This is a genomic window from Streptomyces sp. NPDC045701 (assembly GCF_056432045.1).
This window is the reverse complement of record NZ_JBWKJV010000003.1, coordinates 111,742-168,100: the sequence shown is the minus strand read 5'-3', so window position 1 is coordinate 168,100 and position 56,359 is coordinate 111,742. Positions and strand designations below refer to the sequence as shown.

Sequence of the window (56,359 nt, the reverse complement as noted above, 5' to 3'; positions counted from 1 at the left end):
CGTCGCCCAGGACCACGTCCGGGTCCGACGCGTGTACGCCGAAGAGGTCGGCGTACACGGCGGCCGGGTAGGCGTTCATGGTGCACAGGGACACCGGGCGGGCCCCGAGCGCCCGCAGCTGGTCGGTGATGCGGGAGCCGATGAGTCCTGCGCCGCCGGTCACCAGGACGGTGGCACCGGAGAGGACGGCGAGGTCTGAGCGGTGATGCACGATGCCTCCACATGACGGGGTTCGGGTGGTTCTGGTGACAGGGCCCGGCCCGGGCCACGGTCATCCCATGCCGGGCAGTGGCCCGCCCGGGGCCACCGGACGCTGACCGGGCGAGCCCGGGCGGGTGACCATCAGTCAACGGCCTGTGACCAAGCGGGGGGAGGGGCCATCCTGTAGGTCTCTGTAAGCCCGCGTAGGTCAGGGGGCGGCGGTGCGGACGGTGACCATCACAGACTTGATCCGGGCGGCGTGCGAGGAACGCGGGTGGGGCCCGAGCAAGCTGGCCCGCGAGGTCGCTGTGGCCGCAGGCAGGGGGCCGGACGGCCTGGAGCGGCAGTACGCCCGCCGGTGGATGAAGGGGGAGCGGACTCCGTCGCCGGACGGGTGGCTGCCCTACGTCGTGCAGGTCTTACATCTGGACCCGACCCGCATCTGCGTTGCCGATCGGGGTGATCCTGAGCCGCCCGCCCCGGATACCGTGGGATCAGTCCTTGTCCTGGGGAGGAGTGACATGGAACGCCGTACCATGCTGGCCGCGACCGCCGCGTTCGCGCTGTCGGCGCTGAACCTCCCCGACGCCCAGGCCATCACCCGCCGGGTGGCCACCGCACCGACCGGCGCCTTACGGGTCGGCGCCGGTGAAGTCGCGGCGATCCGGCAGATGACCCACACGTTGGGCGACACGGCCGCCGAATTCGGCGGCGCCCACGCCCGCCGGCTGGCCGTTCAGTACCTCACCGGCAACGTCGGCCCCTGGCTGGAGGGCCGGTACACCGAGGTCACCGGCCGGGCCCTGTTCGCCGCCGCGTCCGAGCTGGTGCATCTGTGCGGGTGGATGGTCCAGGACGAAGGCAACGATGACCACCACCAGGGCCTCGCGCAGCGGTACTACGCGCACGCCTTCGCCCTTGCCGAAGAGGCCAGGGAGCCCGAGCTGGCCGCGACCGCCCTGCGCGGGATGGCCACCCAGGCGATCGACCTGGGCCCGCGCGGCCGGGCGGTTGCTCTGCGGCTTTCGGAGAAGTGCGTGGAGTATGCGGACCGGCTGGATGAGCCGAAGGCGGTCGCTTACTACCAGACCACGCTCGCGGACGCCGCTGCCCTCGACGGCGACCAGCAACTGGCCCGCACCGCCTTGGCGAGATCCCAGAGCGCCATCGAGAAGGCCGCGGCTGCCCCCGGTGGGTCCTGGCTCCCACTTCTCCACCGGCCGGTGGGCCCACCACTCCGGCATGATCCTGGCCCGCCTCGGCGACCTGGACAGCGCCCGCGAACACCTCCAGCACGCCCTCGACGTCCACGGCCTGGACCGCCGACGCTCCCGCGCCATCGTCCTGGGCGACCTGGGCCACGTACACCTTCGCCAGGGCGACTTGGACGGTGCCGTTGCGGCGTGGGGCGAGTTTCTCGACTGCGCCGAAGGCGTCCAGTCCGTGAAGATCACCGACGCGCTGACCGACCTGCGCGTGCGGCTCTCCCGCTACGACAAGGCCCCCGGCGTGGCAGAACTGGACGGACGAGCCGCAGCACTGCTGTGATCACAGGGGGCCCGAACGCACCTGTGCCTCCGCTCCGGCGCGGATGCGGAGGCACAGTGGCGGTGCTGCCAAGGCGTTCACCGGATCGGTACGCAGGCGATGGCCGCCACCCCCGACGTCAGGGCTGCCCGACCCGTGCTGGAGCGCCTGAGCCGCGCCGTGCACGGCTTCGCGCTGCTGTGGGCGCATCTCGCCGTACGGCGGCTCGCGCAAGGCCTATGCCGCCAGCGCACCGGGCCGCTACGACTTCGAGTCGCTCGGGCTCGGCGTCACCGACCTGGTGGAGGTCGGCCAGTCCCTGCGCGTCGGCGCCTCCGGCCGCGTGATCGCCGCCCGCCTCTCCCGCGCAGGTGGCGACGTTCTCGCCGTAGGAGACGACGACGGCACGGGGCGGGCCCGTTCCTGATGAGTGGCCGTGACATGACGCCCGGTGAGGGTGGCAGGGGCGCCGCACCCACGCGGAGCGTCAGCCACGCGGAGCGTCAGCCACACGGAGCGCGGCTCCCCGGACGCGACGGCGGGCCCGTGGAGGCGGGCCGGGGACGGCACCGGACCGACCCCGCCCCGCTCCGGCGGGCCCGCCCCCGGCCGGGTCGGGCCGCCCGGCCCGGGGTCGGGAACCCGGCCGTCAGGACTCCGGGTACCGGCGCGGGGTCCAGGCCACCGTGGCGCCGTCGCCCCTCCGTACCGCCTGGGTCTGGGAGGAGCCGATGAGCAGGAGGGTGCGCATGTCGACCTCCGCCGGGTCCAGGTCCATCAGCGGCAGGACGCGGACGGACTCCTCCGGGCCGCCCACGTCGCGGGCGACGACCACCGGGGTGTCCGGGGCGCGGTGTTCCAGGAGGAGTTCGCGGGCCTTGGCGACCTGCCAGGTGCGGCTTGCCGAGCCCGGGTTGTAGAGGGCGAGCACCAGGTCGGCGGCGGCCGCCGCGCGGAGGCGCTCCGCGATGACGTCCCACGGCTTGAGCCGGTCCGACAGGGAGATGGTGGCGTAGTCGTGGCCCAGCGGCGCACCCGCCTTCGCGGCGGCGGCGTTCGCGGCGGTCACGCCGGGCAGGACGCGCACCGGGACGTCCGCGTACGGGGCCCCGGCGGCGACCTCCAGGACCGCCGTGGCCATGGCGAACACGCCGGGGTCGCCGCCCGACACCACCGCCACGCGCCGCCCGCGGCGGGCCAGGTCCAGGGCGAACTCGGCCCGCTCCGACTCGACCTTGTTGTCCGAGCCGTGCCGCTCCTGCCCGGGGCGCACCGGGACGCGGTCCAGGTAGGTGGTGTAGCCCACCAGGTCGGTCGCCGAGGCGAGCGCCCCGCGCGTCTCGGGCGTCAGCCACAGCGGGCCGGCCGGGCCGGTGCCGACGACCACGACCTCGCCCGAGGCGGTCGCGGCCGGCCCGGAGTCGATACGGGACGGCAGCACCGCCACGGAGAAGTACGGGACCGACTCGGGGTCGACGTCCGCCAGCGGTCCCGTCCGCTCGCCGGCCATCGTGGCCCGCTCCACGTAGTGCGCGTCGTCCAGCCGGCCGGCCCGCTCCAGGGCGCGCCGTACCGTAGGGAACGTCCGGCCCAGCTTCATGACGACCGCCGAGTCGGTGGCCGCCAGGCGGGCCGTCAGCTCCTCCTCCGGCAGCGTGCCGGGGATGATGGTCAGGATCTCCTCCGCCTCGCACAGCGGCTTGCCCAGGCGGGCCGCCGACGCGCTCACCGACGTGACGCCCGGGATGACCTCGGTGTCGTAGCGGTGCGCCAGCCGCTTGTGCATGTGCTGGTAGGAGCCGTAGAACAACGGGTCGCCCTCGGCGAGGACGGCGACCGTGCGGCCCGCGTCCAGGTGGGCGGCCAGGCGCGCCGACGCCTCCTCGTAGAAGTCGTTCAACGCCCCCCGGTACCCGCCCGGGTGGTCCGTCGTCTCGACGGTCAGCGGGTACATCAGGCGCTCTTCGACGTGGTCCTCGCGGATGTGCTCGGCCGCGATGGACCGGGCGATCGAGCGGCCGTGCCGCGCGGAGTGGTACGCGATCACGTCGGCGGCCGCGATGGCCTTCACCGCCGCGACCGTCATCAGGTTGGGGTCGCCGGGGCCGAGCCCCACGCCGTACAGCTTGCCGCTCATGCCTGGATCTCCGCCTCGTGGGCGATCGCGTTGATCGCCGCCGCCGCCATGGCGCTGCCGCCCCGCCGCCCGCGCACCACCAGGTGCGCCAGGCCCGGAAAGGCCGCCAGCGCGTCCTTGGACTCGGCCGCCCCGATGAAGCCGACGGGTATGCCGATGACCGCCGCCGGGCGGGGGGCGCCCGCCTCGATCATCTCCAGCAGCCGGAACAGCGCGGTCGGGGCGTTGCCGATCGCGATGACCGAGCCCTCCAGCCGGTCGCGCCACAGCTCCAGCGCGGCGGCGCTGCGCGTCGTCCCGAGGTCGGCGGCGAGCGCCGGGACGGCCGGGTCGGAGAGCGTGCAGACCACGTCGTTGTCGGCGGGCAGCCGCTTGCGGGTGACACCGCTGGCGACCATCCGCGCGTCGCACAGGATCGGCGCGCCGGCGCGCAGCGCCTCACGGGCGCGGGCCACGACGTCGGGCGTGTACGCCAGGTCGCGGACGAGGTCGACCATGCCGCAGGCGTGGATCATCCGCACGGCGACCTGGCTGACGTCGGCCGGCAGGTCCGCGAGATCCGCCTCGGCGCGGATCGTGGCAAAGGACTGGCGGTAGATCTCCGCGCCGTCCTTCTCGTAGTCGAACACTCTGCTCTCGCTCATTTCGTCGGTCCTTGTACGGTCATCTGGTACGCGCCCTCGCCGGTCGCGACCATGTCGGTCCACGCGCCCTGCGGGTGGCCGCACCGGCGGGCGCACCCCGACCAGTGGACGGGCAGCGCGCCTTCGCGGGGCCGCGCCTCCGCCCGTACGTCGGACAGGGACTTGGCGCAGCCGGGTCGTCCGGTGCACGCGGTGACGCCGATCCAGGGGGAGTCGGCACGGGTGACGAAGCCGGCCCCGCCGAGGGCGCGCAGCCGCTCCTCGGCCGCCGCCCGTCCGGTGAAGCCGGGCAGCACGAAGCCGCGCCACGGGGTGACCCGTACCTCCTCGGCGGGCAGCAGCGCGCGGAACTGCGCCGAGCTCACCCGGCCGAGGCGGGCCAGGACGGACACCGTGCCGTCGCCGATCACCCCGGGCGGGGGCGGCGCTCCCGTCGCGGGCGGGCAGCCTGCGGGCTCCGCCGCGATCGCCGCCCGCCGCAGGTGTCCGGTCACGTCCATGTCCTGCCCCGCCGGCAGCTCCCGCACCCGCCACGCGCCGGTGCCCGCCCGCCGTGCCGCCGCGAGGAACGCCCCGGCGGCCGCGAGGGCGGCGCGGGGAGCGTCGTCGGAGGACACCCGGTACGTCCGGTCCGCGACGTGGAGCAGGGCGCCGCCGTCCGGGTCTGCGAGCAACGTCACATCGGCGGCCAGGGCCGCCACGTCGCCCCGCCCGTCGTCCACGGCGAACAGGAAGCGGCCGGACAGTTCCGTCGTCCAGTCCTCGGCGCACAGGAGCGCGTCCAGGCGGGCGGCCCACGCCTGCACGCCCGGCCCGGCGAGCGGTGAGACGACCATGTTCCTTACCCGCTCGTGCCGTTCGGACGGCAGCAGGCCGGCGTCGCGCAGCAGGTCCGCAAGGCCGAGCCCACAGCCCTCGCCGAGGCCCCTCAACTCCACGTTGCCGCGCGAGGTGAGGGAGAGGTGGCCGTCGCCCAGCCGGTCCGCCGCGTCGGCCAGCACCGTCACTTGACGGGGCGTCAGCACTCCGGTGGGGAGGCGCAGCCGGGCCAGCGACCCGTCGTCGGCCCGGTGCAGCCGGAGCGCGCCGGGGCACGCGTCACCGCGCTCGCGGACGCGGTCCCGTATGTGCGCTTCACCCCGGTCCTGGGGGTTTGGTGAGCTGGGCGGCATGGCGGCGAGCATACGCGCAGCCTCTACTATGCAGACGGCACAGGGTCCCAGGGCCCTAGGGAGGAAGCCCGGTGAGAATCCGGCGCGGTCCCGCCACTGTGAGTCCGGCCGGAAGCCGGACGAGTCAGGAACTCCCGCCGTCCTACGACCACCCGGGGCGCGGACACCCCGAGGAAGGCCTGCGCACGTCATGACGCACGCGACCACGCCCGAGACGGCGCCCGTCCCGGCGCCCGCCACGACGATCCTGCTGCTGTCGCACTCCGACACCGACCTGCTCAGCGCCCGCGCGGCCGGCGGCCCCGTCGCCTACCGGTTCGCCAACCCCGCCCGGCTCCCGCTCGACGACCTGGGCGGCCTCCTCGACGGCGCCGACCTCGTCGTCGTACGGCTCCTCGGTGGCATCCGCGCCTGGGAGGAGGGCCTCCAGGCGCTCCGCGCGACCGGCAAGCCGCTGGTCGTCCTCACCGGCGAACAGGCCCCCGACGCGCAGCTGATGGAGACCTCGACCGTCCCGATCGGCATCGCGGCCGAGGCGCACGCGTACCTCGCCCACGGCGGACCGGGGAACCTGGAGCAGCTCGCCCGGTTCCTCTCGGACACCGTCCTGCTCACCGGCCACGGCTTCGAGCCGCCGGCCGCCGCTCCCACCTGGGGCCCGCTGGAGCGGACCGCGCGCACCACCACCGGCCCCACGGTCGCCGTGCTCTACTACCGCGCCCACCACATGAGCGGCAACACCGCCTTCGTCGGCACCCTCTGCGACGCCATCGAGGACGCGAGCGGCCAGGCCCTCCCGCTGTACGTGGCGTCGCTGCGCGCCCCCGAGCCGGAGCTGCTGGACAGCCTGCGGACGGCCGACGCGATCGTCACCACCGTCCTCGCCGCCGGCGGCACCAGGCCCGCCGAGGCCCAGGCGGGCGGTGACGAGGAGGCCTGGGACGCGGGCGCCCTCGCGGCCCTGGACGTCCCCGTCCTCCAGGCCCTGTGCCTGACCGGTTCGCGCGCCGCGTGGGAGGAGAGCGACGAGGGCCTCTCGCCGCTCGACGCCGCCAGCCAGGTCGCCGTCCCCGAGTTCGACGGCCGGCTCATCACCGTGCCGTTCTCCTTCAAGGAGATCGACGCCGACGGCCTGCCCGCGTACGTCGCCGACGCCGAGCGCGCCGCCCGGGTCGCCGGGATCGCCGTCCGCCACGCCCGGCTGCGGCACATCCCCAACGCCGAGAAGCGCCTCGCGCTGGTCCTCTCCGCGTATCCGACGAAGCACTCGCGCATAGGCAACGCGGTCGGCCTCGACACCCCCGCGTCCGCCGTCGCGCTGCTGCGGCGGCTGCGCGAGGAGGGGTACGACTTCGGCGCCGAGGACGTGCCGGGCCTCGCGTCCGGCGACGGCGACGAGCTGATCTACGCACTGATCGAGGCCGGCGGCCACGACCAGGACTGGCTCACCGAGGAGCAGCTGGCCAGGAACCCGGTCCGCATCCCGGCCGCCGACTACAAGCGCTGGTACGCCACCCTCCCCGAGGAGCTGCGCGCGCACGTCGAGCGCCACTGGGGTCCGCCGCCCGGCGAGATGTTCCTGGACCGCTCCCGCAACCCGGAGGGCGACATCGTGCTCGCCGCCCTGCGGCGCGGCAACCTGCTCATCCTCATCCAGCCGCCGCGCGGCTTCGGCGAGAACCCGATCGCGATCTACCACGACCCCGACCTGCCGCCGTCGCACCACTACCTGGCCGCCTACCGCTGGATCGCCGCCCGCGCCGAGGACGGCGGCTTCGGGGCGGACGCCATGGTCCACCTGGGCAAGCACGGCAACCTGGAGTGGCTGCCCGGCAAGAACGCCGGCCTGTCCGCCGCGTGCGGCCCCGACGCCGCCCTCGGCGACCTCCCGCTGGTCTACCCGTTCCTGGTGAACGACCCGGGCGAGGGAACCCAGGCCAAGCGCCGCGTCCACGCCACGCTCGTCGACCACCTGGTGCCCCCGATGGCCCGCGCCGAGTCGTACGGCGACATCACGCGCCTGGAGCAGCTGCTCGACGAGTACGCGCAGATCTCCGCCATGGACCCGTCCAAGCTGCCGGCCATCCGCGCCCAGATCTGGACGCTGATCCAGGCCGCCAAGCTCGACCACGACCTCGGCCTGGAGGACCGCCCGGACGACGACGGGTTCGACGACTTCCTGCTCCACGTCGACGGCTGGCTCTGCGAGGTCAAGGACGCCCAGATCCGCGACGGCCTGCACGTCCTCGGCGGCGCCCCCACCGGCCCCGAACGGGTCAACCTGGTCCTGTCGATCCTGCGCGCCCGCCAGATCTGGGGCGGCACGCAGTCCCTGCCCGGCCTGCGCGAGGCCCTCGGCCTGGACGAGTCGGCCGCGACGCGTACCACCGCCGACGAGGCGGAGGCCAAGGCCCGCGCCCTGGTCGAGGCGATGGAGGCCGCCGACTGGAACCCGGCCGCCGTCGCCACCGTCGCCGAGGGGTACGACCAGGCCGTCGCCGCCGTCCTCGACTTCGCCGCCCGCCAGGTCGTCCCGCGCCTGGCCGCCACCACCGACGAGCTGGACCACGCCGTCCACGCCCTGAACGGCGGCTTCGTCCCGGCCGGCCCCTCCGGCTCGCCGCTGCGGGGTCTGGTGAACGTCCTGCCGACCGGCCGCAACTTCTACTCCGTCGACCCCAAGGCCGTACCGTCCCGGCTCGCCTGGGAGACCGGCCAGGCTCTCGCCGAGTCGCTGCTGACCCGCTACCGCGACGACAACGGCGACTGGCCGACCTCCGTCGGCCTGTCGCTGTGGGGCACCAGCGCCATGCGCACCGCGGGCGACGACGTCGCCGAGGCCCTCGCCCTGCTCGGCGTCCGCCCCGTCTGGGACGACGCCTCCCGCCGCGTCACCGGCCTGGAGCCCGTCCCGCTCGCCGAGCTGGGCCGCCCGCGGATCGACGTGACGCTGCGCATCTCGGGCTTCTTCCGCGACGCGTTCCCGCACACCATCGGGCTCCTCGACGACGCCGTCCGCCTCGCGGCCTCCCTGGACGAGCCGGCCGCGGACAACTTCGTCCGCGCCCACGCGCAGGCCGACCTCGCCGAGCACGGCGACGAACGCCGCGCCACCACCCGCATCTTCGGCTCCCGGCCGGGCACCTACGGCGCGGGCATCCTCCAGCTGATCGACTCGCGCGACTGGCGCACCGACGCCGACCTGGCCGAGGTGTACACGGTGTGGGGCGGTTACGCGTACGGGCGCGGCCTGGAGGGCCGCCCGGCGCGCGACGAGATGGAGACCGCGTACAAGCGCATCGCGGTGGCGGCCAAGAACACCGACACCCGCGAGCACGACATCGCCGACTCGGACGACTACTTCCAGTACCACGGCGGCATGGTCGCCACCGTCCGCGCGCTCAAGGGCACCGCCCCCGAGGCGTACATCGGCGACTCCACCCGCCCGGAGAGCGTCCGCACCCGCACCCTCGTCGAGGAGACGTCCCGCGTCTTCCGCGCCCGCGTGGTCAACCCCCGCTGGATCGAGGCGATGCGCCGCCACGGCTACAAGGGCGCGTTCGAGCTGGCCGCCACCGTCGACTACCTCTTCGGGTACGACGCCACGACCGGCGTCGTCGCCGACTGGATGTACGACAAGCTCACCGAGGCGTACGTCCTGGACCCGGAGAACAGGGCCTTCCTCCAGGAGGCCAACCCCTGGGCCCTGCACGGCATCGCCGAGCGGCTCCTGGAGGCCGAGTCGCGCGGTATGTGGGAGAAGCCCGACCCGGCCGTCCTGGAGCAGCTCAAGCAGGTGTACCTGGAGACCGAGGGCGACCTGGAGGACAAGTGACCCTCACGGTCGGCGGCGAGGACAAGGAGCTGTCCGCGGCCTCGACCAGGAGCTGACCGCCTTCAACCGGGCCGCCACGGGCGCCGCCGACGAGGCGGCGCTGTCGGTGCGGGCCACCGGTGACGACGGCGCGGTCACCGGCGGGCCCACCGGCCGGACCCGGGGCGGCCTCGGCGGCGTCGGCACGCTGTGGGTCCGCGAGGACCGGCGCGGTACCGGGCCGGGCCGTCCCCAGCCGCCGCTCCAGGCGTCCGCCGTGGCGCGGGGGAGGGCCAGAATTCCTCTCCTCGTACGCCCTACGCCGGACGGGCGCCTCACCGCGCGCGTGCTGGAGGACACCGAGGTGTACGCCTGAGCCCGCCGAGGCAGACTCGGCGGTATGTCATCCGTGATCGCTGTGACCGGGGCGAGCGGCCGTGTCGGCGGCCGTGTCGCCCGCCGACTCGCCGGCCAGGGCATGAAGACCCGGCTGCTCGGCCGTGACCCCGCCCGGCTGCCGGACCTGCCGGGCGCGGTGAAGGCCGCGCCCGCGCCGTACGGGGACGCCGAGGCGATGCGCCGCGCCCTGGACGGCGCGGACACCCTGTTCCTGGTGTCCGCCCACGAGGGCCCCGACCGGATCCAGGACCACCGGACGGCGGTCGACGCGGCGCTCGCGGCGGGTGTGGGGCGGATCGTGTACCTGTCGTTCCTGGGCGCCGCGCCCCAGGCGACGTTCACCTTCGCACGCGACCACTGGCACACCGAGCGGTACATCGAGGCGCGGGACGTGCCCCACACGTTCCTGCGCGACAGCTGGTACCTCGCCGGGTTCGCGGCGATGACCGGCGAGGACGGCGTCCTGCGCGGACCGGGGGGCGACGGCCGGGTCGCGGCGGTCGCCCACGAGGACGTCGCGGACGTCGCGGCGGCCGTCCTGCTGGGCGGCGCGGAGCACGACGGCGCCGCCTACGACGTCACCGGCGAGGATGCCCTGACCCTCGCCGCGGCGGCGGAGGAGCTGTCCCGGGCGGCCGGGCGCCCGGTGCGCTACGTCCCCGAGACCCCCGCCGAGGCCTACGCCTCCCGCGCGCGGTACGGCGCCGAGCACTGGGAGGTCGCCGGCTGGGTCACCTCCTACGAGGCGATCGCCACCGGCGAGATGAGCACGGTCGCCGACACGGTACGGCGCCTCACCGGCCATCCCCCGATGACGCTGCGCGAATACCTCACGGCCCACCCCCGCTCGTACGCCCACCTGCGCTGACGGCGCTGCGGCCGGGCACGCCCACGCCGTGGCCGCGGCTACGGGCGGCGCAGCGCCCGGGTCACGGCCTCCCAGGTCGGCTCGACCGGTTCCAGCGGGTCACCGCCCACCCCGAGGTCCTTGAAACCGCTGGACGTCGACACGCACACCACCGGCCCGCCGGCGTCGCCCTCGCGGGCGGCCCACTGCCGGTACCCGGCCAGTCCGGCCGCCGCCGACAGTTCGGCCCACAGGCCCTGCCGGGCCAGTTCGTCCCTGGCCCGGCGCAGCTCCTCGTCCGTCACCAGGAGCGCGTCGCCGCCGCTGTCGAGGACCGCCCGCACCGCGCGGTTGCCCCCGACGGAGCAGTCGATCGCGTACGCGTCGGTGGCGCCGGTCTCCACCACGGCCGCCGGCGCCCCGGTCCGGACGGCCGCCGCGAGCGGGCCCCCGACCGCCGGTTCGCACCCGAACACCCGCGGCACCCGGTCCGTGACGCCGAGGTCCCGCAGCTCGCGGAAGCCCTTCCAGACGCCGAACAGCAGCTCGCCGTACCCGGCGGGGACGAACACCGCGGCCGGCACCCCGAGGTCGGCGTGGATCTCGTACGCGACGGTCTTGTACCCCTCCGGTCCGAAGGGGTGGCCCGTGTGGGTCGGGGTGAGGTTGCTGACGGTGTGGTAGCCGAGGCGCTCGGCGATCAGCGCGAGCAACGGCCAGCGCGCCTCCGCCGGTACGGCGACGACGTCCGCCCCGTAGGCCCTGAGGAAGGACGCCACCGCGGGCGGCGCGCCGGCCGAGGCGAGGACGACGCAGCGCAGCCCGGCGCGGGCGGCGTAGGCCGCGGCGGAGGCGCCGTGGTTGCCGGATGAGGCGACGGCGATCCCCTCGGCGCCCACGTGGACCGCCGCGCCGACCGCCACCCGGTTGAGCCGGTCCTTGTGGCTCCACGTCGGGTTGCGCGACTCGTCCTTGATCCACACTCCGTCCCCGAGCGGCACGAGCGGGGTCGCCCCCTCGCCCAGGCCCGGGGCGTCGAGCGGCGGCAGCAACGGAGCCCACCGCTCCAGCCCGCCACCGCGCAGGGGCGACGTGAACAGGTCCGCCGGCACGTCCTCGTAGGCGTAGTCGACCTCCACCGGGAAGACCATCTCGGAGGTCGCCGTGCGGGGGCAGCCGCGCGGCAGCGGCGGGTACAGCGGGTAGCGCAGGTCCGGATCGCCCAGCGAGCGCTGCGCGGTGGCGAGGGAGACGGCGGGGGTGGTCATGGGCCGAGCCTACGTGCGGGTCAGTCCTCGCCCCGCACGATGTTCTCCTCCGTCGTACCGTTCCCGGCCACCCGGTCGGCGACGGCGGGCCGGTGTGTGCGGACCGGGCCGCGGATCTCGCGCCGCATGGCTGTCGGGCGGTCGAGCACCGCCCGTGCGACGGTGTCCGGGTCTCTGTTCCTGCCGGGGGTGTCCATGCGCTCCGAGTACCCGCCCCACAAGGACGAAACGGGCGCGGTGCGACGTCGGCGGCCAAGGCGCCCGGTCGTCCCGGCCGAGGGCCGCCCCCCGGCGCTACATCCTTCGGCGCAGCGCGGGTTCGTCCGCGCTCATGACGTCTGCGGCGGTCCGCGCCCGGACGCTGGACTCATGACCGAAACCCTTCGTACCCCGGTGGCGCACGCGGCCACGAGCACGCGGCGCCTCGCCCTGCTCGACGTCCTGCGCGGCGTGGCGATCCTCGGGACGCTGATGACGAACGTGTGGGTGTTCACCGGGCCGGGGTCCGAGTGGGGCGTCCTCCAAGGTGCGCTGCCGGACGCGTCGTTCGGGACTTTCCCGGAGGCCGCCGAGAGTGTTTTCCGGCTGGTGGCGGACGGGAAGTTCCTGTCGCTGCTGACGATCCTGTTCGGGGCCGGGCTGGCGATCCAGTACGGTTCGGCGGCCCGGCGCGGACAGCCGTGGCCGGGGCGGTACCGGTGGCGGGCGCTGTTCCTGTTCGCGGAGGGGACCGTGCACTTCGTGCTGGTCTTCGCGTGGGACGTGCTGATGGGGTACGCCGTGACGGCGCTGCTCGTGGCCTGGCTGCTGACCTGCTCGGAGCGGGCCAGGCGGCGGGTGATGTGGTGGGCGGCCGGGCTGCACGTGACGGTGATCGGGCTGCTGACGGCCGCCCTGGTGGCGGACTCCTCGTCGGGGGCCTCGTCCGGCGCCGCGCCGGGCCCGTCGCCGGGCTCCGCGCCGGGCGGTGGTGTCTCCCGGGAGGTCGTCGACCTGTACGCGCACGGCAGCTGGGCGGACCAGATCGCCTTCCGGCTGGAGAACGCGATCGCCCTGCGCCTGGAGCCGGTGCTGACGTTCTGCCTGCTGCTGTTCCTCTTCCTGCTGGGCGTACGGCTGTTCCGGGCGGGTGCCTTCGGGGCGGACGCGACGGCGCGGCGGATCCGGGCGCGGATGCTGGTGTGGGGCCTGGGGCTGGGTGTCCCGCTGAACGTGGCCGTGGCGGTGGGGGGTTCGGACCTCGTCCTGCTGGGGCGGTACGGGGCGGCGCCGCTGGTGGCGGTCGGGTACATCGGGCTGATCGGCGCGGTCGTGGACCGGGTGCGGCGCCCGGGTCCGCTGACGGGCGGGCTGACGGCGGTGGGGCGGATGGCGCTGTCGGGTTATGTCGCGCAGAACGTGCTGTGCGTGCTCGCCGCGTACGGCTTCGGGCTCGGCCTGGCGTCCGCACTCGGCGGGTCCTGGCGGCCGTGGTGGGTGATGGGGCTGTGGGCGATGGTGTCGCTGGTGCTGCTGGTGTTCTCCACCTGGTGGCTGCGCCGCTTCCCGGCCGGTCCGCTGGAGTCCGTACAGAGGTGGGCCCTGCGGCGGTGATCACCCCAGGGTGCGTACGGCGTCGATGATCAGGTCCCAGAAGGCCGGGGCGTCGACGGCCGTGCCGACGCGGGCGTTGGCGGGGCGGCCGGTGACGCCGTCGAGGTCGACCACCGTGGCGCCGCGCGTGTGCGTCCCGGTCAGCTCCACGGCGACCGGGGCGCGGACCGTGGTGATCAGGTCCGGGTCGATGAGGTGGGCCACGGTCAGCGGGTCGTGCAGGGGCGGCGCGGCGAGGCCGAAGACCTCGCGGTAGGTGGTGCCGAAGAAGGTCAGCAGCTCGACGCACAGCCGTGCCAGGGGCGTGCCGAGCGCCTCCAGACGGGCGAGCACGTCGGGGACGGCCGGAACCTGGTGGCTGACGTTGAGGCCGATCATGGTGACGTCCAGGCCGCTGGAGAACACGATGTCGGCGGCCTCCGGGTCGGCGGCGATGTTGAACTCGGCGGCCGGGGTCCGGTTGCCGCGCCCCGTGGAGCCGCCCATCAGCACGATCCGGTCGATCCGGTCGGCGGCCAGGTCCGGGTGGGCGAGCAGGAACGCGGCGACGTTGCTCAGCGGGCCGGTCGGGACCAGCGTCACGGGGGCGGGGTGGGCGAGCAGCGTCTCGCGCAGCAGCGTGATCGCGTCGCGCGGGTCGAGCGGGACGGTCGGCTCGCCGAAGCCGGGGCCGTCCAGGCCGGACTCGCCGTGGATGTTCCCCGCCACGATCCCGGCCCCGTGCAGCGGCCGCGCCAGTCCGGCCGCGATCGGTACGCCCTCGATCCCGGCGACCGTGCACACGCGGCGCGCGTTGAGCGCGGTCCTCGCCACGGACGCGTTGCCCGCGACGGTGGTGATCGCGAGGAGCTCGACGGCGGGGTGGGCGGCGGCCAGCAGGATGGCGAACGCGTCGTCGTGCCCGGGGTCGCAGTCGAGGATCACGGGGATGGGTGTCATGGGGGCAGTGTCACGGATCACCGCCCCCGCCGCCCCCGCCTCCCCCCACGCGTCACCGCTCGGTGTCCGGGCGGCGGCGCACCCACCACAGGATGGCCGCGGCCAGGCAGGCCGAGCCGACGATGGTGAGGGGCAGCAGGAGGCCCGGCCCCCGCCCGTGGGCCGGCACCGGCAGGGTGGCGACCGAGACGGCGGCGGTCGGCGGGACGGAACGCGGCGCCGGGGGCGCCGTCGGGCCGGGCGGGGCGGCGGCGGCCGGTACCGGGAGGGTCGCGCGCGGGGGGAGCAGGGAGCCCACCGGGCGGGCGTGGGGCGCCGCCGCGAACCCCCAGTCGAGCAGGTCGCGGGCCTCCTCGTACACGGCGTACGCGCCGCCCCGCCGGGGGTTCAGCACCGAGACGATTAGCGTGCGCGGGCCCTTGCGGGCGGCGGCGACCAGGGTGTGTCCCGCGTGGCTGGTGTAGCCGTTCTTGATGCCGAGGAGGCCCGGGTAGCGCTCCACGCCGTCGGCGCCGGTGAGCAACCGATTGGTGTTGCGGATGCCGTACGACCAGCGCCCGGCCGGGAACTTGGCGTAGGGCGTGGCGGCGTACCGGGCGAAGTCCGGGTTCCGCAGCCCCGCGCGGCCGAAGACCGCCAGGTCGTACGCGGAGGAGACCTGACCGGGCGCGTCGTACCCGTCGGGCGACACCACCCGGGTGTCGTAGGCGCCCAGCGCCCGCGCCGTGGCCTGCATCTTGCGCACGGTGGCCTCCCAGCCGCCGTTCAGGCCCGCGAGGACGCGCACGGCGTCGTTGCCGGAGCTGAGGAACACCCCGCGCCACAGGTCGGCGACCCGGTAGGTGACCTCCTCGCGTACGCCCACGAGGCTGCTGCCGTCGCCGATGCCGCGCAGCTCGTGCTCGCTGACCGTGTGCTGCCGGTCGGCCGGCAGGCCGGGCAGCGCGGCCAGCGCGAACAGGGTCTTCAGCGTCGAGGCGGGCGGCAGCCGCAGGTGGGCGTTCCGCGCGGCGAGCACCTCGCCGGTGGCGGCGTCGGCGATCAGCCAGGACCGGGCGGACAGCGGGGGTGGCGCCTTGACGCCGCGTGGGAGGCGCACCTGGGTGCCGGGCCGGTGCAGGAGCACCGGGTCGACGCGCGCGGCGGCGGGCGGCGGCACGGGCTCGACGGGGCGCGGGGCGGCGGCGGGGCCGGCCGGCGCGGACGGGAGCAGCAGCAGGGCGGCGACGAACGAACTGACGATCATTCAGTCACGGTAGGGACGGGCCGGACCGGCCGCCGCGCGGTGTGCCGCCGACCGGAGTACGGCCCGGTCGCCCCGCCAGCCGCATTACTCGTGCTTCCCGGGGCACCTGCAAGGGGGCTCCCGTCACCCATCCCCCTGGAGGAACGGACATGAACGCGGTCCTGCGTGACAAGGTCTTCATGCGGCTTCTCTCGCCGGACGGCCAGGAACTTCCCGTCCTGTCCCACCTGACGTACGACGCTCGCGACCCGTACGCGATCACGGTGGGCTTCACCCACGCCGGGTTCGTGTACGCCGAGTGGCGCCTGGACCGCGACATGCTGCGGGACGGCATGGCGCACGCGGTCGGCGAGGGCGACGTACGGATGTGGCCGGTGCTCAACGGCACCCGTGAGGAGCTGCGCATCGAGCTGGCGCACACCACCGTGTTCACCGTCTGGGCGCCGTCGCTGCGGCGCTTCCTGGAGCGGACGTACGAGGAGGTCCCGGCCGGCCGGGAGCGCCTGGAGGACCTGGACGCGTTCCTGGCGGAGCTCCTGGCGGCCGGCTGACCGGCGCGGCGGGAGCACCGCCGGCGGGAGCGCCGCGCCGCATCGGCCCGCACGCCCGCCGTCGCCGCACCCGACGACGCCCCGGCCGCCGACCGAGACCGTCCGGACGGTGCCGGCCACCGGCCGCCCGACGTCATCCCCCGCGGCGCCGGTATCGCCACCGGAACACCCTTGCCGGGCCCGCGTGCCTCCGCGGGTTCACCGGCCCTCCGGCCGCCCCTCGCCGGTGTCCTTCCGCTTGCTCCGCTCCGGGAGCGCGAGGGCGAACTCCAGCAGCTCCGCCGGAATGCCGTCGTCGTCGTTTGCCGTGTGCGGCGACCCCGCTGATTTCACCGGTGCGGCGTTTCGCGAGGAATCGCAGTCCTGCGACGACATCGCCGACGACTTTCGATTCGTCCTTGAAGAAGCGCCGGTCGCACCGAAACCCAGCCCCAGCGCCTTGATGATGTCCTCGGAGGGGTGGTGGTGACCTTCCCGGCCGGAATGTCGGAGGAATAGCGGTGGGAGAGGGAACCGCCGCGCTGTTCATCGGGTCGGCGAAGATCTCCGCCCGGACACTTTCCGGCCCGGGAACGTCTTCTCCACCATGTACTCGACCTTCTGCCGCGACGTCCGCGGTTCGGGCGTGCGCCCTTCGCGTTTTCCTGTCATCAGCGACAAATCGGAGCGTCCCGCCTCCGCTGCGGAATCGACTTGCGCGGGCACTCTGCGTCACTGTTAACTCGAAAAAACGCGGGCAGGGGGCCACGAGGGGAGTCCCTTGCCCGTGCATGCCCCGCCCGTCGCGTCCGGGCAGGGGTGTAGCCCATCGCGACGGGGGATGCACGATGGGCTACATCCGCATTATGACACCCCGTCAAGCGCGGCCGCTCGACGTTCGGTCGACTTTCCGGTGTCGGCTCGATCCGTTGGCTCGATTCCTTTCGGCGAGCACACCGGCGCAACGCTCGCTAGCGTGACAATTCGGACGAGTTCCCTGAAGGGAACCCGAGCCCTATCGAGCGGTATCGAGCGGTAAAGGGACGGAATCATGGCGGTGCAACCCGAAGGAACGCCGTGCTGGGCGGACGCGATGTTCGCGGACGTCGAAGCCGCCAAGAGCTTCTACGGCGACGTGCTGGGATGGACGTTCGGCGAGGCGTCCAGCGAGTTCGGCGACTACACCGAGGCGTATTCCGGCGGCAGGGCCGTGGCGGCCGTCGTGCCGCCGATGCCCGGCGCGGAAGGGCACTCGGCCTGGTGCCTCTACCTCGCCTCGCCCGACGCGGCGGCCACCGCGGGCAGGATCCGCGACAACGGCGGCGAGGTCCTCATGGAGCCGATGCGCGTCGACGACCAGGGGACCATGGTGCTGGCCCGCGACCCGGGCGGTGTCGTCTTCGGCGTCTGGCAGGCCGGCCGCCACGAGGGGTTCGACGTGCGCGGAGTGCCCGGAGCGTACTGCTGGGCCGAGGTCTTCACCCGCGAGCCGGGCGCGTCCGACGCCTTCTTCCCCGCCGTCTTCCCCTACACCGCGAAGACGATGGAGACCCCCGACGGCATGGACTTCCGGACCTTCCACGTGGGCGACGACCCCGTGCTGGGCCGGATGGAGATGACGGACGAGTTCCCGCCGGAGGTCCCGCCGTACATCAACGTGTACTTCGGGGTCGACGACTGCGACGCGGCCGTGGCGAAGGCTACCGAGCGGGGCGGCGCGGCGGTGTGGGGCCCCATGGACACCCCCTTCGGCCGGTTCGCGAGCCTGCGCGACCCGCAGGGGGCGACGTTCTCGGTCATCGACATGAGCAGGGCGGAAGGCGAGATGCCCGCCATGACCGACGTGCCGTGACACCCACGGTCGGCCGGCTCCCGGCGCCGTGACGTCCCTGTGCCCGGCGCCCCGGGCGCCCGGGTGATCAGTGGTCCGCGCCGCCGACCGGGGTGCTGGGCGTCACGGCGATCTCCACCTGGGGGGGCTCCGCGGTGGTGGTCTTGGGAGAGAACACCGCCATGCCGATCAGGACGGCGGCGAAGAAGGCCACGCTCCCCGCGATGACGCTCGCCACCCGCGGCCGCCGCCGGACGAACTGCCGGGCGCCTCCCACGCCGCGCTGGGCGGGCACGGCGCGCCGGCCCCGGCCGCCCTGGCGCGGCCCGTCGGGCAGCATGTACGTGGTCGCGGCGCCGCTCTCCGGCGCCCCCGGCAGCGGTCCCGCCGACGGCAGGGGACCACCCGGCCGGGCGGCCGCCACGGGCGCGGCCCGCACCGGCGCCGGGGCGGGTGCGGGGGCGGCGGCCGGTCCGCGCCCGGCGCCCTGCGAGTGCGCGCCGCGCCGGGGGCGGGCGGCGGCCGGAGCGGGGGCCGGGGCGGGCAGCGACTGGGCCCGCCCCTGCCAGGCGCCCGAGGCGAACCAGTCGGCCACCTCCTGGGCGGTGGGTCGCTCCTCCGGCTGCTTGGCGAGCATCCCCAGCAGGTAGTTCTCGAACGCGGGCGGCACGTCCACCCCGAGCCGCAGCGGCGGCACCGGCGCGGTGTCGATGTGCTGGTACAGGATCGCCGTCGCGGTGTCGGCGTGGAACGGCGGCCGCCCGGTGAGCAGTTGGTACAGCACGCACCCGAGCGAGTACACGTCCGACGCCGGGCCGGCCGGCTGCCCCAGAGCACGCTCGGGCGCCAGGTAGAGGCTGGTCCCGACGATCTGCCCGGCCTGGGTCAGCGCGGCGGCCGGGTCGTCGACGAACCGGGCGATCCCGAAGTCGCCGAGCTTGACCGTGCCGTCCGCGTCCGCCATCAGGTTCCCGGGCTTGATGTCCCGGTGCACGATCCCCTGCCGGTGCGCCGACGCCAGCCCCGCCGCGGTCTGCGCGGCGACGGCGGCCACCCGCGGCGCGCCCAGCGAACCGGCGGCGGCCAGCTCCTGTGCCAGGCTGCGCCCCTCCACCAGCTCCATGACCAGGTAGAAGCGGCCCTCCCAGGCTCCGAAGTCGAACACCGCCACCACGTGCGGGTGGCTCAGCCGGGCCGCGGTCTGGCCCTCCAGCCGGAATCGGGCCGCCGTCTGCGCGTCGGAGTCGTCCCCGAGCAGCAGCTTCATGGCCACCGGCCGGCCCAGCACCTCGTCCGTGGCGCGCCAGACCTCGCCCATCGCGCCGCGGCCGATGGGCGATTCCAACCGGTACCGATCCGCCACCAGCACCCTGTGCACCTGCCTGATTCCGATCGATCCGCCACCCCGGCCGGCGCCGGCGCAACAACTGCACCGAACGGAAGGGGTGATGGGAGAGTCCGCGACGGGCTCAGGGTACCTACCGCCCGCCGCGCGCACTGCGGCACCATCGGCGTACCGCGGGACGCACCGGCATCCCGCCCGCCACACCGACCGGAGCCCCCACGTGCCCGACCAGCCGCACCAGCCCTTCCTGTACGTCGTCGTCTGCGCCTCCGGCGTCGCGCCCGGCGTCGGCGGGCTCATCACCGAGGCGCAGCGCCGGCGGTGGGACGTCGGCGTCGTCGCCACGCCCCTGGCCATGGGCTTCATCGACGCGGCCGCCGTCGAGGAGCGGACCGGCCACCCGATCCGGTCCGCGTGGCGCCGCCCCGGAGACCCCCGCCCGCTGCCCGAACCGGACGCCATCGCGGTCGCGCCCGCCACCTTCAACACCATCAACAAGTGGGCGGCCGGGATCTCCGACACCCTGGCGCTGGGCATCCTCTGCGAGGCGTACGGGGCGGGCGTGCCCACCGCCGTCCTGCCGTGCCTGAGCAGTGCCCAGGCCGCGCACCCCGCCTACCGCCGGAGCCTCGACGTCCTCCGGGAGATGGGGGTGCGCATCGGCGGCGGGCACCCGGACCGCCCCGCGTCCGGCGGCTTCCCCTGGGAGGAGGCCCTGGACCTGCTGGACATCCCGCCCGTGCCGGCCGGTTCCTGACGCCCCGCCGGGTGCCCGGCGTCCCCCGGTGCCGGCTCAGGGGGAGGGCGGGCGGGAGGGCGTACGCGTCACGGTCCGGCCGAGCGCGGACGCCGCACGCGCGAACACGGCGGCGTCCAGGACGGCGGCTCCGCCCGGGTCGTTGTTGAAGTACACGTAGACGTCGTCCTCGTCCGGCCAGGCGCCGGCGATCCGCCCCGCCCAGGACGCCAGGGCCCGGCGCCCGTAGCGGGGCCACGGCCGGGCGGCGCCCGCGTGGAGGCGGACGTACCCCCAGGGTGCCGTGCGCCACAGCGGCGTCACCGGCCGGGAGTCCCGGTCGGCCCAGCACAGGGCGGCGCCGTACCGCTCCAGCACCGTCCGCAGCTCCCGCTCCGCCTCCCACCAGGAGGGGTGGCGCGGCTCGACGGCCACCCGGACCGTGCCGGGGAAGCGGCGCAGGCAGGCGGCCAGAAGGCCGGTGTCCTCGCGGAGGGTCGGCGGTAGCTGCACCAGGACGGGCCCCAGCCGGTCGCCGAGGCCCTCCGCGCGGCCGAGCAGCCGCTCCACCGGCTCCTCGGGGTCGCGCAGCCGCTTGATGTGCGTCAGGTAGCGGCTGGCCTTCACCGCCATGACGAACCCCTCGGGGGTCCGTTCGCGCCAGGCGGTGAAGACCTCCGTGGTGGGCAGCCGGTAGAAGGCGTTGTTGTTCTCCACGGTCGCGAAGTGGCGGACGTACTCCTCCAGCCACAGCCGCTGCGGCAGCCCCGCCGGGTACAGCACGCCCCGCCAGTCCTTGTACTGCCACCCCGAGGTTCCGATGAGCACGGGCACATCACCCATGCTCCCCGCCGTCTACCGCTTCCACCACGCGGCGGAGGCGTCCCGGAGGGTGTTCGTCCCGCAGTGCACCTCGCCCATGCCCAGGTGGTACGTGTCCCAGTCGTCGATGTACGAGACCTTCATCCCGGCGCCCGTGTAGGCGGCGGTCACGGCGGCGGTGAACACGTCCTTGCCGCCGATGACCGGACCCCACTGGCGCGGGGCCAGGTACCGGTCGGCGCCCAGCAGGATGCCGTTGACGGCGCCGGGGACGTACGCGCTGGTCATGACGGGGCCGGGGCCGGCCGCCCGCCCGTCGCGCCGGGCCAGCCGCTTCTGCTGGCCGTACTCGCCGACCACGTCCGGTACCTCGCCGGCGCCCAGCCGCGACAGCCGGGGCACCCGCTCGCCGCGCTCGCCGACCTGCTCCTTGCCGCGCGTGTACAGCGCCGGTACGCGTACGACCTCGGCGTCCGTGACACCCGTCTCGCGCTGGAGCACCGCCAGGTTCGCCTTGATCCGTGCGGCGGCCAGGGCGTTGTCGGCGAGGAGCTCCTTGGAGGCGAGCGCCTCGTCGATGGTCTCCCTCGGGGCGAACCGCTCCTGGGAGTCCGGCACGGAGAACATCCGTGTCCTGCCGTGCCCCGCCTTCTGCGCGTCCCGCAGCAGCTTCAGCCCGGCCTCCGGGTCGGCGATGCCGAGCCGCCAGCCGCGCGGGGTGCCCGGGGCGGGGAGGAACTGCACGAACTCGTCCACGTGGCCCACGTGCAGCCACGACGTGTCGAGCAGCAGCGGGTCCTGGAGGCCCTGGGACGCCAGCATGGTCCGCATCGCCAGGGCGGGCCTGGACCCGTCGTCCTTGCGCTCGCCCATGATGATCCGCCCGGCGGGGAAGGACCGGCCGCCGTGCGCGTACGGGGGGATGGTCTCCAGGTTCCCCATCGAGTTCAGGGTCCACTCCTCCGAGTCGCGGACCCCCGTCACCTGGACGACCCCCACGCCGCCGCCGCGCAGCTTCTCGAACAGCTCGCGGCCCGCCGCGCGGTCGGGCTGCGCCGAGCGCAGCATCACGCGGATGACCTGGCGGCTCCCGCCGGGGCCGGTCATGCTCACGTAGCCGGGCTCGACGAAGTCCTGCGCCCAGATGTCCTGGTACTTGTCGAAGGTGACGAGCGGCCGGGTGATGCCGGCGGCCTTCACCTCCTTGGCCAGCCCGCCGACGAACGCCTGCTGCCGCCGGGCGTAGTCGTCCTGGCCCGGCACCTTGGTGACCAGCACCTGCTGGGCCTTCTGGAGGTGGTGGTGCGTCAGCAGTGGGGCGACCCGGAGGGTGATGTCGTCCTTCGCGGCCGGCCGGCCGGGTGCCGTGACGGTCAGGCGGATCACGGCGCGGCCGTCCCAGACCCTGCCGTCGCGGACGATGTCGGTGCTCTCGACCGCGAACTCGGGGCCGCCGCGCAGTTCGGCGGTGGTCAGGCGGGTCTTCCCGGTGACGTGGGCCCAGCCGGTGGCGCGCCGGACGAAGACGCGGGTGTGCCTGCCGCCGGCCGGGACGCTGACGGAACCGGTGGCGGTGGCGGGCAGGCCGGCCATCGGCACGGCGCGGACCCGGGCCAGGTCGGCGAGGTCGGTGGTGCCGTTGACGACGGCGTCGGAGGCGTCGTTGCAGGCAGCGAGCGCGGCGTCGGTCAGGGGCCTGCCGCCGGGGCCGGCGGTGGGGCAGCGCTTGGTGTCGTCGTCGATGTTGGGCAGGAACACCGCGCCCCGGGCCGTGCTCCAGGTGTCCTCCCCGGCGGTGTCCGTGGTGCCGGTGACGTCGACCCGGCCGTCCCGGTCGACGTCGGCGCGGAGGTCGACGGAGGGCGGTGCCGGTGTGCCGGGTGCGGCGGACACGGGCGCCGCGGGCACCAGTACGGCGCCTATCGCGGTCAGGGCCAGGGCTGTTCGTCTCGTGGTGCTCGTAACCACCGTTCGTCCCTTCGTGGGGTCGGGTTGCCGAGCCGGAAGAGGGTGTGGAGGGGCACCGCGTTGCCTGGGGCGCGCGGGACGGCGCACGGGGGCGGGGATTGGCGTGTTCCGGCGGGTGCGGGCAACCGGACCGGGAAGGGGGTGCGGGATGTGCGCGGCCGGCCGGCGGGCGGGATGCTGGAGCCCCCGCACCCGGAAGGACCCGCCGCCGTGCTCGTCGCCCGTTCCGTCGCCCTGTTCGTCGCCGCCGCGCTGTTCGAGATCGGAGGTGCCTGGCTCGTGTGGCAGGGCCTGCGGGAGAACCGGGGCTGGATCTGGATCGGTGCCGGGGTGATCGCGCTGGGTCTGTACGGGGTGGTGGCCACGTTCCAGAGCGATGACGCGTTCGGGCGGGTACTGGCGGCGTACGGCGGGGTGTTCATCGCCGGGTCGCTCGCGTGGGGCGTGGTCGCGGACGGCTACCGCCCGGACCGCTTCGACGTCGTCGGCGCGCTCGTCTGCCTGGTCGGCATGGCGGTGATCATGTACGCCCCGCGCGGGAACTGAGGCCGGGCGTCACCGGAGGCGGGGACACGGACGGGGCCGCGACCGGGATGTGTCACCGGTCGCGGCCCCCTGGGCGCGCGGGGCCGTCGGCCCGCGCCGCCCGGGTGTTTCGACCCGCGTGAACAACCCCGCGGGTCACTGCACCTAGCGCACCGCGGAGAGGGTGCCGAGCAGCCCGTGGACGAACTGGGTGGCGCTGGACAGGCCGCCCGCAGAGGCGAGCTGGGTCGCGCCGCCGAGCGGTGCCGTCACGCTGCCCAGGGGGCCGGACGCGCCGCCGAGGAGGCCGCCGGGGAGGGCGCCCAGCAGGCCGCCGGGCACGGCACCGGTGATGCCGCCCAGCGGGTCGGCGGCCGCGTGCGCGGTGGCCGCGCCGCCGAGGGCGAGGGTCGCGGTGGCGGCGGTGGTGGCGACGATACGGACGGTGACGCGACGGGTCCTGGTCATGGGGCTTCTCTCCGTGGTCGTACTGCGGCCTGGGCGGTCCGGGCCGGCCTGCGGTACCCCGACAACGCCGGAGTCCGGGCGGAAGGCACGGGTGCCGCCCCACGCGCCACCCGACAGCGGCACGAACGGCGGGGGGTCGGCACCGATATGGCGCCATATGGGCGCAGTGCGGCGGGGTGCGGGACCACACGCCGCCACACCGGCCGGCCGGGTCGCCGCGGGCCGTGCGGGGACCCGGCGGACCTGGCCTCAGGGAGTGGGCAGGCCGGGGCCCGCGCAGTGCACGTCGGCAGGCGGGACGGTGCCGTCGGTGAGGTAGGCGGCCACGGCACCGTCCACGCACGCGTTGCCGCGGCTGGCGAACACGCCGTGGGAGTAGTCGTCGTGGAGGGTCACCAGGCGCGAGCCGGGCAGCCGCCGCCGCAGCTCCCGGGCGCCCTCGACGGGCGTGACCGGGTCGTGCTCGGAGGCGACCAGCAGCACGGGCGGGGCGCCGGGCGAACCGAGCGGTGTGCGGCGGGCGGGCACGTGGTGCCAGTAGGCGCAGACGGCGGCCTCCATGCCGGTGAGCACCGGCTGCGGATCGGCCCGGCGTATGCGGCGGAGGTCGGCGACGACCCGGCCGGGCGTCGGGCCGGGGCCGTCGGCGCACTTCACGGCGCGGTTGGCGGCCTCGTACGTCCGTGAGGCGGGGCCGTCGAACGGCTCCTTGGGGCGGAGCGGCGCGGTGTCGCCGTCGCTCAGGTGGGCGCGGATGCCGTCGGCGAGCGGCGCCCAGCGCTCCGTGCGGCCGAGGGCGCGGTAGACGGCGCGGTCGAACTCCGCGGGGCCGTAGGCGGCGCGGGACCGCAGGTAGGCGGCGCGTACCCGGTCGGCGGTGGCGCCCAGGCCGAAGCGCTCGTGGTACCGGGCGGTCCAGTCGAAGAACACCTCGCGCCGGTGCAGCAGCGCCCGGCTCTGGCGTACGTCGAAGTCGTACCAGTCCCAGGGGCCGACGACGCTGTCCAGCACCATGCGCCCCACGCGGTGCGGGTACAGGGCCGTGTACGCGGCGCCGAGGTAACTGCCGTAGCTGACGCCGAGGAAGCCGACGCGCCGCTCCCCGAGCGCGGCGCGCAGGGCGTCCATGTCGTGGGCGGTCGCGGTGGTCGACAGGTACGGCAGGGCGGCGCCGGTCCCGGCGGCGCAGTCGTCCGCCGTGCGCCGCAGCGCACCGAGGTACGCCGCCTCCTCCGCGCGGCCCTCGGGCACCGGGTCGGGGCCGGGCGCGGTGAACAGCCCGCCCATCGGGCCGCAGTCGGCGGGCGCGCTGAGCCCGGTGCCGCGCGGGTCGAAGCCGATGACGTCGTACGCCCGCCGCACGCTCTCGGGGAGCTTGGCCCGCTTGGTGACGGCGTAGCCGAGCCCGGAGCCGCCGGGCCCGCCGGGGTTCACCAGCAGGACGCCGCGGCGCTCGCCTGGCGTCCCGGTGGCGGGCACCCGGGAGACGGCGATACGGATCCGCTCGCCGTCGGGCCGGTGGTGGTCCAGCGGCACGGTGAGCCACCCGCACTCGACCCGGCCGGGCTCCGGCGGCGCCGGTACGGAGGCGGGGCAGGCCCCGAACCGGAGCGCGGGGGCCGGGATCCCGGCGGGCGCCGGGGCGGCGGTGCCGGCCCGTGCGGGCGCCGGGGCGAGCGCGGTGGCGACCGTGGCGGTGACGAGGGCGTACAGCAGGGCCGGGCGGCGGGCAGCGGAGGACACGGGTCTCGCATTCGAAGAAGCGACGTTCAATCAGATGACAATGAAAACGATTATCGATACCGTGCTCCCCGGTCAAGCGCGCATCGCGCCGCGCACATTCGAGGAGGGGAAGCCGTGGCTCATCTGCTGGTGGTCGAGAGCTGGGTCGGATCGATGAGCAGACTGCTGCCACGGGCGATCCGCGAGGAGGGCCACGAGTTCACCTTCCTCACCCGTGACCTGCACCACTACCTGCGCGCCGCCCCCGAGGGCACCGCGCACCCGCTGCTCGCCGCCCGCCACGTGCTGACGGCCGACACCAACGACACCGACGCGCTGCTGCCGTTCGTCGAGCGGGCCCACGCCGCCCTGGGGTTCGACGGGGTGATCACCTCGTGCGACTACTACCTGGAGACCGCCGCGCGGATCGCCGGGCGCCTCGGCCTGCCGGGCCCCACCCCCGAGGCGGTGGTGAACGCCTGCCGCAAGGACGCCACCCGGCGCGTCCTGGCGGAGGCCGGGGTGCCCGGGCCGCGCTTCGCGGTCTGCGCCGACCGGGCGGAGGCGGAGCGCGCCGCACGGGAGATCGGCTACCCGCTGGTCCTCAAGCCGGTCGACCTGTGCGCCGGGATGTTCGTCCGGCGCGTCGACGACGAGGCCGCCCTGATCGCCGCGCACCGGGCGCTGGCCGCCTTTCCCGTCAACGCGCGCGGCCAGCGCCGGGCGCCGGTCGTCCTGCTCGAAGAGCTCCTGGAGGGGCCCGAGGTCAGCGTCGAGACGGTCTCGTACCACGGCACCTGCCACGTCGTCGGGGTGACCGACAAGAGCGTGGGCGGCGCGCCCGCGTTCATCGAGACCGGCCACATGTTCCCGGCCGCGCTCACTCCCGCCGACACCGAGGCGGCGGAACGGACCGCGCTGCACGCCGTCAAGGCCCTCGGTCTGGACGGCGTGGTCACCCACACCGAGATCAAACTGACCGCCGCCGGGCCGCGCGTGGTCGAGGTCAACCCCCGGCCCGCCGGGAACCGCATCACCGAACTCATACGCCACGTCCACGGCGTCGACCTGGCGGCCGCCGCCGTGGACGTCGCCCTCGGCCGCGAGCCGGACCTGCGGCGGCGGGCCACCGGACTGAGCAGTGCCGCGATCGGGTTCCTCGTCCCGGACCGGGAGGGCGTGCTGGACGGGGTCGACGGCGCCGACGAGGTGCGCGGGGCGCCGGACCTGCTGGAACTCCAGCTCGCCGAGCCGGGCAGGGCCGTCAGGGCGGCGGGCAGCAACAACGAGTACCTGGGCCACGTCATGGCCGGCGACGCCGCCGGCGACGGCGCCCGCGACCGCGTCGAGGCGCTCCTGTCGGCGCTCCGTCCCCGGGTGGTGCGCCGATGACCGGGACAGCCGCCACGGCCACCACCGCCTCCACGGGCGCCGCCACCTCCTACGACGACCTCGTCGAGCGCGTCCGGCGCGGCGACCTGGGGCCCGACCCGGGCACCCAGCGGGTGTCCGTGGCGTTCACCACCCGCCAGTCGGTACGGCACCACGGGCGCAGCGGCGGCTACCGCAACGAGGTGCTGAGCCTGCGCCTCTCGGCGGCCGTCGGCTCGTGCGCCGTCGAACCGGGCGGCCTGCCCGACGGGGCCGTCGACGACTGCGTGGGCGCGGACGTCGCCCGGCTGCTGGACCACGAGCTGCTGCCGGTGCGGGTGGCCGCGCTGGACGCGTACCTGATGCACGCGCTGCCCCACACCGCCGCGCACGGAGCCCGGCCGTTCCCCCTACCGGCGGGCGGGTCGCTCGACAAGTCGCGGGCCCGCGCCCGGGCCGTCGTCGACCTGCTCGACGCCCCGCCCGGCGACACCGTGCTCGTCGTGGGCGTCGTCAACTCGCTGCTGGAGGCCCTGCGGGCCCGCGGCCTGGCGTACGTGCCGTGCGACCTCAAGGGCGGCACGACCGAGTGGGGCGAGCCGGTGCGGACCGACGCCCTCGCCGAACTGGAGCGCTGCGACGCGGTCCTCGCCTCCGGCATGACCCTCGGCAACGGCAGCTTCGAGCCGCTGCGCGCCCACGCGCTGCGGCACGGCAAGCCGCTGGTGATGTTCGCGCAGACCGGCAGCGCGGTGCTGCCGCGCCTGATCGGCGCCGGGGTGAGCGCGGTGTGCGCGGAGCCGTACCCCTTCTTCTGGCTGGACGGCGGTCCGGGCGTCGTCCACCGCTACGGCGGGGCCGCCTCGTGACCACGGCCGTACTGAGCCCCGCCGGCAACCGGGACCTGCTCGCCCTGGTGGGCCGCACCCCGCTGGCCCGGATCACCGCCGACCTGCCCCGCCCGCAGCCCGGGTTCTGGGCCAAGCTCGAAGGTCTCGGCGTCGGCGGCATGAAGGCCCGGGCGGCCGTGTCCATGCTGCTGGGCGCCGAGGAGCGCGGCGAACTGCGCCCCGGCGCACCGGTGGTGGAGTCCACCTCCGGGACGCTCGGCATCGGTCTGGCGTTCGCCGGGCAGGCCCTCGGCCACCCCGTCGTGCTGGTCTGCGACACCGAGCTCGAACCGTCGATGCGGCAACTGCTGCGCGCCTACGGGGCCCGGCTGGAGCTGGTCGACCGCCCGGCCGCCGAGGGCGGCTGGCAGGCGGCCCGCCTCGCGCGGCTGCGCGCCCTGCTGGCGACGCTGCCGGACGCGTACTGGCCCGACCAGTACAACAACCCGGACAACACCGCCGGTTACGCCTCGATGGCCGCCGAGCTGGCGACCCAGCTCGACCACCTCGACGTGCTGGTGTGCAGCGTCGGCACCGGCGGCCACAGCGCCGGGCTCACCGGCCCGCTGCGGCGGCACTGGCCGGCGCTGCGGCTCATCGGCGTGGACGCCACCGGCTCGACCATCTTCGGCCAGCCAGCCAGGCCCCGCCTGATGCGCGGCCTGGGCAGCAGCATCCACCCCCGCAACGTCGCCTACGACGCGTTCGACGAGGTCCACTGGGTCGGCCCGGCCGAGGCCGTCGACACCTGCCGCCGCCTCGCCCGCACCGGGTTCGTCAGCGGCGGCTGGAGCACCGGGGCCGTCGCGCTCGTCGCCGCCTGGGCCGCCCGCGTCCACCCCGGGGCGGTCGTCGCCACCGTCTTCCCCGACGGACCGCACCGCTACCTCGGCTCCGTGTACGACGACGACTTCACCACCGCCCACGGCGTCGACCCGTCCACCGCCGCCACCCGGCCCGTCGAGATCCCCCACCCGCGTGCCGTGGAGGCCACCGGCTGGGCCCGGTGCCGGACCGTCACCGACCCCCTGGGCCGCCCCGCCGAGGAGACCCCGTGAACGTCACCCGCCGCACCGTCCACCTCCGGCTCACCGAGCCGCTGCGCATCTCCCGCTCCACCATGGCCGCCCGCGACGCGGTGTGGCTGACCGTCCGGCACGAGGGGCTGTCCGGCCACGGGGAGGTCGTCACCAGCACGTACTACGGGCTCGACGCCCCCACCATCGGGCGGCTGCTGGACGACCGGGCCCGCGAACTGCTCCGGCACGCCGGCCCCGAGAGCGCCCTCGGCGCCCTGCGCGCCGGCGACCCGGCGCTGACCGACGGCCCGCCGGCGGTGACCGCCGCGGTCGAGTCGGCGCTGCTCGACCTCGCCGGCAAGCGCGCGGACACCCCCGCGCACCAGCTTCTCGGCGACCCCGTCCCGCCCGGCGCCCCGCCGTGCGCCCCGACCGCCCGCACCATCGGCATCGTCCCAACCCGGCGGGCCGCGGCGCAGGCCGGCCGGCTGGCGCGGGACGGGTTCACCGTCCTCAAGATCAAGGCGGGTGCGCCCGACCCGGACGACGACGTCGAACGCGTACGGGCCGTGCGCGCCGCCGCCCCGCACGCCCGGCTCCTGCTCGACCCCAACGGCGCCTGGACGGTGGCGGAGGCGGAGCGCCTGCTGCCGTACTTCGCGGCGCTGGGCGTGGAGGCCGTCGAGCAGCCGCTCGCCCCCGGCGACCCCGAGGCGCTGGCACGGCTCGCCGAGCGCTCACCGCTGCCGGTCGTCGCCGACGAGGACGCGGTCGGCATCGAGGACGTCCGGCGCCTCGCGGGACGCGTCCAGGGCGTCAACGTCAAGCTCGCCAAGTGCGGCGGCCCGTCCGCCGCCCTGCGGATCGCGAAGCTGATCGCCGGCAGCGGCACCGACCTGATGCTCGGCTGCCTCACCGCCAGCACCCTCGGCATCGCCCCCGCCGTCCACCTGGCCGACCGCGCCCGGTGGACCGACCTGGACGGGCACCTGCTCCTCGCCGACGACCCGTGGACCGGCATCGGCGGCGCCGACGGCACCGTACGCACGGGCTGGAGCCCCGGCCTCGGCGTACGCCCACGCCACCGCACCGAAGGGGGCGACGAGTGAAGACCTGGCACGAGATACGCGGCTTCCCGCTCGCGATCCGGCTCCTGCTGGTCAACCAGCTGGGCGTCAACACCGGCTTCTATCTCCTGATCCCCTACCTCGCCCTGCACCTCACCGACGACCTGGGGATGTCGGCGGCCTTGGTCGGCGTCGTCCTCGGCGTACGCAACCTCAGCCAGCAGGGCCTGTTCCTCATCGGCGGCTCCGCTTCGGACCGGCTGGGGGCGCGCCGGGTCATCATCACCGGGTGCGCGCTGCGGACCGTCGGCTTCGGCATGTTCGCGCTCGGCGACGGGCTCGTGGTGCTGCTGGCCGCCTCCGTCCTCAGCGGGCTGGCGGGCGCCCTGTTCAACCCGGCCGTCCGCAGCTACCTCGCCCAGGAGGCCGGGGAGCGCCGGGCCGAGGCGTTCGCCCTGTTCAACGTGTTCGCGACCACCGGCGCCCTGGTCGGCCCGCTCCTCGGCAGCGCCCTGCTGCTCGTCGACTTCCGCGTCTCCGCGCTCACCGCGGCCGGGATCTTCGCCCTGCTGACCGTCGCCCAGGCGCTGGTGCTCCCGGCGCGCGAGGCCGCCCCGCCCGTCCACGGCAGTGTGCTCGGCGACTGGCGGGAGGTGGTCGGCAACCGGCGGTTCGGGGCCTTCTCCCTGGCGATGGTCGGGATGTTCACCATGGAGAACCAGCTGTACCTGCTGCTGCCCGACGGGGCGCGGGCGGCCACCGGCTGGGACGGCGCCGCGGGGCTGGTGTTCCTCGTCGGCACCCTCGCCAACCTGGCGCTCCAGCTGCCCCTCACCCGGGCCCTGAAGCGGCGCGGCAGCCGGGCGCGGTGGATCGCCTCGGGGCTCGCCCTGATGGGGCTGTCGTTCCTGCCGCCCATGGCGGTGGCGGGCGGCGGGCCGGCGCCCGGCGGCCCGGCCGAGGCCGCGCTGCGGGTGCTGCCCGTGCTGGGCGGGGCGCTGCTGCTGTACCTGGGCGTCATGATCGCCCAGCCGTTCGTGATGGAGCTGATCCCCGGTTTCGGCCGGCCGGAGCTCACCGGCACGTACTTCGGGCTGTTCTACGCGGTCTCCGGCGTCGCCGCCGCCGTGGGCAACACGGTCGTCGGCCGGGCCATGGACGCCGGCGGGCACGGGGGTGCGGCCTGGCTGCCCTGGGCGTGCTGCCTGGCCCTCGGGCTGGCCTCCGCCGCGGGCGTGGCGTGGCTGCACCGCCTCCGGGCCCTGCCGGAGCACGGCACCGACCCCGGCCCCGAGCCCGGCGCCGACCCCGGACCCGGCCCGGGCCCCGGAGCCGCGGCGGCGCCCGGACGCGCCGGGAAACCGAAGGACACGAGGCGACGCGTATGACCACCACGGCCAACCTGCTCACCGACCACCCCGCGCTGTACGAGGCGCGGTTCCCCGACCCCGACCGGCTCGCCGGACGCTGGACCGAGGACACCCTGCGCCGGTACGGGGCCGGGCCGCGCGTCCTGGACATCGGCTGCGGCACCGGCCGCGACGCCGCGCGCCTCCACGCCGCGGGACGCGAGGTCACCGGCGCGGACCTGTCCGACACGATGCTGGCCCACGCCCGCGCCCACCACCCCGGCCCCCACTACGTCCGGGCCGACCTGCACGGCTTCGACCTCGGGACGCGGGCCTTCGACGCCGTGGTGTGCCTCGACAGCGCCCTGCTGTACTGCCACACCAACGACCAGCTCGACGGGTTCCTGGCCTCCTGCCGCCGCGCCCTGGCACCCGGCGGGCTGCTCGTCGCCGAGATGCGCAACGGGGCCTTCTTCCTGGGCCGTACGGAACTCCTCGACGCCCCCACCGTCACCGGCTTCACCTGGCGGGGCACCACCTACCGCGCCACCACCACCCTCTCCGTCGACCGGGCGGCCCAGCTGCTGCGGCGCACCCGCGTGTGGACCGCCGACGACGGGTCGCCACCGGCCGAGCAGCGCTCCGCGTGGCGGCTGCTCTTCCCGCAGGAACTGCGCCACGTCCTGGCGGCCCACGGCTTCGAGGTCCTCGGCCTGTACGACCGGCCCGGCCCGCGCACCGAGCCGCCGTGGCGCGAGGGCGACCCGCCCGCCGCCACGGCCGACGGCGACCGGCTGCACCTCGTCGCCCGCCTCACGTCCCCCGGCAGCTGACACCGCCGTCCGCCCGCACAGCAAGGAAGACACCGCCATGAACGACATCCCCGCCACCGAACCCCGCTTCCCCGGGCTGCGCCGCCGGGGCTTCCTCACCGCCACCGCCGTCGCCGGCCTGGGGGCGATCGCCCTCACCGGCTGCGCCGGGGCCGGGCCCGACGCCACCGGCGCGGGCGACGGCAAGCCCCGGCGTGGCGGGCGGCTGCGCGCCGCGTTCGCCGGGGGCGGCGCGAGCGAGACCCTCGACCCGCACCTGAGCAACCTGTTCGCCGACGTCGCCCGCGCCAAGGCCCTGTTCGACAAGCTCGCCGACTACGGGCCCGACCTGTCCGCCCGCCCCCGCCTGGCCGCGTCCTGGGAGCCCAACGGGGGCCTGGACCGCTGGAAGGTCACCCTGCGCGAGGCGACGTTCCACCACGGCAAGCCGGTCACCGCCGCCGACGTCCTCCACAGCTACCGCCGCATCGCCGACCCGGACAAGGCGTTCCGCGCGAAGGCGTCCCTGGAGCCGATCGACCTGAGGGCGAGCCGTGCCGTGGACGCCCGGACCGTCGAGTTCGTCCTCAAGCGGCCCACGGCCGAATTCCCCAACGTCCTCGCCGCGTTCGGCGCCTACATCGTCCCCCAGGACGTCACGGACTTCGACCGGAAGCCCGTCGGCAGCGGCCCGTTCCGCTTCGTGTCCTTCGCGCCCGGCCGCTCCGCCGTCTTCCGGCGCAACGACGCGTACTGGGACGGCGCCCCGTACCTCGACGAGCTGGAGTTCGTCGTCGCCAACGAGGAGTCGGCCCGCGTCAACGCCCTCCTCGGCGGTCAGGTCGAGTACGCCCACGAGCTGAACCCGACCACCGCCCGTGCCCACGAGGGGCAGGGGCGCATCCGCATCGTCCGGCTCCGCAACAGCGCCATGCAGTCGTTCGCCATGAAGACCGACCGGCCGCCGTTCGACGACCGGCGGGTCCGCGAGGCGTTCTTCCTGCTCGCCGACCGCCGGGAACTCGTCGAGGGCGCCCTGTCCGGCGCCGGCGAGATCGGCAACGACCTGTTCGGCAAGGGCTACGAGTACTACGCCGCGAGCCTCCCGCAGCGCGAACAAGACCTCGACCGGGCCAAGGCACTGCTCAAGCAGGCCGGCGCCGAGGGGCTGAAGGTCACCCTCGACACCTCGCCCGTCGCCGCCGGGTTCACCGAGGCCGCCGCGATCTTCCGCGACCAGGCGGCGAAGGCCGGGGTGACCGTCACCGTCAGGACCGGCAGCAAGGACAGCTACTGGAAGGACATTCTCGACTCCGGCACCCTGTGCTGCTACCGCTCCGGAGCCATGCCGATCGAGGCCCACATCTCCCAGCGGCTGCTGACCGGTTCCACCACCAACGCCACCAAGTGGCGGCACAAGGACTTCGACGCGCTCTACCAGCAGGCCCAGTCCACCGAGGACAAGGCGGCCCGCACCGCGGTCTACGAGCGGATGCAGCGCCGTCTGCACGCCGAGGGCGGCTTCCTGGTGTGGGGGTTCGCCGACTGGATCCTCGGCACCGCGGGCAACGTCCGGGGCGTCGCGTCCGAGGCGCCCGCCAACTCCCTCGACTGGGCGCGCTTCGACAAGGTGTGGCTGGCGTGACGTCCTGGCTGGTCCGGCGGCTGCTGCTCGGCGCCGGCCAGACGGCGGCCGTCGTCCTGCTCGTCTTCGCCCTCACCGAGGCGCTGCCGGGCGACGCCGCCGTGGCGCTGGCCGGTGACCAGCCCGACCCGGAGCGGATCGCCGCCATCCGCGAGGCGATGGAGCTGGACCGGCCCGCCCACGAGCGGCTCGCCGACTGGGCGGCGGGGCTGGTAGGCGGCGACTTCGGCACCTCGCTGGCGTCGGGGCGGCCGGTCGCCACGTACATCGCGGACGGCTTCGGACCGACCCTGCTGCTCGCCGCCCTGACGGTCGCGCTGCTGGTGCCCGTGGGGGTGGGCCTCGGGGTGCTGGCCGCGCGGCACGAGGGACGGTGGGCGGACCGGCTGGTCAGCTCGGTGACGCTGGGGGTGTACGCGGTACCGGAGTTCGCGTTCGGGGTGCTGCTGATCACCGTGTTCGCGCTGCGGCTCGGCTGGCTGCCGCCGACCGCCGTCGGCCACGGCACCGACCTGCTCGCCCACCCCGCCACCCTGGTGCTCCCGGTGGCCGTCCTGCTGGCGCGGCCGGTGTGCTCCCTGGCGCGGCTGGTACGGGCGGGCATGATCGACGCGCTGGCGTCGCCGTACGCCGTCCAGGCCCGCCGGTACGGCATCGGCGGCGCCCGCGTGCGGTACGGGCACGCGCTGCCGAACGCGATCACGCCCGCCGCGCAGCAACTGGCCCGCACCGTCGACTGGCTGCTGTGCGGGGTGATCGTCGTGGAGGCGCTGTACGTGATCCCCGGCCTCGGCACCGTCCTGATGAACGCCGTCGCCGAACGGGACGTGCCGGTGGTGCAGGGCCTCGCCGTGGTGTTCGGGGTGGCCACCGTCGTCCTCAACCTGGGCGCCGACCTCGTCGCGCGCCGGTTCGCGCCCCGGGCGGGGGTGGCGGCGTGAGGCGGCGCTTCGTCCTGGGCGGGCTGATCGTCTGCGTACCGCTCCTCCTCGCCCTGCTCGGCCCGCTGTTCGCGGGCGAACCGGGCCCGCGCGCCACCTCGTTCACCACGGGCGGGGGCCACTGGCTCGGCACCGACTTCACCGGGCGGGGCGTGTGGCGGCAGGTGCTCCTCGGCGGCCGGCCGGTGGTACTGGTCGCGCTCGCCGCGACGGCCCTGGCCTACGCCGCCGCCCTGCCGCTCGGGCTGATCTCCGCGCTCACCCACCGCGCCTGGCTGGAGGAGCTGCTGATGCGGCCCCTCGACGTACTGCTCGCGGTGCCGTCGCTGCTGATGATCCTGCTGGTCGCCGCCGTGTTCTCGCCCGGCCCCTTCGGCCTCGCCCTGCTCGTCGCGCTGGTCAACATCCCGGACGCGGCACGCATCGTGCGGGCCGCGGCGGCGGAGGCGGCGTCCCGCCCCGCCGTGGAGGCGCTGCGCATGCAGGGCGAGACGTGGTGGCGGATGGCGGTCGGGTACGTCGGCAGGTCGTCCGCCCGCACGCTGGTCGCCGACGCGGGCGTACGGCTGACGGGCGTGCTGTACCTGGTGGCGACGGCCGCGTTCCTCGGTGTGGGCGTGGCGCCGGACGCCGCCGACTGGGCGGTGATGGTCGACCGCAACCGCACCGGGCTGTTCGTCCAGCCCTGGGCCGTGGTGGTGCCCGCGCTGCTGATCGTCGCCCTGACCATGGGGAGCAACCTGCTCTTCGACGCGGTACTGGAGAAGAGGAGACGGACGTGAACCCCGTCGCTGAGATCAGGAACCTGCGCGTCGCCGTCGGCGGCCGGGCGATCGTCGACGGTGTGGACCTGCGCGTGTCACCGGGAAGGGTCACCGCCCTCATCGGCGCGTCCGGCAGCGGCAAGACCACCACGGGCCTCGCCCTCCTCGGCGAGTACCCGGCCGGAGCGCACGTCACCGGAGAGGTCCGCGCGCCGCGGGGCCTGGTCGGCTACGTGCCCCAGCAGCCGGGCGCCGTCCTCAACCCGGCCCGCCGGGTGGACGCCCTGCTGACCGACATCGCCCGCGCCCAGGTGCGCTCCCTGCCGCGCCGGGAGCGCCGGACCGCCGCCCGGAACCGCGTGCTGGACGCCCTCGCCCGCGCGCGGCTCCCGGAGGGCGAGGACCTGCTGCGGCGCTACCCGCACCAGCTGTCGGGCGGCCAGCAGCAGCGTGCCGTCCTCGCCCAGGCGCTGCTGCTCGGCGCCGAGGTCGTCGTCGCCGACGAGCCGACGACCGGCCTGGACCCGCTGACCAAGCGGCACGTCGTCGCCCGGCTCGCGGCGGTCGCCCGGCAGGGCATCGCCCTGGTGCTGCTCAGCCACGACCTGGACGTCGTGCGGGACCTCGCCGACGAGGTGCTCGTCATGCGGGACGGCCGGGTGGTGGAGTCCGGCCCCGCCGACCGGCTGTGGCGCGCGCCCCGCCACCCCTGGACCCGCGAACTCCTCGCCGCGTGCTGGGAGCCGGCACCGGAGGAGCCGGTACGCACGGGCCCCGCGCCCGGTGGTGCCGCGCTCGCGGGACCGGCGTCCTTCGAGCCCGCGTCCGGTGGGGCCGCCGGTGCCGTCCTGCGGGTGCCCGCGGGCCTCACCGCCCGGCACGGCCGCGCGACCGTGCTGCGCACCGCCGAGGACCTCGCCCTGCGCGCCGGCGAGTGCCTGGCGCTGGTGGGCCGGTCCGGCAGCGGCAAGACGACCCTGGGCCGCTGCCTGGCCGGGCTGCACCGGGACCACGAAGGCGACGTCCTCCTCGACGGCGCCCCGCTGCCCCACAGCCTGCGCGCCCGTACCCGCGAGCAGCTGGCGGCGGTGCAGTACGTGTTCCAGGACGCCCGCGCCGCCTTCGACGAACACCGCCCCGTTCTCGGCCAGGTGGCCCGCACGGCGGTCCGGCTGCGCGGCGCGGCCCCCGGCGGGGCGACGGCCGAGGCCCTGCGCACCCTCACCGCCCTGGGGCTCGACGGCGACCTGGTGCACCGCCGCCCCGGCCGGCTCTCCGGCGGCGAGCTGCAGCGCGCCGCCCTCGCCCGCGCGCTGCTGGCCCGGCCCCGGGTGCTGGTCTGCGACGAGATCACCTCGGGCCTCGACACGGTCACCCGGCGCGGCATCCTCGACACGCTGGCCGCCCTCCTCCGGGAGCGCGGCGACCTGTCCCTGGTGCTCATCACCCACGACCCGGACACCGCCGCCCTGGCCGGCCGGATCGCCGTCCTGGACGGCGGGGAGCTGGTCGAGCAGGGCCCGGCGCGGCAGGTCCTGGCCGCACCCCGCCACCCGTTCACGGCCTCCCTGGCGCCCCGCCCCGCACCGGCTCAAGGGCCGGACCGGGCCGCTCGGCCGACCGGGTGAGGAGCGGCCTCACGGACGCCCCTTAGCGCACCGGGCGGCCTCGGGACCGCCGCGACCAGCGGAACCCGAGGAACAGCACGTCGAGGACGAGCACGACGATGCCGATGATCAGCAGGAACATCAGGCCCTCGGCGACGACGCCGATGAGCCCGAGGACGACGGCGACGATGATCAGGAACAGGAACAACGCCATGGACGGGCACCTCCTCGGGTGGCGGACCGGATCAGCGGCGCGCGAGCTTCCGCTCGCCGCCGGCGCCGGGCTCGTACGGCATGCCGTAGTGCTGGAAGATCTCCGCCTCGCCCTCCGCGGGCAGGACGTCGTCCGTGCCGATCGACGGGGCTTTGCGGACCTCGCCCTTGGAGTGCGACACCCTGAGGTAGTCCGGCCCCACGACCGCCTCGTCGAGCGGGACGAACACCAGCCGCTGCCGGGTGGGCAGCCCCGTCCGTACGGTGGCGACGGCCGGTTCGTCGGTGGCCGTGTCCACGTAGATGGCCTCCAGCACGCCGATCTTGTGCCCCTTGGGGTCGACGACGTCGTGGTCGCGCCACTCGCGGATGTCTGCTGACTGGATCATGCGTTCGCCCTCTGAGCCGGTCCGTACGGTCGTCCTCGCACTCCAGCGTCCGCCCGCACGCCGACCGGCGCCACCGCACGGGCCGCCCGCTCCGCCGTCGGGCGCCGCCCGCCGGCACGGTCCCGGGACAGCGGCCCGGGGCACCGCCCTGGGGTGTACTGGCCGCTCGCCCATGCCTTATGTTGCGGAGGCAAAGCAAGGGGGACGGACGACGCATGGCACGGGATTACGACAGCCAGCTCCTGGAGTCGGTGGCCGTACGCCGGCGCAGGATGCGCGACGCGCTGCTGTTCGGCGCCCAGCGGTCGCGGCGTACGGCGGACGAGCGGCTCGGCAAGGTCTTCGCGGGCATCGCCATCGCGGCCGTCCTGTGCGCGGGGTGCGTCGGGTGGTCCTTCCTCCAGCACACCCTGGCCAAGCAGAAGGCCGAGCAGCGCAAGCAGGAGCAGCGGTACGAACAACCGGCGAAGCCGGGGAAGTCCGCGGACACCGGCAGGACTTCGCAGTGACACCCGTGAAGGGAAGGGGGAAACGTCGGCGGTGCACACCTCGATGCAGGTCGAAATGGCCCGAAAGTTCCCGACGTCGCGATGATAGGTTCCCGTAAGTGGTGAGCACAGCAACGACTTCCCGGGCGCAACTGAGCAGGGTGACCCTGGTCGGCGAGCGGCGCCGGGCCGACATCGTCCTGCCCTCGGACACACCGATCGGGCAACTGCTCCCGGACATCCTCCAGTTGCTCGACGACCGTGCCGCGTCCCGGCCGATGACCCGGCAACTGATCACGTCCGACGGCTCCGCGCTGCCGCACGACAGCACCCTGGCGTCCGCCGGGGTCGCCGACGGCGCCGTCCTCCGGCTCGTCAGGGCCCACTCCGCGCCGCCCGCGCCCGTGGTGCACGACGTCACCGACCAGGTGGCCGACGACCTCGACCTCCAGGCCTGGCGCTGGCGCCCCGCCGCCCGGCGGGCGGGCGCGGGCGTGGCGACGGTCGTCTTCGCGGTGGTCGCCGCGCTGCTGGCCCGCCGGGAGTTCGCGCTCGACGCCCTGGCCGGCGCCCTCGCCGCCGTGACGGCCGTCCTGCTCGCGGCGGGGGCGCTCGTCGCCCGGATCGGCCGGGGCAACCGGGGCCTGGCGACGGCGCTCCTGATCGCCTCCGGGGCGCTCGGGGCCCTCGCCGCGTGGACCGCCGCCGACGCGCACGACTGGTCCGGCGCCGCGCGGCTCGCCGCCGTCGCCGGCGCGCTCACCGTCACGCTGGCGATGCTGGGCCAGTTCTCGCCGCTCGGCCGCGGCGGGCTCATCGGCGCCGGGGCCACCGCCGGACTCGCCCTCGTCTGGGAGGCCGTCGCGGCCGTCCAGGGGGACCCGGCGCGGCTCGGCGCCGTCATGGCCGTCTTCTCCGTGGTGCTGCTCGGCCTGCTGCCCCGGCTCGCCCTGATGGCGTCGGGGCTCACCGCGCTCGACGACCGGCGCTCGGGCGGTGCCTCCGTCAGCCGCCACCAGGTGGACAACGCCCTGGCCGCCACGCACCGGGGCCTGGTACTCGCGACGATCGTCACCGCGCTGTCGGCGGCCGCCGGCGGGTGGCTGCTCACGCTGGCGGACCGGCCGAGCGTCTGGACGGTCGTACTGCCGTCGGTCGTGGCCGTGGTGCTGCTGTCCAGGGCGCGGGCCTTCCCCCTGGTCGCGGAGGTCGTGGCGCTCTTCGCCGCGGCCGCGGTGCTGGTCGTACGGCTCGTGGTGCTGTGGATGGACCACGCCGGGGGCGCCGGGCCGCTCGTGGTGCTGTGCGCGGCGGCGGTGCTGCCGCTGGTGGTCCTGGCGGTCCAGCCGCCGGAGCACGTCCGGGTGCGGCTGCGGCGCACGGCCGATCTGGTCGAATCCATCGGCATGGTGGGGCTCTTCCCGCTCGCGGTCGGTGTGTTCGGCGTGTACGGGCAACTGCTCGACAAGTTCTGAGGTCCGGGTTCCGAGGTCCGGGGCCCGGGTTCCGGGTGCCGCGGCGGGGCGGGAGAAGAAGGGCAGACATGCCGAACGGAGACAACTGGCAGGGCGACGTCCTGCGCGATCTGCGCGCCGGAGCCCCGCAGGCCACGCCGCAGGAGGGTACGCGGGCCCCGGACGCCGACACCCCGGCCCCCCGGCCGGACACCACCCCCGTGCCGGACGCGCCCGCGGCCGGCCCGGCGCCCGCCGGCGCGCCCGTCACCGGAGCGGCCGGTACGGCCGGGACGCCGGGTGCCGGCGCGCCCGTACCCGGTGCGGCCGGTACGCCCGGGAGCGCGGTCCCCCCGCCCCCGGCGCCCCACGCCTCCACGCAGCCGGCCCCCGCCCAGCCGTCCCCGCCGGCCCCGGCGCCGCTCCTGGCCCGACCGCCGCACGCCGGCGGGCAGCAGGCGCCGGCGGCGCCGCCCGCCCCCGAACCGCCCGCCCGGGCGGCCGGGCACGTACCCCGGCAGCAGGCCCCGCAGACGTACGACGCCCCGTACGCCGCCGCCGATCCGCACGCCCAGGCGGCGCTGGCCCGGGCGGCCGAGGCGGCCCGCGCGCGGCAGGCCGCCGCACCGACCGCCCCGGCACCGACCGCACCCGCCGCACCCGCGGGCCCGAGCCCGTACCCGCGGGGGCCCGCCACCCCCGACTCGCGCCCCGTCGTCGACAAGGACCTCGCCGCCGCCGGGCGCAAGCCCCGCCGGGGCGAGCCGTTCGCCGCACGGGCCGTCCGCGCCGTACGCCGTACCGTCTCCTCGTCCGCCGCCCGCGAGGTCGCCGAGACCACCCGTACCGCCGAGACGCTCCAGCAGCCGGTGACGACCGGACGGCAGATCGCCGTCACCTCCATCCGCGGCGGCGCCGGCAAGTCGACCGTCGCCGCGCTGCTCGGACTCACCTACGCGCACTACCGGCAGGACCCCGTCCTGCTGGTCGAGGCGGACCCCGCCCTCGGGTCCCTGCCGCTGCGGCTCGGCGCCGAGACGCTGCGGTGGACCACCGGCGACGTCGCGGGCATCGTCGAACCGCAGATGTCACTGCTGGACGTCACCGGCTACCTGGTCCAGCTCCCCGGCAACGCCTGGCTGCTGCCCGGCAGTCAGGGCCGCATCGGCGCCATGCTGGACACCCGGGCGTACGAGCGGGTCATGGTCGCCCTGCGCCGCTACTTCGGCGTGACCGTCGTCGACTGCGAGACCCTGCCCGCCGAGGTCGCCCGCGTCGCGCTGTCCGCCGCCCAGGCCCGCGTCCTGACCACCCCCGCCACCCTGGAGGGCATCGCCAGCACCCACGCGGTGCTCCAGTGGATGCAGGGCCTGCCCCGCCACATCATCGCCGGCACCGTCGTCGTCCTCTCCGAACTCGTGCCGCACACCGGGCTGGACCTCGACGAGGCCGCCCGGAGGCTCGCCGCCACCGGCGCGGGCGTCCAGGTCCTGCCCTACGACCGGCACCTGGCGGCCGGCGGCCCGATCCGCACCGAGCTGCTCGCCCACCCCACCCGGCAGGCCGCCACCCGGCTGGCCGCCGACGTCCTCCGGCTGTCCCAGAAGCGCCACTGAGGGGGAGCGGACCGATGAGCACCCGACTGATACACCGCCCCGCCAGGACCACCCGGCCGCCCGCCGCATCCGAGGCGCGCACCATCGAGGCCCCGCCCAACCTCCCGGAGGGCAAGGGCGGCAACATCGCGATGTCGCTGCTGCCGGTGGCCGGCGTCATGTCGTCCGTCGTGATGATGACGGTCGTCCGCAACAGCCAGTTCGCCGCGCTCGGCGCGCTGATCCTCGTCGTCACCGTCATCGGCTCGCTCGTGCTGGTCTTCTCGCAGCGCGGCAAGGCCCAGCGCACCCGCCGCACCCAGCGCGAGGCGTACCTCGCGTACCTGGAGGACCTGCGGGAGGAGCTGTCCGCCGAGGAACGCCGGCGGCGCGAGCGGGCCGACGTGCTCAACCCGCCGCCGCACGCCCTGTACGACATCGTCCGCGACCCCGCCCGCCTCTGGGAGCGCCGCCGGCTCGACGCCGACTTCCTGCGCGTCCGCGTCGGCACCGGCGAGATGCCCGTACGGGACCTGCGGATCGCCGACCAGGGCGGCTCCTCCGTCCTCACCCCGCCCGACCGGTTCATGCTCAACGAAGCGTCGGCGCTGATGGACCGCTTCCGCACCGGCACCGAACTCCCGCTGACCGTGCCGCTCGACCGCGTCGGCAACATCAGCGTCGTCGGCCCCCGCGAGGACTGCCTGCGCGTCGCGCGCGCCCTGCTCGTCCAGACCGCCGCCCTGCACGCCCCCGACGACGTGGGCGTGGCGCTCGCGGTGCCCGGCGACCGGCTCGGCGACTGGGAGTGGGCCAAGTGGATGCCGCACCTGCTGGACACCGACCAGTTCGACGGACCCGTCGCCGCCCGCCGCATCGCCCCCTCCGCGCCGCAGCTCGCCCGGCAGCTCGGCCCCGAACTGCGCCGCCGCGCCTCCTACGCCGCCGAGGTGCGCCGCGGCCTGTCCGGCAAGGACGCGCTGTCGATGTCGTCCCGGCTGCTGGTCGTGACCGACGGGCACGGCGAGGACGCCGTCGACCTGCCGCGCCCCGACGACGCGGTGGGCCTGCGCGAGATGGGCGTCACCGTCCTGCACCTGCTGGAGCGGCGCGTCCAGGAACCCGGCCACGTCGGCGTGCGCATCACCGTCGACGGCGACCAGGTGGCGATCGAGGACCTCCGTCAGGAGGAGCCGGTCGGCGCGCACGGCACGGTGGACGAGGTGTCCGTACCGTTCGCCGAGGGCGTGGCGCGGATGCTGGCGCCGCTGCGGCTGTCGGCCGAGTCGCTCGCCGACGCGCCGCTGTCCGGGCCGGTCGACTTCGCCGACCTGCTGGGCATCGACGACGTGGCACGGCTGGACCTGGCCACGCTGTGGGCGCCGCGCGGGGAGCGCGCCTTCCTGCGCGTACCGATCGGCATCAGCGACGCCCACGAGCCGGTGCTGCTCGACCTGAAGGAGTCCTCCGAGCTGGGCATGGGCCCGCACGGGCTGTGCGTCGGCGCCACCGGCTCCGGCAAGTCGGAGCTGCTGCGCACCCTGGTGCTGGCGCTGGTGGCCACCCACCCACCGGAGGACCTCGCCCTGGTCCTCGTCGACTACAAGGGCGGCGCCACCTTCGCGCCGTTCGCCGACCTGCCGCACGTCGCCGGTGTCATCACCAACCTGGAGAACCAGGCCGGGCTCGTCGAACGCGTCCACGCCTCCCTCGCCGGTGAGGTCAAGCGCCGCCAGCAGGTCCTCAAGGACGCCGGCAACGTCGCCGACATCGGCGACTACGCGGCACTGCGCGCCGGGAAGCGCCCCGACCTCGACCCGCTGCCGCACCTGTTCATCGTCATCGACGAGTTCGGTGAACTCCTCACCGCGAAACCGGACTTCATCGACCTGTTCCTGTCCATCGGCCGGATCGGCCGCTCCATCGGCGTGCACCTGCTGCTGTCCAGCCAGCGCATCGAGGGCGGCCGGCTGAAGGGCCTCGACACCTACCTGTCGTACCGGCTGGGCCTGCGGACCTTCTCCGCCGACGAGTCGCGCACGGTGCTCGACACCACCGACGCCTTCCACCTGCCGCCGCTGCCCGGTTTCGGCTACCTGAAGGTCGACACCAGCCACTACGAGCGGTTCAAGGCGAGTTACGTCTCCGGCGCCTACCGCGGGCCGGTGCGCCGGGCGGCCGACGAGGACACCGGTCCGCTGGCCCTTGAGTACGAGGCGTACAACACCCTGGGGCAGGCGGAGGAGTCCGGCCCGCAGGAGGCCGCGGTACGGCGCCGGGAGACCGGGCCGACCGAGCTGGGCGTGGTGGTCGAGCAGTTGGAGAACGCCCCCACCGACCCGGTCCGGCGCATCTGGCTGCCGCCGCTGCCGGGTGCGGTCGCCCTCGACCAGGTCGCCGGCCCCCTCCAGGCCGGCCCGCGCGGTATGCAGCTCTCCGCGCGGCGCGGTCCGCTCCAGGTGCCGTTGGGGCTGCTCGACGACCCGACCAGGCAGTGGCAGGGCCAGTGGTACCTGGACCTCACGGTGGCGGGCGGCCACGCCGCCGTCATCGGCGGCCCGCAGTCCGGCAAGACCACCCTGCTCCGCACGCTCGTCCTGTCGCTCGCCCTGACGCACACCCCGCAGGAGGTCGGCGTCTACGGCCTCGACCTCGTCGGCGGCGGCCTCCAGGCCCTGACCGGGCTGCCGCACGTCGGCGGCGTCGCGAGCCGCGCCGACCGCGAGCGGGCAGCCCGCACCGTCGAAGAGGTACGCACCATGCTCGCCGCCCGCGAGGACCTCTTCCGCGAGCACAACATCGACTCCGTGGAGCAGCTGCGCACCCTGCACGCGGCCGGCCGGCTGCCGCAGCTCGCCTCCGCCGAGATCGTCCTCGTCATCGACGGCTTCGGCGCGCTGCGCGACGACTTCGACGAACTCGACGACGCCGTGGTCGACATCCTCAAGCGGGGCGGCGGGTACGGCATCCACGTCGTCGCCGGCATGCTCCGCTGGAACGACGTCCGCATCGCGACCCAGTCGTACTTCGGCACCCGCGTCGAACTGCGTCTCAACGACGCCACGGAGACCAGCATCGACCGCAAGCTCGCCGAGACCCTGTCGCCCGACGAGCCGGGGCGCGTCCTCACGGACGGCAAGCTGTTCGCGCAGGCGGCGCTGCCCCGTACGGACGGGCAGTCCGACAACACGGACCTCGGCACCGTGCTGGAGCGCACCGCCCGGCAGGTGCGCGCCGCCTGGAGCGGTGAGGTCGCCCAGCCGGTGCGGGTGCTGCCGCACGTCCTGGAGCCGCACCTGCTGCCCGGCCCGGTGGCCGAGCCGAAGCGGGTGCCGATCGGCCTGGACCAGACGGCGCTGGCGCCGGTGCTGCTGGACCTGTTCGAGCACGACCAGCACCTGCTGGTGATGGGCGACAGCGAGTGCGGCAAGACGAACCTGCTGAGGACCATCGCGGGCGGGCTGGTCGAGCGGTACGGCGAGGACGAGCTGGTCCTCGCCGTGATGGACCCGCGGCGCGGCCTGCGGGGCGTCGTGCCCGAGGAGTTCCTGGGCGGGTACGCGTACAACGCCAAGCTGTGCGGGGGCCTGGCCGCCGGTATCGCCACCGAGCTGGAGAAGCGGCTGCCCGACGAGAGCGCCCGCCTGGAGGACCTGGAGCCGGGCAGCTGGGGCAGCGGCCCGCGGATCGTGGTCCTCGTCGACGACTACGACGTGCTGACGACGGCCGGGCAGGCGCCGCTCGCCCCGTTCCTGCCGTACATCCCCTCCGCCGTCGACATCGGCCTGCACTTCGTGCTGACGCGCCGGGTCGCGGGCGCCTCGCGCGGCATGTACGAGCCGCTGGTGCAGGGCCTGCGCGAGTCGGGGGCGTCGGCGATCGTCATGGCGGGCGACCGCAGCGAGGGGCAGTTGTTCCCGGGCGTGTACGCCTCGCAGCAGCCGCCGGGCCGGGGCGTGCTGATCCGGCGGGGCCAGCCGAACCGGCTGGTGCAGACGGTGTACACGCCCGAGTAGCCCGGCGCACCAACCCCCCGACCCCCCGGCCGCTCGCCGGCCCGGCCGCCCGGCGCACCGGCCGTCACCGCGGCGGCACGACCTCACCGCTCCCCGAACAGACCTCCCGAAGAGACGAAGGACCGGACGACCCATGACCAAGGACGTCATAGCCCTCACCGAGCGGATGCCGGACCCGTGGACCGTGCTCGCGGGCCTGCTGTCGGGCGGCCCCGACAAGCTGGTGCACACGACCGGCGAGGACGCCGTCGTACAGCTCTGCGACGAGGAGGGCCGCCCGCTCGTCTCCGTCGAGGCGCCGCTGCTGGTGCAGGTCCGCGGCGAGGCGGAGCGGCTCCTCGGCGCCACGCCGCCGCCGGTGCCGTTCTGGTGGACGGAGGCCCGTGCCACCACCGGGGTGGCGGAGGCCGAGCGGCTGGCGGGCACCTTCGCGGCCCGGCTGGTGTCGCTGACGGGCGGCTCGGCGTGGCCCCCGGAGGCGGCGCGGTCGCTGGCCGTGGTGGCGTCGGACGGGGTGGGCGTCGCGCCGCCGGCCACCGCTCGGCCCGCGGTGGACGTCCTGACCGACAAGGTGGCCGTCGTCATCCAGGACCGCCCCGTGGTCGCCATGACGGCCTGGCTGGCGGACGCGTTCCGGGCGGCGGCCGAGGGCGGGCTGGGGCTCCAGGTGGTCAGCCCGGCGGGTACCACGCTCTCGCCGGCGGTACGGTCCGCGCTGTCCGCCTGGCCCTCGCGCTGGGTGGTCCAGGACCAGCGGGACGGCTACTACGACGGGCTGACGGGCGCGGTGCTGGCGTGGCGGGACGGGATGTTCTTCCCGGTCGCGGAGGCGGACTCCACGGACGACGACCCGCGCGCCCGGGTGGCCGCCTCCTACCAGGAGGGCGTCACGGACAGCGGGGAGCGGCAGCTCGCGGTCACCTTCCGCACGGTCCACCCGGCGGACGACCGGCTGGTGCTGGGCGGCGCTCTGGAGTCGGTGTGGCGGGAGCTGACCGGTGAGGCACCGGCCGGGTGGGGCACGGCGGAGCCCGCCAACCTGCCGTGGTCGCTGCGGCGGCTGACGGACGTGGCCTTCGAGCGGGCGCCCGAGCCGACGTGGGTGGTGGTGGTCGGCAGCCCGGAGCGGCCCGGCCTCGCCACGGTGCGGGTGAGCCGTACGAAGGCGGGGGTGGAGGAGGAGGTGACGCTGGCGTTCGGCTACGGGCCGGACGAGGAGCCTCCGCTGGACGCGGTGCCGAGGGCCGCCGAGGTGCTCGCCACCCGCCACAACCTGCGGTCGATGCTCGTACAACTCCGCAAAGCGCGCCGAGACCTGGCGGTACCGCCGCGCTTCGAGGGACCGGGCGTACCGCTGGCCTTCGTACTCGGCGCGGAGGAGGTGCGCGCGATGCCCGGTGACCGTGCCCGGAACACGCCCCTGGCCGCCGCGCCGGTCCAACTGGGCCCGAAAACCCGGCCGGCGCTGTACTACCCGCTGCCCGGCGACCCGTCGGACCTGTCGGGGTGGCAGGACTTCGAGCGGCTGGTGCGGCACCTCAAGGGCGAGTGATGTCATGCGTTCGTCACAAGCCGGTACGAGCCGGTGATTGCCGATTGCAGCGGCGACGCGTGAGTTGATAGGCATGTAGTCGTACATTCGATCCATACGGTCGTCCATCGCAGCGGGGGTAGCCCGATGAAGTTCGATATGGGGGCACAGGTCCTGTCGACCCTGATGTCCCAGTCGCAGGGGTCGAGCAACGACCTGGGCCTGTTGATCCGTCAGCTGGTGCAGGCCGCGGCGCCGTTGGAGGGCAAGTTCAACGGCGCGGGCAAGGTGGCGTTCGACTCCTTCAAGTCGCGCTCGGACGAGATCACGGCGGCGCTGAACGGTTCGCTGGCGGCCATCCTGGGCGGTCAGTCCGGCATGGAGTCGGCGTTCGGCTCCGGTGACCAGGAGCAGGGTGACAACGCGCGGACGCAGATGTCGTCGGCGAACTTCGACGCGGCGCGTTTCTCGGGCCGCTAGACCGATCCGTACACGGGGAGTTGATTGCTGATGGCTGCTGCGGGTAGCGACCGTCGTTCGTACGACACGGGTGCCTCGTCCGAGGCCCAGATGAACATCCAGGCGGTGATCGCGCGTCTGGAGCAGGTGATCTCCGCGCGTGACGCGCAGGTGAAGGCGGCGATGACCGACTTCGCGGCCGACGGCGTGGCGGACGAGTACCACGGCAAGGAACTGCGCTGGAACGCCGCCTCGCAGGAGGTCCGCAACATCATCCAGCTGCTCAAGACGACGCTGGAGAAGAACGACGCGACCGCGCAGGCGACGCTGCAGCGCGCGAAGGCCGCGGTCGACAACATCGGCTGACGCGGGTACGGGGGAGCGTTTTCATGACGGCGTGGGACATCCAGCCCCAGGGGGTGCAGGGTCAGCTCAAGGTCGTCGGCACACACGCCGGTGAACTGGAGAAGGCCCTCAACGCCCTGGTCACCGACATGCAGCAGGCCGCGCAGGCGGCGGGTACGGCGGTGCCCGGTTCGGCCACGAACATTCCGTTGCAGGGGCCGACGGCCTCGGGCGCGCCGCTGACGCAGAAGGCGACGGGCCCGGTGGGCGCGGCGCTGGCCGAGTACATGACCGGCCGGCAGAAGACGCACTTCGAACCCATGGCGAAGCGCATCCAGGCGGCGGTCATCGGCGCGGCCACGGCGACCAACGAGTACGTCGAGGGCGACCTGACCCAGGCCAAGGAGGCCCAGGACGCGGCCCGACAGGTGCGACTGGACCTGCTGAAGGAGCTCGGGGGGAAGAAGTGAGCGAGAACCAGCCGGTCGACCCGGCCGAGGTCCCGGTCTTCACCGGCAACCTCGAGCTGCTCGACGAGAAGGTCAAGGCGCTGTCCGGCGCCGGCGGCAAGATCGCCACCGCCGCCGGTGACGTGCACAGCTCCTTCGGCGGCCTGAGCGCCTTCTACAAGGCCCCCGAGGCCGAGCAGCTGTTCGCCACCACCCAGCCGGTGAAGGACAAGGCGCTCGACATCAGCGGCGACATGTGCACCATCGCCGGCGCGCTCGGGACCTACGCCAGTGACATCCGCCCCCTGAAGCAGAAGCTGGACGACCTGCGCCGCGACGCCGTCAACTTCCGGCAGAAGATCGCCGACGACGACAAGTGGCGCGAGGACGGCGACCTGGTCGAGGAGAACAACGACCGCCGCAACGAGATCGCCGAGGTCTGGACGCAGTTCCAGGCCGCCGAGCGTGCCGCCCACGCGAAGATCGTCGCCCTGGTCGGCGGCAAGGCGCTGAAGGTCAACGACGGTTCCAACGGCGAGGGCATGTACGGCTACGACGCCGAGGCCCTCAAGCAGGCCAAGAGCCTGCCCTGGGGCGACGCGGTCGAGGAGTCGACGCCGTGGTGGCAGGTGTGGGAGCACGCCTACGACTTCGGCAAGGGCGTCATCGTCGACGGCGTCTGGGGCACCATCAAGGGCCTCGGCACCCTGGTCGGCTTCCAGGGCTGGGACGCTGCCGGACAGGCGTGGAAGGGCCTGGGCCTGCTGGCCACGGGCCTGGTCATCACCGCCACCCCGCTGGCCGGGGCGTACTGGATGGCCGACGACAAGGACCTGCCCGGCTGGATCAGGGACTCCCGTACGGCCATGAAGGAGACCGGCAAGGCGCTGGTCGCCTGGGACCAGTGGGGCTCCAACCCGGCCCGTGCGGCGGGCGCGGTCACCTTCAACGTCCTGACCACCGTGTTCACCGGCGGCGCGGGCGGCGCGGTGTCCGGCGCGGGCAAGGCCGGTGCGGCGGCGCGGGCCATCTCCTTCGCGGGGAAGGCCGGCCGGGCCATCGACCCGACGACGTACCTCTTCAAGGGCGCGGGCGCGGGCATCACGAAGATCGGCGACGTGATGGCCGGCCTCAAGGGCATGGGCAACCTCAACGTGCCGCCCATCCCCGAGGGGACGGTCATCCTCCCCGAGGGCTCACTGATGCGCCCCGACGGCACAATCCACCTCCCCGACGGCACCCCCCTGCCGCCGGGCGCGATCGAGGTCCCCTCCGACACGGTCCGTCTCCCCGAGGGCAGCGCGGTCCCGCCGGGCGCGGTCGACCTCGGCGACGGCCTGGTCAGGCTCCCGGACGACGTCCCGGCCCCGGCGGGCTCGACGCCGCTCCAGGAGGGCACGGTCGCCCTCCCCAAGGACACCCCGGCGGTGCCCGCGGACGCGACGCCGCTGCCCGTCAAGGACGGCGACCCCCCGCAGTACCTGGACCGCGACGGCAACATCCTCGACGAGAGCGGCAAGGTCGTCGGCGACGTCAAGAACTCGCCCCCGGACGTGGTCGACCGGGGTACGAACCCCGACGCCAACCCCGCCTCGGGCGCGGACAACCCCCGGGTGGACACCCCGGCCAAGGTCCCGGCCATGGCGGGCGCGGCCGTCCACGCGGGCGACAACACCGCCGTCAGCCTCGGCAACAGCCTGGACACCAACCTGGGCGACGTGGGCCGCGTCGGCGACGACGCCCCGGTCAGCGTCCCGGACACCCCGGCGGGCCTCGCCGACAACACCCCGGGCGGTCTCGCCGACAACCTGCCCACGGGCCAGGCCGGCAACAACCTCCCCGGCGGCGGCGCGGGCGACAACGTGCCCACCAACAACCTGGACAACACCCCGGGCACGGGCGGCACCCGTGACGTCCCCGGTGGCGGCCACGCGGACACCCCCACCACCGGCGGCTCCCGCGACGTCCCGCCCGGCGCCTCCACGGCCGACAACGGCATCCCGGGCGCCTCGGGCGCCGACAACGCCACCCCGGGCTCCGGCCTCCCGGACACCCCGGGCACGGGCGCGGTGGACGACGCGGCGGCGGGCGCGGACGACGCGGCCCGCACGGGCGACGGCGGGGGCGCTCCCGCGGGTGACGGCACGAACCCGCTCCGGCAGCCGGTGCCGCGGCCGGAATTCATGGTCGACGGCCCGAACCCGTACGGTCCCCGAGGCTCTCTCACGCGTGAACAGATCGAGGAGATCCAGGTTTATCGCGCGAACGAGGAACCGGGGTACCGCGAGCAGTATTACCGGAAGGACGGCACGCGAAAGAGCCTGGAGTCCTACGACGAGAGCGGATTCACGCCGCCTCAGCTCACCAGGCTGGACGACGGTCCGTGGATTCGCGCCAAGGACGTTCCCGAGCCGCCCAAGCCGCACTTCCTGGACAGCAAGTACGTCAGCGTGGGCGCGGACACCGTGACGGACGGCGCCAGGCTGCGCGTCCTCGAACAGGCGGCACGCGAGCGGTACTTCGCCGTGCAGTGGGACAACATGATCTCCGACTGGAGGGCGGAGGCGGGCAGGGCGCACGGGGCCGAGGGGACTCCCGAGTCGGCCGGCCTGTGGGAGGAGGCGACGCGGACGTACAAGGTGTCGCACGACTACATGGGCGAAGCGACCGAGCGCTTCGGTGAAACCGCGGCGGAACACCATTACGTCGCCGAGCGCCACCCGGGCGCCGTGAAGCAGGTCCTCCTCGGGCCGAAGAACGGCAACGACCAGTTCGACCAGGTGTGGAAGCGCCCGGACGGCAAGATCGTGGTGATCGAGGCCAAGAGCAGTCCCGGCACGGAACTCGGATCTCGCACCCTCCCCGGCGGTGCACGGGTGTCCCAGGGAAGTCGGGAGTATTTCCTCGACATCATCCGCTTCATGGAAAAGCGCGGTGAGACCCAGTTGGCAGCCGATCTGAAGAACGCGCTGCGCGACAACAAGTTGGAATACGTAGTCGTCAAGGGCGAGAAGAACCAGGGTACGTACACTGGTTACCAGTACCGGCGATTCGACCTCAGCAAGGGAACCCTTCCGTGACCCAGAACGTTGCTCGCCACGGCATCCCGTCCGGCCCCGACGCCGAGGCGCTGGCGCAGCGTCTCGCCGACCACCTCGCCGGGGAGATCGACGGCCTGGAGTCCTCCACGGAGCTGATCGAGTCCACGTTCAGCACCTCGCTCCTCGTCCTCAACGCCCGTTGCGCCGTCGACCCGCGGGCGGCGCAGGCGGAGACCTGGGACGCCGCGGTCAACGCGATGCAGCTCGGATCGGCCGTGTTCGCGGTGACGGGTACGCGTGAGGGCACGGTCGAGTGCCGCATCAACCGCAAGCTCCGGACGCTGCCGGCCGCCGGGCCCTCCTCGATGGCCGACGCCGGGGCGTGGCTGACCGCGTTCTGGCTGGCGGTCGTCTGCCGCGAGCAGGAGCGGATGACGCGGCTGTGCGAGATCCCGCTGGACCGGTTGCGGTCACCGGACGGCCGTTACGACGAGTACATCTACCACTGGATCGACACGCTCCAGACGTACTGGCTGCGCCGGCCGGGGCTGGTGGAGAAGCTCACCGCCACGCTCCAGGCGTCGGACCCGGCGGTCGCGCGGAACGTCCCCCGGGACATGCTGCAGGGGCTGCTCTATCCGCCGATCAACCTCTTTTACCACTTCGTCCGCCGCGACGAGGAGGGCTTCAGCCCGGCCCTGGTGGAGGCGCTCAAGCTGCACAAGGCGTACTGGACGCTCACCGAGGACCGGTCGACCGACATCGACGGAGCCATCGCCCTCGGCCCCCTGGCGATCGCCTGCCTGGCGTACGACGGGAAGCTGCCGATCGACGTGGAGTCGGAGTACCTGCCCAAGCACCTCCTGACGCACGGCTGGCTGGGCGAGTACCCGACCTGAGCCGGATGCCGGCACCGAGGCGCGCGGCCGGTGATTGCCTCTCGTGATGCGGGCCATGGACGACGTGGTGGCCGGGCCGGGTGGCCCGGCCCTCGGCGCGTTCAACCAGGCGCTCGTCGAAGCCCTGGAGATGCACAAGCTGTACTGGACGGCGTCCGAGAAGCGGGAACGCGGCGTCGCCGGCCACCTGGCGCTGGGCCCGCTCGCCATCGCCCGCCTCGCCCGCGACGCCGGTGTCCCGATCGAGGTCGAGTCGGACTACCTGCCGAGTGAGCTGCTCAACCGCGCCTGGCTGGCCGAGTTCCCGACCTGATGCCGGCACGCGCGCACCGCGTGAGCGGTCAGGGCCACACCGCCCGCCCGTCCCGGACCACCAGCGGGGCGGGGCGGTCGTCCTCGTGGAAGCGGGTCCGGCCGACGTGGACGGAGCCGTCCGCCCGGGTGTGACGCTCGGCGGTCGTGGTCGCCGGCAGGACGAGGAGTGCGCCCACCTCGTCGAACCGGTCCGGGTGGATCTCCTGCCGCGAAGCGAGCGCCCAGCCGCCGGAGGGGCGGCGGGTCAGCGTGGAGGTGAGGGTGCCGCCCACCTTCCGGGCCTCGCCGTGGTGCCCGAGGATCGGCGTCGTGACGTCCTCCGCGACGAGGTCGCCGTCGTCGGTCTCGTACACGAATGGCGAGGCGGTCACGACGATCGGGGTCTCCGGAAGCGGGCCGAGGCCCAAGTGCCGACGGGCCTTGGCGAGTTCCGGTTCCGTCAGGTCGTCCCGCAGGTCCAGTGCGAGGGTGAGCTCGTAGACGTCGGCCATCGCGGCACCGTACCCGCCGCCCGGCGGCACGCGGCGCCCGGGGTCGACCCCGGGCGCCCGGAAGTGGCAGTCAGCAGTACTTCGACGAGCCGGTTGAACCCCACGCGCACGAGTCGACGAGCGTGCCCGACGCCTTGCGCAGGTACGCGGTGTCGCCGTCGTTGTTCCACACGTACGCGGCCCGGCCCCAGTAGCGGTGCCCGGCGGTGTTGCTGCCCCGGCCGGTGTGGACCGTCACGTACCCCTTGGCGCCGATGGTGCCGCTGAAGGTGTAGGTCCAGCCGGCCCGGTCCTTCAGCTTCCAGTTGGTGAGGGAGACGGCGGAGGTGCTGGAGTTGTAGAGCTGCACCCACTCGGCGTTCAGCGAGGTGTTGGAACGGGTGTCCGTGCCGGGCGAGTTGTAGTACACGCGGTAGATGCTGACGCCGCCCGCGGCCTGGGCGGCCGGAGCGGCGGTCAGCAGGCTTCCGGCGACGGCGGTGGCGACGACGGCTGCCGACGCGGCGAAGCGAACCTTCAAGAGTCCTCCCCAAGGTGAACCGTGTATTCCACGGCGGGGAAAGCACACCATATGGTGATGTCGTTACTGGCCGGTTTCGCTCATTCTCAGTGAACCGATGCGGTCTCGTTCCGGAACCGCCCCGCGCGTAGCGTGAAGTCCCCTTGCCGCGACGCGAGTTCAGGAGGCGCTGATGCCCGACGACCACGAACCCCTGGTGATCGACCCGACCGGCCGCGACATCCACGGAGAGGCCGCCCGCTTACGGGAGAGAGGCCCCCTCACCCGTGTCGAACTCCCCGGCGGCGTGCCGGCGTGGGCGGTCACCGGCCCCGAGCTGCTGAAGCGGCTGCTCACCGACCCCCGCGTCTCCAAGGACCCGCGGCAGCACTGGCCGGCCTGGATCGACGGGCGGATCTCCCCGGAGTGGCCCCTGTTCACCTGGGTCGCGGTGCAGAACATGTTCACCGCGTACGGAGCCGAGCACAAGCGCCTGCGCACTCTGGTCGCCAAGGCGTTCACCGCGCGCCGCACCGCCGCCCTGCGTCCGCGCGTCGAGGCGATCACCGCGGACCTGCTGGACCGGATCGCCGGGGCCGGGCGGCACGGCGACGTCGTCGACCTGCGGGAGATGTACGCGTATCCGCTCCCGATCCAGGTGATCAGCGAGCTGTTCGGCCTCCCCGAGGGGAAGCGGGACGAGCTGCGGTCCATCGTCGACAGCCTCTTCCACACCGCCGCCGGCCCCGACGAGGTCACCACCACCCACACCCGGCTGCACGCCGTCCTGGGCGACCTCGTCGCTGAGAAGCGGCGGTCCCCCGGCGACGACATGACCAGCGGCCTCATCGCCGCACGCGACGGCGAGGGCGGCTCCCGGCTCAGCGAGGAGGAGCTGATCGGCACCCTCGTGCTCATGATCGGCGCCGGTCACGAGACGACGGTCAACCTCATCGACAACGCCATCCACGCCCTGCTCACCCACCCCGAGCAACTGGCGCACCTCAGGGCGGGGCGCGCCTCCTGGGACGACGTGATCGAGGAGACCCTGCGGTCGGACGCCCCGGTCGCCAGCCTGCCGCTGCGGTACGCCGTCGAGGACATCGCGCTCGACGACGTGGTCATCCGCAAGGGCGACGCGATCCTGGCCGCGTACGCCGCGGCCGGCCGCGATCCCGGGCGGTACGGGAAGGACGCCGACCGCTTCGACGTCACGCGGGCCGACAAGGAACACCTGGCGTTCGGCCACGGCGTCCACTACTGCCTGGGCGCCCCGCTGGGCCGGATGGAGGCGCGGATCGCGTTGCCGGCGGTGTTCGAGCGGTTCCCCGGCCTGGCGTTGGCCGTGCCGCCCGAGCGACTGCGGCCGGTGGAGTCGTTCATCTCCCATGGTCACCGTTCGCTGCCCGTACACCTGGACGGGAGCCGAGGCGGGGGCGGGGGCGTGTAGAGGGCGGCGGCCGGCGCGGCCGCGCGGATGATCGCCGCGACCTGGTCCCGCCGGCCGGCGCCGGGCCCGGGGACGGGACCCGGACCGGCCCCGGGTGGCGGCGGCGCCTGAGGCCGCGTCACGGCCGGGTGCGCAGGCGGCGGCGCGGACAGGCGTGCGCGGCGGCCAGCAGCGTCTGGAGGCGGTCGCCGAACTCGGCGGCGTCCCGCAGCGGGGCGGCGAACGGGAGCCGTACGTCGTCGTGGGCGCGGGCGCGTTCGAGCCGCAGGGTGATCCCGTACCGGTCGAGGGCCACGGGCACCACGCGCCGCACGCCGTGCAGATGGCGCGGCTCCACCAGCCTGGCCAGCCGGGCCACCGCCTCGGGGTGGTCGTCGGTCAGGTGGATCAGCAGCGCCGCCTCGTGGCCCGCCAGCGGATCCGCGCCGGCGAGGACCAGCTCGTCCAGCCCGACGCCCTCCGCGCCGGCCCCCGTGTCGAGGGTGGCCCGCACGGCGTCCAGGCGCAGGGCGACGTGTTCCACCGCCCCGCCGCTCCCGACGCCGGCGCCCTTCGCCCCGCCGTCCGCCGCTGCCATGCCCGCCCGGGTCAGCCACCCGGAGAGCGTGACCCGGGCCCGTACCCGGTCCCGTACGGCGGCCGGCGCCACGTCGGTGAACTCCAGCACGGCGGCGAGGTCGCCCCGGGGCGCGCAGGCCACGGCGGCGGCCAGGTGGCAGTCGTCCGGCAGCCGCAGCGTCAGCCGGCCACGGTCGTCGAGGGTGTGCGCGCCGACGAGGTCGCAGCGGTACCCGTGCGTCGTCACCGTCAGGGACCGTGCGGCGGACAGTACGGAGCGGACCCGCTCCGCGCCGGATGGTTCGGCCGGGCGGGTATCGGTGCGACTGCTCATCCCTCACTCCTTAGGTTAGGCTTGCCTAACTTATCGGAGGGTGGACCGCTCTCGCCACCGCCTTGGGAATTTCGGCCACTTCTCGCCACGCCGCACCCACGCGCTCCCCCGCCGCCCCGCGTCCCGCCGCCCCGCGTCCCGCCGCCCCGCGTCCCGCCGCCCCGCGTCCCACCGCCCCCCGCGCCACGCCGGTCGGCCATTACGCTGTGCGGGCCCGCCGCCGGTGCCGGGTACGAACGCCGCCCCGCACCCGGCGATCCGGCGACCCGGTGGCCGAGGGAACCCGTGCGGTCGGCGCACGCCCGTTCCCCGCCCGGTGGCCACCCGCACCACGTCCCGGGCGCCGCCCCACGCCTGTCGGCCTTTCGTCCGAGGAGCCCCATGACCGTCACCGCGGCACGCCGTGCCTGGCTGACCGATCTGCCCGTCCTGCTCGTCGCGGTGGTCTGGGGGTCCAGCTACCTCGCCGCGAAGGGCGTCACCACGGACCGGACGGTGCTGGCCGTCCTGGTGCTGCGGTTCGCCGTCGTCCTGCCCGTACTGGTCGCGACCGGGTGGCGCAGGCTGCGCGCGATGAGCGGCGCGCAGATCCGCGGAGCGGGGGTCCTCGGCCTGATCCTGGCGGCCGTCTTCG

50 protein-coding genes, 2 pseudogenes and 1 riboswitch (2 of these 53 running past the window's edge) are annotated in these 56,359 nt (G+C 74.8%); of the genes and pseudogenes, 32 read left to right on the top strand and 20 right to left on the bottom strand.

Annotated elements, in window-relative coordinates:
* Together AC07DW_RS04910 and AC07DW_RS04905 are read right to left on the bottom strand one after the other, a co-directional pair.
* Positions 1–211, bottom strand: partial view of an NAD-dependent epimerase/dehydratase family protein gene (locus AC07DW_RS04910; protein ID WP_478856198.1) — the start only. It extends 881 nt beyond the left edge of the window; only the first 211 of its 1,092 coding nucleotides appear in the window; the start codon lies at positions 209–211; its stop codon lies beyond the left edge, outside the window.
* A 622-nt stretch (positions 212–833) separates the two neighbouring features.
* Positions 834–1,331, bottom strand: coding sequence for a hypothetical protein (locus tag AC07DW_RS04905; protein WP_478856197.1), 498 nt, complete (start codon positions 1,329–1,331; stop codon positions 834–836).
* Between the two features lie 112 nt (positions 1,332–1,443).
* Here AC07DW_RS04905 and AC07DW_RS04900 point away from each other — a divergent pair, with 112 nt between their 5' ends.
* Positions 1,444–1,749: a tetratricopeptide repeat protein gene (locus AC07DW_RS04900; protein WP_478856196.1), complete on the top strand. Its 306-nt coding sequence runs from the start codon at positions 1,444–1,446 to the stop codon at positions 1,747–1,749.
* 628 nt (positions 1,750–2,377) lie between these two features.
* Here AC07DW_RS04900 and AC07DW_RS04895 read toward each other — a convergent pair.
* Genes AC07DW_RS04895 through AC07DW_RS04885 form a run of 3 tightly spaced genes read right to left on the bottom strand, consistent with a single transcriptional unit; the run spans position 2,378 to position 5,681 of the window.
* A complete protein-coding gene (locus AC07DW_RS04895) occupies positions 2,378–3,865 on the bottom strand; it encodes a precorrin-2 C(20)-methyltransferase (RefSeq protein WP_478856195.1) in 1,488 nt (495 codons plus the stop codon).
* Positions 3,862–4,509, bottom strand: coding sequence for a precorrin-8X methylmutase (locus tag AC07DW_RS04890; RefSeq protein ID WP_478856194.1), 648 nt, complete (start codon positions 4,507–4,509; stop codon positions 3,862–3,864). The genes AC07DW_RS04895 and AC07DW_RS04890 overlap by 4 nt, the downstream gene beginning before the upstream one ends.
* On the bottom strand, positions 4,506–5,681 hold the full coding sequence (locus AC07DW_RS04885) for a cobalamin biosynthesis protein CobG (RefSeq protein ID WP_478856193.1): 1,176 nt from the start codon (positions 5,679–5,681) through the stop codon (positions 4,506–4,508). Before AC07DW_RS04885 ends, AC07DW_RS04890 begins: the two co-directional genes overlap by 4 nt.
* A 23-nt stretch (positions 5,682–5,704) precedes the next feature.
* Positions 5,705–5,835, top strand: a riboswitch (cobalamin riboswitch).
* A 36-nt stretch (positions 5,836–5,871) separates the two neighbouring features.
* Here AC07DW_RS04885 and cobN point away from each other — a divergent pair.
* The 3 genes from cobN to AC07DW_RS04870 all read left to right on the top strand — a co-directional run bounded on the left by cobN (position 5,872) and on the right by AC07DW_RS04870 (position 10,762).
* On the top strand, positions 5,872–9,516 hold the full coding sequence (gene cobN / locus AC07DW_RS04880) for a cobaltochelatase subunit CobN (protein WP_478856192.1): 3,645 nt from the start codon (positions 5,872–5,874) through the stop codon (positions 9,514–9,516).
* A gap of 106 nt (positions 9,517–9,622) precedes the next feature.
* Complete coding sequence (locus AC07DW_RS04875; protein WP_478856191.1) at positions 9,623–9,871, top strand: hypothetical protein; 249 nt, start codon at positions 9,623–9,625, stop codon at positions 9,869–9,871.
* A gap of 24 nt (positions 9,872–9,895) precedes the next feature.
* Positions 9,896–10,762: an SDR family oxidoreductase gene (locus tag AC07DW_RS04870; protein WP_478856190.1), complete on the top strand. Its 867-nt coding sequence runs from the start codon at positions 9,896–9,898 to the stop codon at positions 10,760–10,762.
* Positions 10,763–10,800: 38 nt separating this feature from the next.
* Here AC07DW_RS04870 and AC07DW_RS04865 read toward each other — a convergent pair whose 3' ends face one another.
* The gene (locus AC07DW_RS04865) at positions 10,801–12,009 is read right to left on the bottom strand and encodes a threonine synthase (RefSeq protein ID WP_478856189.1); all 1,209 of its coding nucleotides are present in this window, start codon (positions 12,007–12,009) and stop codon (positions 10,801–10,803) included.
* 20 nt (positions 12,010–12,029) lie between these two features.
* Positions 12,030–12,206, bottom strand: coding sequence for a hypothetical protein (locus AC07DW_RS04860; RefSeq protein ID WP_478856188.1), 177 nt, complete (start codon positions 12,204–12,206; stop codon positions 12,030–12,032).
* A 172-nt stretch (positions 12,207–12,378) separates the two neighbouring features.
* Between AC07DW_RS04860 and AC07DW_RS04855 the strand changes: the two genes are divergently transcribed.
* Positions 12,379–13,602: a DUF418 domain-containing protein gene (locus tag AC07DW_RS04855; RefSeq protein WP_478856187.1), complete on the top strand. Its 1,224-nt coding sequence runs from the start codon at positions 12,379–12,381 to the stop codon at positions 13,600–13,602.
* On the opposite strand, the gene AC07DW_RS04850 is transcribed toward AC07DW_RS04855, so the two are convergent.
* Both AC07DW_RS04850 and AC07DW_RS04845 read right to left on the bottom strand, forming a co-directional pair.
* Positions 13,603–14,541, bottom strand: coding sequence for a nucleoside hydrolase (locus tag AC07DW_RS04850; RefSeq protein ID WP_478856186.1), 939 nt, complete (start codon positions 14,539–14,541; stop codon positions 13,603–13,605). It abuts the gene before it with no gap.
* Between the two features lie 52 nt (positions 14,542–14,593).
* Positions 14,594–15,787, bottom strand: coding sequence for a D-alanyl-D-alanine carboxypeptidase family protein (locus tag AC07DW_RS04845; protein WP_478856185.1), 1,194 nt, complete (start codon positions 15,785–15,787; stop codon positions 14,594–14,596).
* Between the two features lie 149 nt (positions 15,788–15,936).
* On the opposite strand from AC07DW_RS04845, the gene AC07DW_RS04840 reads away from it, so the two are divergent.
* Positions 15,937–16,338 (top strand): SsgA family sporulation/cell division regulator, encoded by a 402-nt coding sequence (locus tag AC07DW_RS04840; RefSeq protein WP_478856184.1) that lies wholly within the window; start codon positions 15,937–15,939, stop codon positions 16,336–16,338.
* Positions 16,339–16,536: 198 nt separating this feature from the next.
* Here the strand turns inward: AC07DW_RS04840 and AC07DW_RS04835 are convergent.
* Positions 16,537–16,989 (bottom strand): annotated as a pseudogene (locus tag AC07DW_RS04835) (hypothetical protein).
* Between the two features lie 379 nt (positions 16,990–17,368).
* Between AC07DW_RS04835 and AC07DW_RS04830 the strand changes: the two are divergent.
* Positions 17,369–18,169 (top strand): VOC family protein, encoded by an 801-nt coding sequence (locus AC07DW_RS04830; RefSeq protein WP_478856183.1) that lies wholly within the window; start codon positions 17,369–17,371, stop codon positions 18,167–18,169.
* 67 nt (positions 18,170–18,236) lie between these two features.
* On the opposite strand, the gene AC07DW_RS04825 is transcribed toward AC07DW_RS04830, so the two are convergent.
* Complete coding sequence (locus AC07DW_RS04825; protein ID WP_478856182.1) at positions 18,237–19,517, bottom strand: serine/threonine-protein kinase; 1,281 nt, start codon at positions 19,515–19,517, stop codon at positions 18,237–18,239.
* Positions 19,518–19,713: 196 nt separating this feature from the next.
* On the opposite strand from AC07DW_RS04825, the gene AC07DW_RS04820 reads away from it, so the two are divergent.
* Positions 19,714–20,250: a flavoprotein gene (locus AC07DW_RS04820; RefSeq protein WP_478856181.1), complete on the top strand. Its 537-nt coding sequence runs from the start codon at positions 19,714–19,716 to the stop codon at positions 20,248–20,250.
* A 36-nt stretch (positions 20,251–20,286) separates the two neighbouring features.
* Here the strand turns inward: AC07DW_RS04820 and AC07DW_RS04815 are convergent, their stop codons facing one another.
* A complete protein-coding gene (locus tag AC07DW_RS04815) occupies positions 20,287–21,063 on the bottom strand; it encodes a DUF72 domain-containing protein (protein WP_478856380.1) in 777 nt (258 codons plus the stop codon).
* Between the two features lie 21 nt (positions 21,064–21,084).
* Positions 21,085–23,019 (bottom strand): protein-arginine deiminase domain-containing protein, encoded by a 1,935-nt coding sequence (locus AC07DW_RS04810; protein WP_478856180.1) that lies wholly within the window; start codon positions 23,017–23,019, stop codon positions 21,085–21,087.
* 210 nt (positions 23,020–23,229) lie between these two features.
* Between AC07DW_RS04810 and AC07DW_RS04805 the strand changes: the two genes are divergently transcribed.
* A complete protein-coding gene (locus AC07DW_RS04805; RefSeq protein ID WP_478856379.1) occupies positions 23,230–23,565 on the top strand; it encodes a YnfA family protein in 336 nt (111 codons plus the stop codon).
* Between the two features lie 144 nt (positions 23,566–23,709).
* Here AC07DW_RS04805 and AC07DW_RS04800 read toward each other — a convergent pair whose 3' ends face one another.
* Both AC07DW_RS04800 and AC07DW_RS04795 read right to left on the bottom strand, forming a co-directional pair.
* Positions 23,710–24,012 carry a hypothetical protein gene (locus tag AC07DW_RS04800; RefSeq protein WP_478856179.1) on the bottom strand — a complete coding sequence of 101 codons (303 nt, stop codon included), beginning with the start codon at positions 24,010–24,012 and terminating at the stop codon, positions 23,710–23,712.
* A 249-nt stretch (positions 24,013–24,261) separates the two neighbouring features.
* Complete coding sequence (locus AC07DW_RS04795) at positions 24,262–25,755, bottom strand: alpha/beta hydrolase (protein WP_478856178.1); 1,494 nt, start codon at positions 25,753–25,755, stop codon at positions 24,262–24,264.
* A gap of 114 nt (positions 25,756–25,869) precedes the next feature.
* On the opposite strand from AC07DW_RS04795, the gene AC07DW_RS04790 reads away from it, so the two are divergent.
* From AC07DW_RS04790 to AC07DW_RS04745, 10 genes are read left to right on the top strand one after another with little or no spacing between them, the layout of a single operon-like run.
* Positions 25,870–27,126, top strand: a complete 1,257-nt coding sequence (locus AC07DW_RS04790; protein ID WP_478856177.1) for an ATP-grasp domain-containing protein — start codon at positions 25,870–25,872, stop codon at positions 27,124–27,126.
* Positions 27,123–27,974, top strand: coding sequence for a Rossmann-like domain-containing protein (locus AC07DW_RS04785; protein ID WP_478856176.1), 852 nt, complete (start codon positions 27,123–27,125; stop codon positions 27,972–27,974). Before AC07DW_RS04790 ends, AC07DW_RS04785 begins: the two co-directional genes overlap by 4 nt.
* Positions 27,971–29,053: a PLP-dependent cysteine synthase family protein gene (locus tag AC07DW_RS04780; protein WP_478856175.1), complete on the top strand. Its 1,083-nt coding sequence runs from the start codon at positions 27,971–27,973 to the stop codon at positions 29,051–29,053. Before AC07DW_RS04785 ends, AC07DW_RS04780 begins: the two co-directional genes overlap by 4 nt.
* Positions 29,050–30,123 (top strand): mandelate racemase/muconate lactonizing enzyme family protein, encoded by a 1,074-nt coding sequence (locus AC07DW_RS04775; protein WP_478856174.1) that lies wholly within the window; start codon positions 29,050–29,052, stop codon positions 30,121–30,123. Before AC07DW_RS04780 ends, AC07DW_RS04775 begins: the two co-directional genes overlap by 4 nt.
* On the top strand, positions 30,120–31,469 hold the full coding sequence (locus tag AC07DW_RS04770; RefSeq protein WP_478856173.1) for an MFS transporter: 1,350 nt from the start codon (positions 30,120–30,122) through the stop codon (positions 31,467–31,469). The genes AC07DW_RS04775 and AC07DW_RS04770 overlap by 4 nt, the downstream gene beginning before the upstream one ends.
* A complete protein-coding gene (locus tag AC07DW_RS04765; RefSeq protein ID WP_478856172.1) occupies positions 31,466–32,263 on the top strand; it encodes a class I SAM-dependent DNA methyltransferase in 798 nt (265 codons plus the stop codon). Before AC07DW_RS04770 ends, AC07DW_RS04765 begins: the two co-directional genes overlap by 4 nt.
* 37 nt (positions 32,264–32,300) lie before the next feature.
* The gene (locus AC07DW_RS04760; RefSeq protein WP_478856171.1) at positions 32,301–33,887 is read left to right on the top strand and encodes an ABC transporter substrate-binding protein; all 1,587 of its coding nucleotides are present in this window, start codon (positions 32,301–32,303) and stop codon (positions 33,885–33,887) included.
* Positions 33,875–34,828, top strand: coding sequence for an ABC transporter permease (locus AC07DW_RS04755; protein ID WP_478856170.1), 954 nt, complete (start codon positions 33,875–33,877; stop codon positions 34,826–34,828). Before AC07DW_RS04760 ends, AC07DW_RS04755 begins: the two co-directional genes overlap by 13 nt.
* Positions 34,825–35,610, top strand: coding sequence for an ABC transporter permease subunit (locus AC07DW_RS04750; protein WP_478856169.1), 786 nt, complete (start codon positions 34,825–34,827; stop codon positions 35,608–35,610). The genes AC07DW_RS04755 and AC07DW_RS04750 overlap by 4 nt, the downstream gene beginning before the upstream one ends.
* Positions 35,607–37,220 (top strand): ABC transporter ATP-binding protein, encoded by a 1,614-nt coding sequence (locus AC07DW_RS04745; protein ID WP_478856168.1) that lies wholly within the window; start codon positions 35,607–35,609, stop codon positions 37,218–37,220. The genes AC07DW_RS04750 and AC07DW_RS04745 overlap by 4 nt, the downstream gene beginning before the upstream one ends.
* 22 nt (positions 37,221–37,242) lie before the next feature.
* Here the strand turns inward: AC07DW_RS04745 and AC07DW_RS04740 are convergent, their stop codons facing one another.
* Together AC07DW_RS04740 and AC07DW_RS04735 are read right to left on the bottom strand one after the other, a co-directional pair.
* Positions 37,243–37,413 carry a hypothetical protein gene (locus tag AC07DW_RS04740; protein WP_478856167.1) on the bottom strand — a complete coding sequence of 57 codons (171 nt, stop codon included), beginning with the start codon at positions 37,411–37,413 and terminating at the stop codon, positions 37,243–37,245.
* 31 nt (positions 37,414–37,444) lie between these two features.
* Positions 37,445–37,801, bottom strand: coding sequence for a PRC-barrel domain-containing protein (locus tag AC07DW_RS04735; protein WP_478856166.1), 357 nt, complete (start codon positions 37,799–37,801; stop codon positions 37,445–37,447).
* Between the two features lie 215 nt (positions 37,802–38,016).
* Between AC07DW_RS04735 and AC07DW_RS04730 the strand changes: the two genes are divergently transcribed.
* From AC07DW_RS04730 to AC07DW_RS04680, 11 genes are all read left to right on the top strand, one after another.
* Entirely contained in the window at positions 38,017–38,310 is a 294-nt protein-coding gene (locus AC07DW_RS04730) for a hypothetical protein (RefSeq protein WP_478856165.1), read from the top strand.
* 98 nt (positions 38,311–38,408) lie between these two features.
* The gene (eccD, locus tag AC07DW_RS04725; protein ID WP_478856164.1) at positions 38,409–39,764 is read left to right on the top strand and encodes a type VII secretion integral membrane protein EccD; all 1,356 of its coding nucleotides are present in this window, start codon (positions 38,409–38,411) and stop codon (positions 39,762–39,764) included.
* A 68-nt stretch (positions 39,765–39,832) separates the two neighbouring features.
* Positions 39,833–41,359: a MinD/ParA family ATP-binding protein gene (locus AC07DW_RS04720; protein ID WP_478856163.1), complete on the top strand. Its 1,527-nt coding sequence runs from the start codon at positions 39,833–39,835 to the stop codon at positions 41,357–41,359.
* 14 nt (positions 41,360–41,373) lie between these two features.
* Positions 41,374–45,354 (top strand): type VII secretion protein EccCa, encoded by a 3,981-nt coding sequence (gene eccCa / locus AC07DW_RS04715; protein ID WP_478856162.1) that lies wholly within the window; start codon positions 41,374–41,376, stop codon positions 45,352–45,354.
* Positions 45,355–45,487: 133 nt separating this feature from the next.
* Positions 45,488–46,906 carry a DUF6177 family protein gene (locus AC07DW_RS04710; protein ID WP_478856161.1) on the top strand — a complete coding sequence of 473 codons (1,419 nt, stop codon included), beginning with the start codon at positions 45,488–45,490 and terminating at the stop codon, positions 46,904–46,906.
* A gap of 126 nt (positions 46,907–47,032) precedes the next feature.
* Positions 47,033–47,365, top strand: a complete 333-nt coding sequence (locus AC07DW_RS04705) for a hypothetical protein (RefSeq protein WP_064067185.1) — start codon at positions 47,033–47,035, stop codon at positions 47,363–47,365.
* Between the two features lie 30 nt (positions 47,366–47,395).
* Positions 47,396–47,710 carry a pore-forming ESAT-6 family protein gene (locus AC07DW_RS04700; protein WP_189549878.1) on the top strand — a complete coding sequence of 105 codons (315 nt, stop codon included), beginning with the start codon at positions 47,396–47,398 and terminating at the stop codon, positions 47,708–47,710.
* A 23-nt stretch (positions 47,711–47,733) separates the two neighbouring features.
* Positions 47,734–48,159, top strand: coding sequence for a DUF6507 family protein (locus AC07DW_RS04695; protein WP_478856160.1), 426 nt, complete (start codon positions 47,734–47,736; stop codon positions 48,157–48,159).
* Positions 48,156–51,218: a hypothetical protein gene (locus tag AC07DW_RS04690; protein ID WP_478856159.1), complete on the top strand. Its 3,063-nt coding sequence runs from the start codon at positions 48,156–48,158 to the stop codon at positions 51,216–51,218. Before AC07DW_RS04695 ends, AC07DW_RS04690 begins: the two co-directional genes overlap by 4 nt.
* Entirely contained in the window at positions 51,215–52,078 is an 864-nt protein-coding gene (locus AC07DW_RS04685) for an immunity 49 family protein (RefSeq protein ID WP_478856158.1), read from the top strand. The genes AC07DW_RS04690 and AC07DW_RS04685 overlap by 4 nt, the downstream gene beginning before the upstream one ends.
* Before the next feature lie 55 nt (positions 52,079–52,133).
* Entirely contained in the window at positions 52,134–52,391 is a 258-nt protein-coding gene (locus AC07DW_RS04680) for an immunity 49 family protein (protein ID WP_478856157.1), read from the top strand.
* 28 nt (positions 52,392–52,419) lie between these two features.
* Here AC07DW_RS04680 and AC07DW_RS04675 read toward each other — a convergent pair whose 3' ends face one another.
* Positions 52,420–52,884, bottom strand: coding sequence for a hypothetical protein (locus AC07DW_RS04675; protein WP_478856156.1), 465 nt, complete (start codon positions 52,882–52,884; stop codon positions 52,420–52,422).
* 70 nt (positions 52,885–52,954) lie between these two features.
* The gene (locus tag AC07DW_RS04670) at positions 52,955–53,404 is read right to left on the bottom strand and encodes a lamin tail domain-containing protein (RefSeq protein WP_478856155.1); all 450 of its coding nucleotides are present in this window, start codon (positions 53,402–53,404) and stop codon (positions 52,955–52,957) included.
* Positions 53,405–53,576: 172 nt separating this feature from the next.
* Here AC07DW_RS04670 and AC07DW_RS04665 point away from each other — a divergent pair, with 172 nt between their 5' ends.
* Positions 53,577–54,833, top strand: a complete 1,257-nt coding sequence (locus AC07DW_RS04665) for a cytochrome P450 family protein (protein WP_478856154.1) — start codon at positions 53,577–53,579, stop codon at positions 54,831–54,833.
* A 118-nt stretch (positions 54,834–54,951) separates the two neighbouring features.
* Here the strand turns inward: AC07DW_RS04665 and AC07DW_RS04660 are convergent, their stop codons facing one another.
* Positions 54,952–55,725 (bottom strand): DUF2470 domain-containing protein, encoded by a 774-nt coding sequence (locus tag AC07DW_RS04660; RefSeq protein WP_478856153.1) that lies wholly within the window; start codon positions 55,723–55,725, stop codon positions 54,952–54,954.
* A gap of 381 nt (positions 55,726–56,106) precedes the next feature.
* Between AC07DW_RS04660 and AC07DW_RS04655 the strand changes: the two are divergent.
* Positions 56,107–56,359: pseudogene (locus AC07DW_RS04655) on the top strand (DMT family transporter); its annotated part runs 644 nt beyond the window's last position; the annotation flags it as partial.

Excerpts from the sequence above, each read along its gene's own strand:
- AC07DW_RS04665 (WP_478856154.1), top strand. The coding sequence starts at position 53,577 with ATGCCCGACGACCACGAACCCCTGGTGATCGACCCGACCGGCCGCGAC.
- AC07DW_RS04700 (WP_189549878.1), top strand. The coding sequence starts at position 47,396 with ATGGCTGCTGCGGGTAGCGACCGTCGTTCGTACGACACGGGTGCCTCG.
- AC07DW_RS04785 (WP_478856176.1), top strand. The coding sequence starts at position 27,123 with ATGACCGGGACAGCCGCCACGGCCACCACCGCCTCCACGGGCGCCGCC.
- AC07DW_RS04885 (WP_478856193.1), bottom strand. The coding sequence starts at position 5,681 with ATGCCGCCCAGCTCACCAAACCCCCAGGACCGGGGTGAAGCGCACATA.
- AC07DW_RS04710 (WP_478856161.1), top strand. The coding sequence starts at position 45,488 with ATGACCAAGGACGTCATAGCCCTCACCGAGCGGATGCCGGACCCGTGG.
- AC07DW_RS04860 (WP_478856188.1), bottom strand. The coding sequence starts at position 12,206 with ATGGACACCCCCGGCAGGAACAGAGACCCGGACACCGTCGCACGGGCG.
- cobN (WP_478856192.1), top strand. The coding sequence starts at position 5,872 with ATGACGCACGCGACCACGCCCGAGACGGCGCCCGTCCCGGCGCCCGCC.
- AC07DW_RS04660 (WP_478856153.1), bottom strand. The coding sequence starts at position 55,725 with ATGAGCAGTCGCACCGATACCCGCCCGGCCGAACCATCCGGCGCGGAG.
- AC07DW_RS04765 (WP_478856172.1), top strand. The coding sequence starts at position 31,466 with ATGACCACCACGGCCAACCTGCTCACCGACCACCCCGCGCTGTACGAG.
- AC07DW_RS04850 (WP_478856186.1), bottom strand. The coding sequence starts at position 14,541 with ATGACACCCATCCCCGTGATCCTCGACTGCGACCCCGGGCACGACGAC.
- AC07DW_RS04730 (WP_478856165.1), top strand. The coding sequence starts at position 38,017 with ATGGCACGGGATTACGACAGCCAGCTCCTGGAGTCGGTGGCCGTACGC.
- AC07DW_RS04830 (WP_478856183.1), top strand. The coding sequence starts at position 17,369 with ATGGCGGTGCAACCCGAAGGAACGCCGTGCTGGGCGGACGCGATGTTC.
- AC07DW_RS04735 (WP_478856166.1), bottom strand. The coding sequence starts at position 37,801 with ATGATCCAGTCAGCAGACATCCGCGAGTGGCGCGACCACGACGTCGTC.
- AC07DW_RS04900 (WP_478856196.1), top strand. The coding sequence starts at position 1,444 with ATGATCCTGGCCCGCCTCGGCGACCTGGACAGCGCCCGCGAACACCTC.
- AC07DW_RS04895 (WP_478856195.1), bottom strand. The coding sequence starts at position 3,865 with ATGAGCGGCAAGCTGTACGGCGTGGGGCTCGGCCCCGGCGACCCCAAC.
- AC07DW_RS04680 (WP_478856157.1), top strand. The coding sequence starts at position 52,134 with ATGGACGACGTGGTGGCCGGGCCGGGTGGCCCGGCCCTCGGCGCGTTC.
- AC07DW_RS04870 (WP_478856190.1), top strand. The coding sequence starts at position 9,896 with ATGTCATCCGTGATCGCTGTGACCGGGGCGAGCGGCCGTGTCGGCGGC.
- eccCa (WP_478856162.1), top strand. The coding sequence starts at position 41,374 with ATGAGCACCCGACTGATACACCGCCCCGCCAGGACCACCCGGCCGCCC.
- AC07DW_RS04760 (WP_478856171.1), top strand. The coding sequence starts at position 32,301 with ATGAACGACATCCCCGCCACCGAACCCCGCTTCCCCGGGCTGCGCCGC.
- AC07DW_RS04695 (WP_478856160.1), top strand. The coding sequence starts at position 47,734 with ATGACGGCGTGGGACATCCAGCCCCAGGGGGTGCAGGGTCAGCTCAAG.
- AC07DW_RS04740 (WP_478856167.1), bottom strand. The coding sequence starts at position 37,413 with ATGGCGTTGTTCCTGTTCCTGATCATCGTCGCCGTCGTCCTCGGGCTC.
- AC07DW_RS04675 (WP_478856156.1), bottom strand. The coding sequence starts at position 52,884 with ATGGCCGACGTCTACGAGCTCACCCTCGCACTGGACCTGCGGGACGAC.
- AC07DW_RS04845 (WP_478856185.1), bottom strand. The coding sequence starts at position 15,787 with ATGATCGTCAGTTCGTTCGTCGCCGCCCTGCTGCTGCTCCCGTCCGCG.
- AC07DW_RS04800 (WP_478856179.1), bottom strand. The coding sequence starts at position 24,012 with ATGACCAGGACCCGTCGCGTCACCGTCCGTATCGTCGCCACCACCGCC.
- AC07DW_RS04855 (WP_478856187.1), top strand. The coding sequence starts at position 12,379 with ATGACCGAAACCCTTCGTACCCCGGTGGCGCACGCGGCCACGAGCACG.
- AC07DW_RS04890 (WP_478856194.1), bottom strand. The coding sequence starts at position 4,509 with ATGAGCGAGAGCAGAGTGTTCGACTACGAGAAGGACGGCGCGGAGATC.
- AC07DW_RS04865 (WP_478856189.1), bottom strand. The coding sequence starts at position 12,009 with ATGACCACCCCCGCCGTCTCCCTCGCCACCGCGCAGCGCTCGCTGGGC.
- AC07DW_RS04840 (WP_478856184.1), top strand. The coding sequence starts at position 15,937 with ATGAACGCGGTCCTGCGTGACAAGGTCTTCATGCGGCTTCTCTCGCCG.
- AC07DW_RS04705 (WP_064067185.1), top strand. The coding sequence starts at position 47,033 with ATGAAGTTCGATATGGGGGCACAGGTCCTGTCGACCCTGATGTCCCAG.
- AC07DW_RS04720 (WP_478856163.1), top strand. The coding sequence starts at position 39,833 with ATGCCGAACGGAGACAACTGGCAGGGCGACGTCCTGCGCGATCTGCGC.